Raw genomic sequence first — 57200 nt, forward strand, 5'->3', positions numbered from 1 at the left:
AATTCTGACGATATAATCGTCATAGTCATTGTCAAAATAAGCCGCCTTGAAGCGTAGCTTATCATTGGCGATCAGAGCGTCACTCTTCAGATAATTGAGGCCAACTTCATAGTTGGTGGATTTTTCAGGTCTGAGGTAAGGATTGGGTTCAATCTGTCCAGGCATCTCAAAAACAGTTTCGCGCACGCTTGGCGGACGCCAGCCTTTTGCATAAGTGGCAAACAGCTGGAGGCCATCCAGAGGCTCGACGGTGATACCAAGACGCGGATTGAAGATATTACTTTGAAGCCCATCCGTCGGGTCGACTTCCTTGCGATCATTGGTCCGATAATCTTCATAGCGCAATCCGGTGGATAGTTTTAACCAATCAACAGGTTTATAATCTGCATTAGTAAAGACCGAAGCAACTGAGCGATCACCTTCAATACTCAACTGCGCGCCGGGGTTCTGGTTTATCTTCTCATAAGCATATGTTGCGCCATACTTCACATCAAAGATGCCAAACTGTGTGTCGAAATGCGATGTGTTCCAGATCTCGCCGCCAGTTGTATCAACTTTTGAAATGCTCGGTGAGCCTGTCAGGATTTCAATCGCGGCCCATTCGTCGGCAACTCTCGTATGCCAGAGATTGGCGTGAAAATCGATAAGATCATTGTCATTCGGGTTCCACGTATATTTGGCAGTGTACATGTCTGAAGTGACATGACTGAGATTAGCCTGATATGGATCCCAGCTATATTGCGAGAATGGGTTATTCATATCCCCGTATTCTTCGCCATAAGTGCTGTCGTATCGAATATATCCAAGCTCAAGCGTCTGATCATAATCGAAGTTGAACTTGCCCTTGAGCAACACGGATCGGGTGTCCTGAGATGTATTATAAACCTCGCCGCCGGGCTTTAAATCAGACATCGGGTCCCAGAATTCAGTATTCCGGAATCCAAACCGCTTGACCAGCCTTTCACCATTTTTGCCGGCAAAATAATTGCCATTGCGCCGATAGGCATATGCTCCTGTCAGCTCGAAATCCTCGTTTCGCGCCGCGAGTGCAATACTCCCCACCCGATTGCCGCTATCCAGCCAGTCATTGCCATCAAATCGCTGTTTAATCTCGTTGGGTGGTGCAACATAAGGGCCCGGATCAATGCTGTTGCCTCCAAAACCACCTTTGATCTTCATGCCATAGGATTTACCTTCCAGTAGAATATCATCCGCATTAAGTGTGCGCATATTCACCACGCCGCCCATCGCGCCGCTGCCAAAAGGACCACCCGAAGGCCCCTTTTCAACTTCGATACCGCCAATGAATTCCGGATCAACAAAGGTTCGGCTGCTCATCCCTTTATACCCACGATAGGTCGAGGAACTTTGCTGGGCGCCATCAACCAGTGTGGCAACGCGATTCATACCCTGTAAACCGCGTATATTCACATTCAGCGACTGGCCCGTGCGATTGCCTGCGGAAAATACGCCTGGCGTATTGCGGAACATATCGCCGGGACTGGAAGGTGGGACGCGGCCTATTTGCTCTGCACTTATATAAGCTCCTGAACCTGCCGTTTCATAGGGGGCATCGGCAAATGACGCGCCACGTCCACCCGTGACGGTGATTGTATCAAGCAACAATGATCCATTGGCATCAGCAGGTGCTCCCTGAGCGGACGAGCTGCCGGAACGTCCTGTGACAGTGACAGTGTTACCATTGGTAAAATGGTAAGACAGCCCGGTATCTCTAAGCAGCGCTGCAAGGGCTGCTTCGCGTGTCATAGTGCCTGTCACGGGCGAGCCGCTGATCCCACCTGCTGATGCATCCTGAAAGACGACCGAAATCCCGGTAATATTTGAAATATCATTGAGAGCTTGACGCACCGGCTTTGCAGATATTCTGAAATTATATGTCTGCTGCCTTGCCGCTTGTCCGAGTGCTGGCAAAACGGGGCTTACAACTGTCCCACCCATCGCAAGAATTGTCGTTGCCATTAGCGCAAAGATCCGACTGCGCGCCCGCTCACCGTTTCTCATGAAAACAAACCCTCTCATTACCTGAACAGGAGAGGAAGCCGTGCTTTCAATATTGCGTCCCTCTCAATCAGTTACACGTTTGGGAGCAATCAGATACACACTAAAACTTGACTCTTTTTTACAAATAAACACAAGCCATTGTATTTGTTGTAAATAATTATCACTTATGGACTAATGATCACAAGTTTCCCGGCAAGTCGGCTGATCCTGAAGCCTACAGTTGCTTGAAGAGATGCAAGAGCATTGTCTGAATCCTCAAGCGGCAAGTTACCGCTCACCAATTGATCGGCAAGCCCATTGCCTACAACAACAATCCGGCCAGAGCGGTAACGGCCGATCTGATTCAGAATATCGCCGAGCCGCGCCTGGTCAAATATGAGGCGTCCTTTCTGCCAGGCCATTGCTTCATCAATGGCAACCGGATGAACGGAACCAAGGCCACCATTATCATAGCCAATGCCTTGTCCAGCTTCCAGTTTTGCGCTTTGTCCATCCGCTTCTGACGACACGATAACGTGCCCTCTGGCAAGATTGACTGCCACGACCTGTCCTAGAATCTCTACCGAGAACGCAGTGCCAGTAACACGCGTTTCGCCCTGACCGGCATCGACCACAAACGGTGTTTCTGACGATTTGACATCAAAATAGGCGGCCCCGCGCAGAAGTTTTACGCCACGCTTGGTGCTCGTCATATCGATGGAAATGGCACTGTCTGCATCCAGCAACGCGGAAGATCCATCCGGCAGAACGATTGTCTGACGTTCGGCGCGCGCTGTTACGAAATCGGCTGAAAGATTTTGCAAAAAATGTGGATTTTCTATCCAGATATCAAACCCGACCAGCGCTGCGACAAGTGTACCTGCAATACCAGCGAGGGCATTGCGTGCGCGACGGCGCTTACGCACCAGTCCAATAGCATCAAGATAGCCGCTTAGCTGAGCTGCATCTTCAGAGGCAATCATCGCGCTGGGCAGATCAGCATCAACCCATCGCGAACCAATCCGCCGATAAGCTTCATTATGAAGCGGGCTTTTATTCAACCAAACTTCAAAGTTTTTCTGGTCCGCAGATGACGGCTCGCCATTTATACGGGTAAACCATGCGATCGCTTCCTGATCGATGTGTTCCATGGCCCGCTCCGGCGATGAATGTCTGTCAATCGTCATGAAGAGTGCTTCCAGCCGCCAGCAGCGCACCTCTAAAAAATAAGGAAACGAATTGCATCAATTCACTCATAAGTCTCACAGAGACTGCTCCTGAAAACCAATACAGGCGATCATGGCGCGGGCCATATGCTTTTCGACCGCACTGCGCGATATCCCGAGTACTTCTGCAATTTCCGAGTATTTACAACCATGAACCTTGTTCAACAGAAAGATATGTCGCGTCCGCTCCGGCATTTCACGGATGATATCATCCAGCTGTCGTACCGTATCGCGTATTTCGACAAGATCATAAGGCGTTGGTATGGGGACTGAACACTGCTCCGGCAGAATATTGGCAGCATAAGTTGAACGGACGCGCTCCGCGCGCACGTGATCAACAATCGCATTGCTGACTGAACGGTTAAGATAAGCAACATCGCTGTCAAGACTTCCAGTACCCCGCTCCCACAGTCGTAAAAATACGTCCTGCACAACATCAGCTGCTGCGGATTGTGATCCAAGGCGTCGGGCTACACGTTTTAGAAGACCAGGGCGCTCTTCGCTATACAAAACCTCAATTTCATTGCGAGCAACCATCGCACCCCACTCAATTTTCGCAACGTCGATTCGAATGACTATTACTTCGAACCGGCGCCGCCAATGTCGTTCAATATACGTCTCCCGTTAAATTACTTACGAAAGACAGGTTATCGACAACCAACCATAAAACTTGCCTATTAATCTCATATTTAGGGAGATATCAAATCAAATTGCAAGACTTTTACTGGAGCAACACCGCAGGTTGATATAATTTTTTTATGCCTATCAACGTCAATAACTCCAATAAACGGAGTGGCTACGTGTAAGAAGTTAGATCGCTGCATGCGCGGCTCGGACAAAGTGCAATGCCTACAGCAGCTTCTCCACGTCATTGTGGTGATTATCATCAGTCTCTGGGGCTCGAGGATATGATTGACGGCAGAAGTATATTCTTCAAGGGCAGTGACTACGGGCCTCTCGTCTGGCTCTACAATGTTGCTGATGGTCTGATCAATTGAGTGCATGTCAAATTTCGCGCTCGGCATCCTGGAGCGCTATGAGGCACATGGCTCGCTTCTCGACCTACCGCAACGTTGCCGCTTTTTCTCGTTCGCTGTGACGAACAAGTTCTTTGATGAGAATCCGAAATCTATGGCACCGAGCTTCAGCCTGTTAATTACCGCTGCGAACTGCCCCCACGGGGGTGCGGACGAAAACTTGGACTATCAGGGAGGTAGTTCATGTATTCCTACGAAGACCGGATGCGAGCCGTTACGCTTTATATCAAGCTGGGCAAGCGTGCGAAGGCCACTATTCGCCAGTTGGGCTATCCAAGCAAGAATGCTTTGAAGGGCTGGTGCCGGGAATATGAGCACCATCTTGAACTGCGTTTAGGATTTGCACCTCGAGCCCCAAAGTTTACACAGGCGCAGAAGAAAGCGGCTGTTGAGCACTACCGCACGCATGGTCGTTGTGTTTCTGCAACGATGCGCGCCTTAGGCTATCCTGGCCGTGCAACGTTGACAGCATGGGTTCGGGAGGCGTTCCCTGAAGCTCAAAAATCAAAAGTCACTTTTACAGCCGTTTTGACCTTGCGCCGCGCTCCCACTCCCGCCCACTATGGACCAGCACAACTTTTTGGAATCAATCAGATGCGCCGCAATTAGTCGCTCGAAGAAGAGTGATCGCGTTAAAATAAGGGATGGAGTTTGATGAAAAAACTTGGGAAGCTAATTTCTGCAGCACTCGTTGTTGCTGCATTCAATAGCACAGCGCTGACACAGACCTTTGCAAAGACATTGGTTTATTGCTCGGAAGCATCGCCAGAGAATTTTGATGCGGCTCAGACCACCTCTGGTGCTGTGTATGATGCATCAGCACGCAACATTTCAAACACCCTTATAAAGATCAAACGGGGTTCGACCGAACTTGTGCCAGGACTTGCAGAAAGCTGGGATGTCTCTGAGGATGGAAAAGAGTATACTTTTCAATTGCGAAAAGGCGTTAAGTTTCACACGACTGATTTTTTCACGCCCACGCGCGAATTCAACACGGATGATGTAATCTTCACCTTCGAGCGTCAGGGGGATGAGGAAAATCCTTATTACAATCAGGGAACCTGGCCACAGTTCGGCGCTTATTCTTTTCCCACGTTGATCGAGAAAATTGAAAAAATCGACGATCACACCGTTAAGTTCGTACTTTCGCAACCTGAAGCGACTTTCATCTCGACGCTTTCTCTGACGTTTTCAGCAATTCAGTCGAAAGAATACGCCGATAAACTGGTCGCAGATGGCAGACTGGAAGACCTCAGTCAAAAACCAGTCGGCACTGGACCTTATCAGTTTGTAGCTTATCAAAAAGACAGCGCTATTCGTTATAAGGCCAACCCTGATTATTGGGGTGGAAAGCAGAAGATCGACAATCTTATCTTCGCGATAACACCAGATGCAGCGGTTCGACATCAAAAACTAAAAGCCGGAGAATGCCACGTTATCGCAGCGCCAAATCCGGCAGATATTGCGGAGATGAAACAAGATCCTTCGATAGCTATGCTGAGCAGAGATGGAATGAACCTTTCATTTCTTGCATACAATACGCAGCAGAAGCCATTCGACGACGTTCGCGTGCGCAAAGCACTCAATATGGCAGTTAACAAGCCGGCAATCATTGATGCGGTGTATAACGGCTCAGCTATTGTTTCAGTAAATCCGCTTCCACCAGCTGTTTGGGGCTATAACAAGGACGTTAAGGACGATCCTTATGATCCTGATCAATCGCGCAAGATTCTGGAAGAAGCAGGTGTAAAAGATCTGAAGATGAAAATCTGGGCAATGCCCGTGCAACGTCCTTATATGCCAAATGCTCGCCGCGCGGCTGAATTGATACAATCTGACTTTGCCAAAGTGGGCGTTAATGCAGAAATTATCACTTACGATTGGGGTGAATATCTCAAGCGTTCACTGGAAAAAGACCGCGATGGTGCTGTCATGCTCGGCTGGACAGGTGGTATAGCAGATCCTGACAATTTCCTGGCTGCTCTTCTCGGCTGTCAGGCAATTGGCAGCGCAAACCGCGCCAATTGGTGCAATGAGGATTTTGAAAAGCTGATCCGGGCAGCCAAACTGACAACAGATCAGGCCGAGCGGACAAGACTTTATCAGCAGGCACAGGTCATATTTAAAGAACAAGCGCCGTGGCTGACCATCGCTCATCAAGTTGTAGAGCAACCTGTGAGCACTAAAGTTAAAGACTTCAAAATTGATCCATTTGGTGGATATCTTTTTGAAGACGTCGATATTGAAGAATAAAGGCCTATTACCTTTACTCAAATAAACGGGCAAGAAAGGCCAACTTGCGAGCGATATGAATGCCCGCAAGTTGCGCTGTGAAGGCACCTTTGCTTACGTCTTTCTTGTGCAAGTTCTGAGAAGATTTATCATGAATATCGTAGACCGCTTTCTGAACTACACACGCATTAACACTACAGCTGTGCCAAATGCGGGTACGCTGCCCTCCAGCGAGGGACAAACACAACTAGCGACATTACTTGCTGGTGAAATGCGCTCGCTTGGCTTAGAAGTCGAAGAGCGAGACCACTCAATTGTGGTGGGTACACTCGCCGCCAATGTTTCGAGCGAAAAACACGCGTTCCCCACGATTGCCTGGGTTGCGCATCTCGATACTTCCGCAGAATACTCAACAGATACGCGTGCGCATATCGTTGATTACGAAGGTGGCGACATCGTCCTTAACGACGAAACCAACGCTGTCATGCGTTTGGATGAGTTTCCAGAATTAGCCCATTATGCGGGTGATCGTATCATTGTGACCGACGGGACAAGTCTTCTCGGTGCTGACAATAAATCAGCTATAGCCGAAATCATGGATGCAATTCAGTATCTAACACAACATCCCGAAATTGAACACGGGCCGGTGAAAGTCGTTTTCGTTCCTGATGAAGAAATAGGACTGCTCGGCGCGAAGGCGCTTGACGCAGCTTCATTGAACGCCGATTTCGCCTACACTCTCGATTGCTGTGCCATTGGAGAAATCGTGTATGAAAACTGGAACGCCGGGGAGTTCCGTATCACTTTTACGGGGCAGCCGGCACATCCAATGTCTGCCAAAGGCAAGATGCAGAATTCAATTCTCTACGCACAACAGTTTATTGCGATGTTACCAGGTGGCGAGCGGCCGGAATATACGGAAGGGCGAGAGGGTTATTACTGGGTGAAAGGAATAGAAGGCACAGTCGCAAAGACAACTCTGACGATCGATATCCGTGACTTTACCAAAGAAGGATTTGAGAACCGGCGCCAATTCATTGCTAAGCTAGCATCCGGCTTCAATCAGCTACACGGTAGACACATCGTTGATGTGCATTACAAGCCGGTCTATCGTAACGTTGCGGAAAGCCTTGAAGGCAAAAACCGATACCCGGTTGAATTGGCGTTGAACGCTATGAGAACTATTGGCGTAGAACCAAAACCAGTGCCCATGCGCGGCGGTTATGATGGTGCAGTTTTGTCAGAAAAGGGCGTACCATGCCCTAATCTTTTTTGTGGCGCGCATAACTTCCACTCAATATACGAGTTCTTACCTGTGAACTCGCTTCAGAAAGCATCCAAAATGGTGGTGGAGATTATCAAGACAGCCAGAAGATTTGGCTGACATACCCCCAAAATCAAATCGGTAATTTGACGGCTGCTTCCTCGTGGGGCAGCTGTTTATGTTGGCTCCTTCGACAGCTGCGCTATTGTTACAAATTTTAGAGACGCCCTTGCCCCCTGAAGTCAAATAATTAGCTAAGTTAAGCAAAAAAGTTACGTTCTTGACGATCCGTCAGAACTCAACGATTGACGCTCTTTAGAAAGACAGACACGTTGTTGCGGATCAATATGAGAAAGCCAAACCTATATCATTGGTTATCGGAGGTCAGCCATCATATGCATAAATCTTGCCATCTGAGCCACTAATTGCTGTATAATCTGCTAAAGCAATAAGGGAATGGCAATGTCCGAACCGCGACTGTCTGTGCGCAGCTCCAAAGCGCGCGATCTGGCGCATGCATTGGCCAAGCGCACCGGCCAGCCAATCAACAAGCTCGTTGAGCGGGCGCTGGAGCGTTACGATCAGGAACTACAACTCAAAAGCAATCACCACCCCCTTGATGCCGTTTGGGAGCTTGCCGCCGAAGGCCGCAAAAACGTTCCAGCTGGCACAACGTCCGCACATGATGACCTATACGATGAGAACGGGTTGCCAAAGTGATTGTTGTCGATACGTCCGTGATTGTCGCAATCGTCCTTGGTGAACTGGAAGCCTAAGCATTCAAAACGGTTTTGCGTCAGGAAGCTGTCATTATTGGATGGCCCACCGTGTTCGAATTAAGAACAGTCTTGTCCGCCAAAAGATTTGCCAATGCGGGCGACATCGTCAATCGCTTCCTTGATGCACCCAACATTACAACCATAGCATTCGATGGAAGGCATTATCGCGCCGCCGAACATGCCCTGGAACACTATGGAAAAGGTCGCCATCCCGCCAGCCTGAACATGGGTGACTGTTTTTCCTACGCTGTTAGCGCCGTCAATAAAGCGCCGTTGCTGTTTAAAGGGCAGGATTTCGGGAAAACCGACCTTAAATTGCACCCTGAATCTTCAGTGGACTAATTATGGCAGGAGACAAGCCGATCAAATGGCGCATCCAGCAACTGGATACGTTTGCAGCGGTCCTGCAATGACTTAATACGCGTTTCATGTTCCTCTAACAGACGCAATCCTGCGCGCATCACATCACTGGCAGAGCCGTAGCGCCCTCCCCTCACCTGTGAATCGATGAAGCCGGCAAAATGCTCACCAAGGCTAACTGAAGTGTTTCGTGACATGTCATCACTCCTTTGCATCATTGGACCAACAATTGGTACTTAAACAGAACAAAAGATTTGCTCTGGCAGCGATTTGGGTGCTGTCACATTGTTTGCAGTAAGAGCCTGCTGGTGCGGCCAATGTATATTACGCAAGCTTATGAGCTGTGACGTTCCATTTAACCATCGCGTTTATGCGATGCGCTCGGATTAAGCGGTACAGCAGACCAAAAAACTTCTTATCCGGTCCACCCGCCGCATACCGGCCAATCGGTTGATGAAACTGGTCGCTGCGATCACGATCGCTGATCCAAAATTATCGCTACGCGATATTGCGGCACAGCTCGATAGATTAGGAGAGAAGCCAGTGCGTGGATGACGCAAATGACAACCTTCATCTGTTCGCAATCTCCTTGATGATGCGCATCGCTGCGGCCTCATTCCCCGCTAATCATCTAGCCAACAATTATTCAAAAAGGATTTCTTGCCTTGGCTCCCAAACTTCATCGATCGACCACTTGCTAGGCGTGACGGTCGCTAGTTTCGCGAAATAAAAGGGCAATTGACCGGACAAGCCTGCTATTTTCGCATGTAGCGAACTACTGCTTGAAGACTAACCTTACTGTTAACAAGTCCAGGCAAGCTATAGAGCTTAAAGAATTATTGATTTGTGTAGCTGTCAGCCCTGAATCGTTCCATTCTGTAAATTGATTATTTGACATCATCATTTCTGAGGATGCCTTCATAAACATCACACGTTAGATCTCGTGAAATAAACGATCCCGAACCATGTGCGCTGAACACAAATGAGTCACCATTCTCTTTACCTCTACCGCTGAAGGACCGGTACGTCATGATAGCCAATAGCATCAGTTTCATTTTGTCCAATCTTCCGTCAATACTGACACTAATTGCTCTGATTATCGCTTTAGCACTCCGCGGTAGTGATCACACCGGCGAACGTCGCTTCGGCTGGCTGCTTCTCCTCGCCGTTGGTATCGATGGCCTCTGGGCTGGCTTCTTTCATATCTTCTTTCCACAGCTCGCCTCCGCACAGATAGGATGGTCACCCAGCCCATTTGAAACAGAAATAGGGATAGCTGATTTCGCCATGGGTGTTGTAGCGATCATAGCATTTTGGAACAGTCTTAGCTTCAAATGTGCAATCGCACTCTATGCCATAATTTTCTATGTGGGCGTCGCTATCGGTCATGTACACGACGCAATTGTATCAGCTAATTTCGCACCAGATAACTTTGGGCCACTGCTCATTGCAACGCTGCTAAGAACCGGCATGCTTGTGTATTTCCTAATCAAAACTGGCATTAAGAAACAATAATTATGCTCAAGCAAAATCATAATAACTGTCATCCTCAGTTCTGGTGATGCCCGGAACAAGCAATCATCTTAATTCTAAGGAGCAGGGTTATCTTTGCTTGTAAATGAACAAAGATCCCAAACTCAGGTGGACGGAGATCAGGATGAGCACCTTTAAATTTCTCTCAATTATCAGTCTGGGAGTTGCAATTGCATCTCCTGCTGCCGCTTTTTCACCCACCAACCCTTTGTCGTCCTCTTCAGCCTCCCAACTTAAACTTGTTGCACAGGGCTGTCCCGCTGGTATGTGGCGCGGTCCTTGGGGGCATTGCCGCGATACGCCCTACACCGGTCCGCTGCCCAATGGCAACTGGGCCGGCAATCCCGCTCCGGCTTTTGGCTACTTTGGGAATGGCTGCCCTCCCGGCATGTGGCACGGTCCATGGGGACATTGTCGCGATACGCCCTATCATGGCCGTCTGCCTAATGGTCAATGGAAATAATTCATCCAGTTACCAATCTCATTGATGGTGAGCAAAATTATGCGTCTTTATAAAAGTTGTGGCTTAGCCATTATCACGACACTCATAGTGTGTTCTTTCCCAGCATTTTCACAGGACAAATCATCCTCAGAAAGCACTGCAACAGATACACCGCCACTGGTAGAAATTTACTCCTCTGACGATGCAGCCGCCGTTCTGGATGCCCGGATAATAGCTCTCAAAACTGTTTTGAAGCTTGATACGGAACAGCAAAAGCTCTGGCCGCCTGTTGAAGATGCAATACGGGAGCTTGCTTTGCGGGCGGCCGAGCGCAATGTCGAACGTTCGAAAGCTCAACCACCAGCAAATATCGTGGATATCCTGGAGCGCACAGCAGATGCAGAAATCGTCCGCGGGAATGAATTGAAGAAATTCTCCACCGCTATGAAACCACTCATCGGCGCTCTGACATTTGAGCAGCAAATGCGCATTCCTGCCTTCCTCGGCATGCAAGAAAAGGCAAATGGCCGCCCTCAACCAACATATGAGCTTTGGCTATTTGAAGCTGAGCAGTAAAAATGCGTGTCATTCTCGTATGAGTTGCCAGATAATTGACTGGAGTCCAGTTTGAAAGAGTTCGACAGTTCAAATGTTCTTGTCATCGGTGCTGGCCCGGTTGGGCTTACAATTGCACTCGAGTTGACACGGTTTGGTGTACCTGTTCGTATCATAGATAAAGCGCTCACCAGAACAGACAAATCCAAGGCACTTGTCCTTTGGAGCAGAACGCTCGAATTGCTGGGACACGCTGCACAAGATTTTATCGACAATGGGCTGCCGGTCACACACATCTCTATTTTGACTGAAGAAAATTTAATAGGGCGGCTCGATATCAGTGGTGTCCGGTCGCCCTACCCTTTTGCATTAATGATCCCGCAATCTGAAACGGAGCGATTGCTGGAAGACATGCTCAATCGGCGCGGCGTTATGGTTGAGCGTGGCGTTGAGGCCACGTCAGTTTCACAAACCGGCGATTTTGCGGAAAGCATCTTACTTGGCCTGGACGGAAAGGAAGAACGCGTGCGGACCGACTGGCTGATTGGCTGTGACGGGGCGCATAGTCTCGTTCGCCACTCCGTCGGTGCAACATTTGATGGCGAAACACTCCCCAGCGCCTGGGTATTGGCTGACGTTCACATCGACGACTACCCTTTTTGTACGGATGTGTCCGTTCACTGGCATCGTAGTGGCATACTTGTTGTTTTTCCGATTACGCGAGAGCGCTTTCGCATTGTCGGGAACATCGATAACAGTGATATTTCGGACATTGAAAACCCGTCAATGACAGAAATACAGCAGTTGGTTGATCAGCGAAGCGGTTTTAAATGCCGACTTTCACACGCCGAGTGGCTGACTGGATTTCGCATTAATGATCGGAAGGTAAAAGAGTATCGATATCAGCGTATGTTCTTAGTTGGTGATGCCGCACATATCCACAGCCCGGCGGGTGGGCAGGGAATGAACACCGGAATGCAAGATGCTCTTAATCTCGCCTGGAAGCTTGCTCTGGTTATTAAAGGCGCATGCAGTGAGGAATTGCTCAATAGTTATTCGATTGAACGCAGCCACGTTGGCGACAATGTTCTAAAAGCCACCAGTCGCTTGACGAAGATCGCAACCTTAACCAGCCCTATCACTCAGGAACTCCGTAATTTCGTTGCTCATCACCTTCTGGGAATATCAAAAATCCAGCATGCTATCGGATCAGCGATAACGGAAGTCGCTATTCACTATCCCATTAGTCCGCTAAATGGTCCTAAAGCTCGCTCTGGTCCGTATCCGGGCGAGCGCTTTTTTACTGCACACACTCAGAGCGGTTTGCACGAGCCAAGCGACGAACGGTTCACACTGTATATGAGTAACATTCCACTCAATAAAGCCGATTTTCACGCATTCCAGAGTGTGCTCCATCCCAATTTTCGTCAAAACCTCGATTCAGACACTCTTTATCTCGTTCGAGCCGATGGGTATGTTGCCTGCTCATCGCAGGATCAAAATGTAATCATCAATTACCTGAGAAATATATCGTCATAGAACGCAGAAGTTATGAATTTTATACGCGTTTCAACGTCTTGCCATGGTGCTCAGAAGGGCACCAATGCGCTCAAAATCCCGAAGATTAGATGCATCGGTTTTATGCAACACAGTCCTGATCTGAGCACGAACAGTTTCAAGTGAAACATGCCTGTTACCTGCCACGACTTCCGCCGTTTGGCCTCCCAAAAGAGCAACAGCTACAGCACATTCCGCGTTTGTTAGTCCAAACAATTCACCCAACAAAGATACTGGCGCTGAGCGTAGTTCGGACAGGTCCTGAATAACTATTAAAGCCGCCGCTGGAACACCGGCCTGCATCTGCAAAGGTGATGCGTAAACCGCTATTTGGTGAGCTTGCTCTGTCGCTCTGCCAGTGTACTCGATCAATATAGCGCCATCTCTTCCACTACAGGACGCATTATAAACAATTTGCCGAAAACGTTGCCCATCGCCTTCCTTTAGAACAACGCGCCCTCCCTTTCCGCAGAGTACCGGCGATACCGAGAATGGTATATCCTGACGCGCAAACATCTGTCGGGCTGCCGCATTTGCAAATATGACTTTGCAAGAACTGTCTAATGCCAAAAGAATTCCCGGCAACGCTTCAAATACCGAATAATTAAGAAACGCGTTGTGTTCGGTGTCTTTCATCTTCTTCCGCAATTTAAGTCCGCGTCTTATGTGTGGCAGGATCGCGGCAAGGGCCGATCGTTCGTGCGTGCTGAAGGCGCGCCGTTGGCGAAAAAAGCTCATTATTGTATGGTCATCGTCACCGACGACACCAATAAGCATGTGGTCTCGACCGTTTGGCCGAACGAAGTCCTGATAAAACTCGGTTCGATGATAAAGCTCAGGATCTAAAACGTCATCGTGAAACAGAACCGTTTCAGACCCGCCATCTGAAACGGTCATTCGGGAAACTGCAGACCTGATAGGGTCGATCTCAAGATAATACTTGGCGTATAGATCCTCTCCCGCTTCACCAGTTCGAAACACATTGGTAAACTGACCGTTCGCTTCCCTGAAGCGAAGCGTGCCTGCTTCAGCACCCAGTAAGTCGAACAGCTTGGCGCGCAAAGATGACCAGCCAACTTCGCCCGTAGATGCTTCGTAAATGTCATTAACGATCGAGTTGTATTGATTTTGCATCATGCCCTACACTGCTCAAATGCAAAAAGGCCTCTTTTTAAATTAGCAAATTTTGAGCTAAAATCTAGCTCCCAGCCTTTTTAATCATTACGATATTTTATAGGGCATGGAGGGGCGGCTGCACCGATCCGATATGTTAACCGATGCATTCGGTCTGACGAGCTATCTCAATCAAAGAACTTCAAGTTAAACAGATGCGCTCGATCTCTTTCAGAAGCCGATGTGGAGCCGTGGTTTGATCATGATTGTAGGGAATTGCATTCAGGCCTGCTGAATTACTGTTTTGCAATGGGGGTGGAGCAGAAGCCTTGAAGAACGCCATTCTGGTTTCAAGGCAGTGGCCGCTGGGAGCAACAGTTCAAACAAAACATGCGTATGAGCGAAACACGGCTTATCATTAGCTCGAAACAAAAAAGAATTCAGAGAGCTCACTGGCCCTTGCAGATGGTAGAATTGCCGTGACGTGCCAGGGTCGCATTGTTGCCTTTAATCCAGAACTCCGTGGTACCCTTCTGGTAGCGTCCGCCATCGGCGGAGCGCAGTTGTGGCAAACGTATGATATCAGGCGACCCATTAAAAGATAACTGAACGTCGCCGGGCGATTGATCGGGCGAGGAAAAAACTGCAATGATTTCGGTTCCATCCGCGCACGAATAACGCGTTTCTATCGCCCTCGCGGAGCACATTGTAGCAATGACGATCACTGCAGCGATTGACCCTGCCCTCATGCCCGGCTTCATGTGGCTTTCCCCCGCGACTATCTCAGCCGTTGCCGTGTTCAGCGGCCCATGCAATCCCGGCCTCGACTTGTTCGATAGCCTGTTTGACAAACTGGGTTGCAGTCTCCTTGTGACCACCCTTGTTAGGTGTCGCAGCGTTCAATGACGCGAGAGCACTGCGCAAATCCTCGAGCGCTGCATCCATATTGCCTTGTTCAGCATGGGCGGTGGAACTGGTAAGTGCCACTGTCGAACCAGCAGTGGCAGCTACAGCAGCAAGAGCCAAAAACGTGCGACGGGATGCGTTCTGATGCATTGTCGTTCCTCGTTAGATATAGGTGTGGCGCCGCTTTACTTCCAAGCAGGCATAAGCATTCAATAAGTCCTCTCGGCAGCAACCGCATCCTCAGAACTGGGGATGAGATATATGTTCATTCCATGCGATCAGGTTCGGGAGCGGAAAACAAACCCTCACGCCAGGGCGAGCATTTGACTGAGCTCCAAGCGTTGCTGACTGTGAGTCAGGCTCGTCAGCATTTTAACTATTCTTGATATTTATTCCCTGATTAAAACTCTTGTCAGCTGCAGTGAGCCCCGAAACTGCGAACAATACTTTTATATTGCGAGCAGTATATCTTTTCATCCCAGGCCAAATTTCCAATTTTCCGACCTCAATCGCAAGGCGCAAAGCTGGCCAGAATATTCCAGCGCTTTTCGAATACGCCCCCAGTTATGCCGGATGGGTGAAAGGGCAAAAGCTGATTACAAGACAACCAACTCTATCGCCCCTTTCAAGCTGTCACTTACCGGGCGATGCTATTACCGGTTCGTTTTAGCAATGTATAATTGATCGGTATCGGGCTTCGCGAGGTCCAGATTAAACTTGACAATTATAATCTAGTATTTATGCACTGAAGCTAGTACCAACGTTACGATGATTGGTTTTAGAGGCTGGTTCGGCTGCGGGCATTGAAATGGAAAAAGCGAAAGCTGAGCAGCTAGAGCTCTTGTATCGAAATGAGTATCGCCGGCTCGAGCGCATAGCAATGTGCAAAGTGAGTCCGTTTAACGCTCCTGATGTCGTTCAGGACGTCTTCGCGGTTCTGTGGGCTAAAGCCAAAGCGCATGTGACGCTTTCCCCTGCTTATCTTTCGCAAGCGACTAAGTTCGCAGCGATTAGTCGGTTTCGTTCAGAGCGTCGGCGCCAGAATTTTCTGGATGGCTTGACCGAAGAGCAGTATGCAGCCCCCGTTATTCTGCCGGATCAAATCGTTGCAGCGCGCGAAGATCTCAAGCGATTAGAAAATACAATTGCATCTTTGCCTCTGCGAACGCGGCAAATCTTTCTACTCAATCGAATGCGTGGCTGTACCTACGAGGAAATTGCTGTTGGATTGGAAATATCCTACAGCACGGTTGAGCGGGAAATGGCCAAGGCAATAATGGCATGTAAACATTCGAAGTAGAATGTTGCATGGTTAAAGGATTAGGTTACTTGCTAATGGTAACATTGCCTCGGAAGTGAAGCGACTTCATGGAACGCCAAAAAATAACCGATAATCGAGATATTTCTCTTATCGAGAAAGAGGCTGTGGCATGGTTTACGCGTATCAATGGCAAACCGACGCGCAGAGAGAAACAGGATTTTGCTCAGTGGCTAGAGCTTAGTCCTCAACATTACGCAGCTTATGAAGAAGTAAGCACACTTTGGTTGGATATTGGTGCAGTTGCCAAGAACGCAGCCACGAATACCAATACTGATCTCGATCTGCCTATGAAAAAAATCGAGAATTTTCGCAGGAATAAATGGAAATCCAAGACAGGAGCCGTGATTGTCAGCGGCTTGTCGGTTTTTATTCTGGGTACATGGATGTGGGTCAATGATCCAAACATAATCCAGAACCTGACTGCTGACTATAGCACGTCCAAAGGTGAGCGTCGCCTTGTGACGTTGCAAGATGGATCAACGATCCTCATGAATGCGGATTCGGCATTTGATGCTGATATTTCATCTAATGCGCGGAGCATTCATCTTCTGCGCGGGAGCGCATATTTTACAGTTCAGAAAAACGGTGCGCCTTTTGTGGTGCGGGCTGGCAATGGTGAGGCCCGTGTTCTGGGAACACAGTTTGACGTTATCATGAACGAAAATGACAATGTCACCGTCACACTTGCGGAAGGCAGTGTTGAAGTATCAGCCATTGATGAAGCTCAAAAAGTTGTTCTCCAGCCCGGAGAAAGCGTTGAATATGACAAGGTTGGCCTTGGGAGCGTCGAGAGAGTAGACATTGCTGAGCGTATGGCATGGCATGAGGGGCGGTTGATTTTTGATAATGCGCGTCTCGGCGATGTTCTCTCTCAGATCGAACGGTATCGGGATGGCCGCATTGTTGTTCTTTCTTCTGAGCTGAAAAACAAACGCGTCAGCGGCAATATTTCTCTCGATAAGACGGCGGCCACGCTTGAAGCAATGCAAACATCTGTTGGATTTCGGATGACCAGCCTCGTCGGTAAGGTCATTCTCATAGGGCCATAAAAATAATTCAAAAAAGTTTGCTTTTTTATGAGGTCCTTCCTGCTCCACTGGCGATAGCAATGTTGAGAGTGCTACAAAAATCATTGCACGTGATCGCGCAACTGATCGCCTCTCGCACATTGTTTTGTTGAGAGGGTATGATTATGGGCAAGGCTTCAAGCCGCAGAAGATTAGTTGTTCTTCTGACATCGACGGTTTTGACTGCGACTATTACGGCTGGTGCCTTGAATGGTGCAGCATTTGCGCAGACAGCAGAACAGGCTTATCAGTTTAACGTCCCTGCCAAGCCCATTCGCCAGGCAATGAATGATATTGTTCGTGTCACAGGCATTGATGTCGTGTTTCCTGAAACTGGAGCAGCATCTGCTATGGGCCGTCCAGTTCGCGGAACAATGACGCCCCAGCAGGCTGTAGCAGCTTTGTTATCGGGAACTGGGTTATCGCATAAGTTCACGAGTGCCAAAACTGTTGCAATTTCGGACCCGACGATGGGATCTGCGCTGCAAAGCGCCCCTTCGGCCGATGGCACAACGGTTCTCAACACAATTACGGTGAGCGGTGGTCAAGGTGCATTGGGTAGCTATGATGATACCTATAAATCCGCCGGCTCTGTTGCTTACATATCGAGCGAAGAAATAGAGCAGAAGAGGGGTAGTTCCGTTGGGGATTTTATCGGCGGAATACCCGGTGTCCTCAATGGGGATAGCCGGAATTCAGGTGCGCTTGATGTCAATATTCGCGGCATGCAGGGCCAAGGCCGTGTACCAGTTATCATTGATGGCGCTTCTCAAGAACAAACAGTCTATCGCGGCTATAATGGTGCGCGGTCAGGCAGCTATGTTGATCCGGACCTGATTGGCGAAGTGGCAATCGAAAAGGGCGCAAGTTCAGGTGCTGACGCCACGGGCGCAATTGGTGGCATCGTTCGTATGCAGACGATTTCAGCGGATGACATTTTGCTTCCCGGAAAACAGTTCGGTGTACGTTTGCGCGGAGGCTTCAATAGCAATAGCGCTTCGGTGCCGGCAGTTTTCACTCAAGGCGGTATGTTGGGCGGTCGTTTTCCTGAGGGTACAACACCGGTAGTACGCGATGGCGGCAATATGGACCGGCCAGGTTTGCTTGACCCTACGGGTGGAAACGGCAGTATTGCAGGTGCTTTTACCTCCGAAAACGTCGATTTGGTTGCGGCTTATGCACGCCGTAAAAATGGCAATTATTTCTCCGGAGAACATGGCAAGGGACAACCACACTTTGTCGATCTTGGTACCGATTACGGCTACCAGACGATTGGTTACGAAGGCCTGTCTCCCTGGAAGGGTGGCGAGGAAATCCTCAATACCTCTACTGATAATAAATCACTGTTGTTTAAAGGGAATTTCCGGTTCGGTGATGATCATGCCCTTGAGCTGAGCTATATGGATTTTGATAGTACCTATGGCGAAATCATGCCGACGCGCCTTGGTACTCACACCAGTGCGGTCGGAGGGTATCAGTCGGAACTTGACAAGCTTGATCTTAAAACCTGGACAGCTCGCTATCGTTGGGACCCGGAAAGTGACTTGATTAATCTCAAGGTCGATCTATTCCGCACAGACATGGACCACCGTGCGACTAACTTACTGACTGTGAGTGGGATCACCACAGAAAGTTACAGCTGGTCTCAGACCGTTCGTGACGGTGTGACAGTTTCAAACGAAAGTAAAATCGACGTTATCCCTGGAGACTTTAAACTTGAATATGGTGGAGCCTGGCAGCATGAAAAAGTTGGCCTGCCTGATGGCTATGAAAATGATAAATGGACCATCAATCATATTGAGTTCGCGCCTCGAACGGGTTCAAGAACCCAAAAGAGTGCGTTCCTAAACTCAAATTGGGAAATCAATTCTCAATGGCAGTTGAAGACTGGTCTTCGTTATTCAGATTATAAGACTACCGACCACAACTACACTCTAAAGGCACTGACCTTTTGGCCAAATGCGACTTATGAGTTAGTGCCCGGACAGCACACGGAACGGTCGGGGCATGGCTGGTCGAAGAACATTTCGCTTAGCTGGACGCCAACCGATAGCATTCAGCTCTATGGGCGTTACTCCGATGCAATCAGATTGCCGACTATATTTGAATCAATCAAAGGCTTTTCGACGGGTCTGATGCCCGATGAACTGTTGCCAGAGCGCGCAAAGACGTTTGAAATAGGTGCAAATAAGTCTTTCGAAAATGTCATATCCGAAAATGATCTGCTTCGGACACATATTGCATATTATGATAACGATATTGATAATTATCTCACGCGTTCAAATGTGCCTTATAATATCCCCGGCGGCACAAGCGTGATCGGTTCGCTGGGCATGGTCAACCTGGAGAATGCGCGCATGTCGGGCATTGAGGTCAGTGCTGACTACGAACGTGGACCACTGTCGGCGAGACTGTCTTGGAACCATGCAATTAAGTCTCGGTTCTGTGCAAAGCCCGGCACTCTTCACAGGATTGACGATCTGTGTACTGAGGGTGGTTTTGCCAACAGTTACGCATTGCAACATGTTCCACCAAAGGACACTGTTTCGATGCAGATGACTTACAAAATGTTCGAGGAACGTCTCACCTTAGGGACACGCGTAAGCTATTACTCAAACCGTTTTGTGAAGACAAAGGTAGCATCAACGAGTGAAATTCAGCCCGGCAACTGGAATCCGTACACGCTCGTTGATGTCTTCGGCAGTTACAAGTTCAATGAATCGAAGCAAATTGATTTTGCAATCGATAACCTGACGGACCGTTACTACATGGATGCGATTAACGCCGCACTCATGCCTGGCCCCGGGCGTACGTTCAGGCTGAATATGACTGCAAAGTTCTAACGTTATATAGTGAAATATGCGGGGCATATCTGCGTTTGAAAGCAAGATTGTCCCGTATTATTATAACAACTCTCAAGAGTAGCTTACAACTGACAAGGAAAGTTTCCTGCAATCTGATTAAGATGGAATAGACGCTCATATGCGACTTGTCTCTTGTCAAGCACCTTTGAACGGCTCGATCTATTCTATAGTGTTTTCGGTATTTGTCTGGGTACCACAGCGATCATAGGTTCAACCGTTATAGCTGACTTTTTACCGCATCCTAAACACAGTCAGCGTCTATAGTGATGCATCGCCTTGTCTGGCTCTATCCCCTACTCCCAATAGCGTTGTATCCCCGGACAACTTTAAGTCGTCCGGGGATTGATTGTTTTAGCTATTGGGACTTACCACTTTACACGCAGGTCAGCCGTTTCTTTGTAGGCGTAAAACTGTCGCCAAAATGACCGAAGCTCGTATTTACTGAACCCTTACCAGAGATCGAGTATTTGTCATCGTTCCAATTATCGGAACCGTTCAACCCAGGACCACGCCAAAGGCGCTCGCTTCTGTCGGTGAAGCTCACTTCATTCACATTCATCTTCGTGCCGTTGAGGAATTCATTTTAAGTATTGGCAATGCCATAAACCGCAGAAGGGTTCGTCAAGCCTTTGGTGTTCTACTATCAATTCTGATACACGCGGCGCTCACACCAACCCGACTACGAAAGCTCCCCTCACACTCACGACTGGCATCCTTCATCAGCCCCCTCTTAGAAGGCCTCCGACGCGTATCCGCTCATAACTGGTGAGAAGACCATAACATATCATTAATATTGCCCTTGATGGCCAGTTATTCTTACTTATAAACACGCTTGCAACTCGTTAATTTCTAATGCACTTTAATTGTACAAGTCCGCAAACGATGTAAGATCATATCCATGTCAAAGTTGCAGCCACCAAGATCTCCCTCCCTCCCCCATCGCCTTATTGGCTATGCACGCGTATCGCCAACGGACAATCAGGTTCATGACACACAAATGGATGAGCTGCGCTCTGCCGGGTGCAACCGGATTTTCGAAGAGCAAGGATCTGGCACAGTGAAGGACCGCCCGGTTCTGAACAGACTACTCTCAGAACTTGCCACAGGTGACGTACTCGTCGTTGTTAGCCTTGACCGGATCGCTCTGTCGCTCGGCCATCTTCTTGAGATGCTCGAAAAGCTTGCGCAACGAGGCATCCACTTTCGATCCATCCACGATCCAATCGATACATCAACACCGCAAGGCATGTTTGCGCTGGAAATCCTGCGCTCTGTTATAGAACTTGAACGCAGACTTACGGCCGAACGATCAAAAGCCGGGATAAAGGCTGCGAAGCTACGCGGCAAGCTTCCGGGAAATCCTGGATTGCGGGAACGCAAACCAGAGGCGATCAGCGCCGTTTCACAAGCACGCGACAAGCGCTATCTTGATGAACTGCTCGCTTCAGCGCCCACATGGCTGCCTGTCGTACAGCAACTGCGCCCCACCCATGGCTGGGACAATGTGGTTGAGGTGCTTAATCGCCAAGGTCAGGACTGGACGATTGAGCGTTTACGCCGCGCCGTGCATCGTCTGGTTCGGGAGAACATGGCAGACCAAAAACTTCTTATCCGGTCCACCCGCCGCATACCGGCCAATCGGTTGATGAAACTGGTCGCTGCGATCAGGATCGCTGATCCAAAGCTATCGCTGCGCGATATCGCAGCACAGCTCGATAAACTAGGAGAGAAGCCAGTGCGTGGAGGACGCAAATGGCAACCTTCTTCTGTTCGCAATCTCCTTGATGATGCGCATCGCTTCGGCCTCATTCCCCGCTAAGCATCTCGCTGGCCGGTCAATCAGACAGACCGCACGGCCCAACCGGGCGATTTTATTGCTTAATCTTCTGCCCGGCACATCCTCTCCTGCCAGCTGGCTGTCAGGAGAGATTATATGCAAACTTTTCTTTTCGCCTGCGCGCCATACTTTACTTAAACAGAAGAAAATCAGCGCAGTGGGAAGAGAGACATGTCTTATCAAAAATCCTTGAAGGGGGCTGCCCTCGCATTCTCCATTTTCGCCAGTGCGACAGCGATGTTCGCGGGTATGGCTCAAGCACAGGTCGTGGTTTCGTCCAAAATCGACACCGAAGGTGGTGTTCTGGGCAACATCATTCTCTTGATGCTCAACGCCAACGGCATTGAAACCACAGATCGAATCCAACTTGGTGCAACGCCCGTTGTGCGTCAGGCTATCACGGCGGGCGAAATCGACATTTATCCGGAATATACCGGCAATGCTGCTTTCTTCTTCAACAAGGCGGATGATCCCCTCTGGAAAGACCCTGCCAAAGCTTTTGAGACGGCAAAAAAGCTGGATTACGATGCCAATAAAATTGTCTGGCTTGCCCAATCGCCTGCCAACAACACGTGGGGCATAGCCATTCGCAAAGATGTGGCGGACGCAGGCAAACTCGCAAGCCTCAGCGATTTTGGGAAATATGCCGTTGATGGCGGCAAGGTGGTGCTTGCGGCATCGTCCGAATTTGTAAACTCACCGGCAGCTTTGCCCGCCTTTCAGACGGCCTATGCGTTTACTCTCAAGCCCGACCAGTTGATTACGCTTTCGGGAGGTGACACGGCAGCAACGATTGCAGCCGCAGCCAACCAGACCAGTGGTGCCAATGCTGCCATGGTTTATGGAACAGATGGCGGTATCGCGCCTTCCGGCCTTGTTGTTCTTGAAGACGACAAGCATGTGCAGCCAGTCTATCAGCCAGCGCCGATTATTCGCGAAGAGGTTTTGAAAAAGAACCCGAAAATTGAAGAGCTTTTAAAGCCGGTCTTTGAAAAGCTCGATCTCACCACGCTTCAGGATTTGAATGGTCGCGTGCAGCTTGGTGGCGAACCTGCAAAAGCTGTCGCGGAGGATTTCCTCAAAAAAAATGGCTTCATTCAATGAGGCTTCACGCCGACAGGACCGCGTAATTTTGTCAGACATCATCACGGAAGATCGGTCTGCCTATCACGGCAGATCGCATGTCTTTGACAAGCTTGGGCTGGCGTTCGCTCTTTTGAGCGGAGCAAGTTTTGCTTTGCCTTTTGCTCTTTTTCGAGCCAATCGCATTGTGCAGGGCGAGGGGCAATATCTGCTCGATGCTTTACCGACTATGGCTTCCGCATTGCTTGTTGTAGCCATCGTGCTTGGTATGATTGTTGCGACTTTTGTCCGTCGGCCAGCGCTCAGGCTTGTGGCGAGTAGTGTTTCGCTTGCAGTTCTGCTCGTGATGATTGGCGTGTCCGCATCTTATCTCTCACCTGATGGCAACACTTATGCACGCGTGTCGCCAGCGTCGGGTTTCTGGCTGCTGCTTTTCGCGAGCGCTCTTTATGTTGCCGACAGTCTCGTGCGTCTTAACGTGCGCCCGTCGTTGCGCATAGGATTGCTGCTTATAGCAACGCTTCTTTTTGCAATGTTATTGGGTTCCGGGCTCTGGGACGATATTTCTTTCATAAAGGAATATCAAAGCCGCGCAGACAGCTTCTGGAACGAAGCTCAACGTCATGTCGCTCTGGCGCTGGGATCGCTGATTGCGGCAACCATCATTGGCATTCCCATCGGTCTGATCTGCTATCGACTGCCACGCGTTCGGGCCTCGGTTCTCAACAGCCTTAACATCGTCCAGACAATTCCCTCCATGGCGCTTTTTGGCCTGTTGATCGCACCAATGGGTTGGCTTGCCGTTCAATTTCCCTGGGCCGCGCAGCTCGGCATTCGCGGCATTGGAGCAGCACCGGCCTTCGTGGCACTGTTTCTCTATTCGCTTCTGCCTATCGTCGCCAATACGGTTTCCGGCCTCACCAATGTGCCTGACGCCCTAACAGACGCTGCGCGCGGCATGGGCATGACACGGCTGCAACGTCTGTTCAAAACGGAGTTTCCCTTGGCCTTTCCGGTTATCCTCACCGGCATCCGCATCGTGATGGTGCAGAATATCGGGCTGACGACCATTGCCGCCCTGATTGGCGGCGGTGGATTTGGTGTGTTTGTTTTTCAGGGCATCGGACAGACCGCCATGGATCTGGTGCTGCTGGGCGCGCTCCCGACAGTTCTGCTGGCCTTTGCCGCGGGCGTCATTCTTGACGCCGTTATTCAGATCGCCAGAGGGCAGACCGCATGATCGAATTCGACCAGATAACCAAACGCTACAATGGCCGTGCGGCGGTTGATAATGTGAACTTCACGGTCGAGCCGCGCAGCATTGCAGTCATTGTAGGAACATCAGGTTCTGGTAAAACGACATTGCTGCGCATGGTCAATCGGCTCGTAGAGCCCGATGCAGGTGAAATCCGCATTGATGGCAGAAGCAATCACGATAAACCCGGCCATGAACTACGCCGGCGTATCGGTTATGTCATCCAGCAACATGGACTTTTTCCGCATCGGTCTGTTGCGAGCAATATCGGCACGGTTCCCGCGCTGCTTGGCTGGACAAAAAGCCGTACTAACGCCCGTATCGATGAATTGCTCGATCTGTTTCAGCTCGAACCCAGCGACTATCGCGATCGTTATCCGCACGAGCTTTCCGGCGGTCAGGCGCAGCGTGTCGGCGTTGCACGCGCCCTTGCAGCAGGACCGAATATTTTGCTGATGGATGAACCTTTCGGTGCACTGGACCCAGTCATCCGGACCAAAGCGCAGGAAGACCTCAAAGCCATTCAAAAACGGCTCGGGACGACTATTCTGCTGGTGACCCACGATATGGAAGAAGCCATTTCACTTGGCGATCATATTGCGGTGATGGATGAAGGCAAGCTGCTGCAATATGGCACTCCGGCAGAAATTCTCGCGCATCCTGCAACGGAATTCGTCGAAAAGCTCGTCGGCACTGGCGAGCGGCCTTTCCGGTTACTGTCCCTGGCGAACCTCAAAACTGTGCTTCAATCGGGTGAAGCTTCGGGCGCGCCCATTGTCGTCAGCGCATCGCAGCGCGACGCTCTCGCAGAGCTTTTGTGGTCAGGAAGAAGTGCACTGCCGGTTCAGGATTATGATGGCAGGCTATTGGGCCGCGTGACGCTGGAAAAGCTTCTCCATCAGGCCGAGCGCCCCGCATGAAACTGGCTTTGTCACTCACGCCTCGTTTATTGCTTTTGCTGGTGTTACTGCTGTTTCTCTCGCAGCCGCATCTGTTCGAACCGCTGTTGCGACCACTTGTGAGTGAAGGAACGCCAGTCATTTATGATCGTGCAAACCTGATGACGCTGACACTTCAGCATGTGGGGCTTGTTGCGGCTGCAACATTCGCATCCGCTTTGATTGCCATTGCAATGGCAATCGCCGTCACCCGCTCATGGGGAGCCGAGTTTTTGCCGCTATCGCGGAGCCTCGTGAATATCGGGCAAACATTTCCGCCCGTTGCGGTGCTGGCACTCTCAGTTCCGATTTTTGGCTTTGGGGACAAGCCAACGCTGATTGCACTGTTTCTTTATGGAATGCTTCCGATATTCGAAAACACACTAACCGGCCTGACGACGCTGCCCTCGCCCGTTGTGGAAGCTGCCCGCGGCATGGGTATGACGAACAGCCAGCGCCTTGTGAAGATCGAAATCCCGCTGGCAAGCCCGGTTATTCTTGCGGGCATCAGGCTGTCCGCGGTCATCGGGCTTGCAACGGCGACCATCGGCTCGACAGTCGCTGCAAAAACGCTTGGTGAAGTGATTATCGCAGGACTGATCTCCAACAACATCGCTTTTGTGCTGCAAGGCGGTATGGTCGTTGCGGCACTTGCAATTCTGATTTTCGACGCCTTTCAGGCCATCGAACACTATCTTTTAAAGCGAATGAGGCAATGACGCTTCGATATATGTTTTTCCTTAGGCAAAGAAATAAATTAGAAGATAGGTAATTTAAGACTTTTCCTTCGCAGGAAAAGCTATAATTCTCCAAACTCAATGACGACGTCAGGTAAAGAATGCGCATTGGTTGCCCGGGCGCGCCCGTGACGACACGGTATTGCGACCACCGGCATTAACCAACAATCGCCATCGACAAGAAGCCGCCATGGCGCGAGCCATGCGCAGACAACGGAGCATTGTCACCCATAACTCTCTTTGCTGATTAAGAGATCAGGGATGACTGGACACATCGCCTCGCGAACCTGGCTCCACTTTACAGTCGCAAAAATCCTGCCGCTTCAAATTTTGAGTTCAGGAAAGAGAAAGAATTCTATTGTTTCGGCAAAGACAGCACGATTTCAACGTTTGTATTGATCAACAATCTTCGTGAAATCAATGAATGGACATCAGAAGTCCTCAAAGACAGACAGAGCGACCTGCCTGGTAGATTCTACAAGCATTGGGAACTGAAATGATCAATGTCGAGTTTCGGCTCCCCTACTCCCCTCACCTGCCCTCAAAATTTCCATCAACTGAAATCATTGACTTAAATCTTGGGGCACTATCTCCCTAATCAGAGAAGCCGTCGAAATAGGAATGTCTGATGCCTGACTTAAAATCCAAGAAAACCTATATTGCTACTGCCGCAACCGTATTCCTTGCACTATCTATGCAGCCATCATTTGCTTCAAGTGATGATGCCTGGAAAGAATTCCAGCAGGATGTGAAGAAAGCATGCACGAAAGCCGCCAGCGCAAATATGAAGGTTAAAGCGACCAAGGTCGATCCGTTTGGCTCCGAGACATATGGCTATGCCATTATCAATGGCTTTGAAAAGGGCAACAAAACTGAGCAACAGGTTATCTGTGTCTATGACAAGAAGTCTAAAAAAGTTGAGATCAGCGGCTTCTTCAAAAAGTAGTCCGAGACCAATTCATCTCAGACATCAAAGCTTCTGAGAGATCAGGAGCTTTTTTATTACCCCTTTCCTGCTCTTCATTTTATATTATTGAAAACACTGCCAATTCGCGATTTCTGCCGGCTAATCCCATCAGTTTGTGTCATTCATAGAACGAGCTCACACTCTATCTCTAAGCATTTTCACAAGGAGATAAATTGATGCAATTTATAGTCGGAAACCAGGGTACTTTAGAAAATTTTCATTACTCAAAAGCTGGATTTCAACACGAGATCAGCTTTAACCGTGCGCATGTTTTCTCAAAAAACTTATATGATGGCGGCAAAAAATCACGCAGAAGATCATGATTTCAGTTTATACAGCGGACGTGGTCTGGAGTGTTACTAAATCATTCAAAGACATTGAAGAGATCGAGCGTGGAACTGCTAAGACGTTGGCTAAAGCTGTTAATGCCGGCGAACAAAACGCCACTGTTATGTTGTGCAACATTAAACCAGAAGATTTTATGGATTATATCAATCACGAATTCGAGCATAATCAGCCGATATCGGTCTACAGTCATTTTGCGATCTCAATGATGGCTTTCACGATTGCAGTAATTCTATCTGAGGTCTTTGGCTTTATTATTGGGCAGACACTCGGTTGACTTGGGAAATCACGCTTATCAGAAAAATGGAGAGCGTTCCTTCTCCCAATCTTCTCCTACTCGTTCGTAATTGCGATTGGATTAGGCGATCATCGATAATCTGTGACAGAAACTAAGTCGTACAAACCGTTGTCAGCCGTACAAATTGAATTTACTTATATAGAACAATTAGTTGATGATAACCCGTTAAATTTCAATGATCCAACCGTTTCAATTTCACACAACTAACGAAATTGCGTTAACCTTCTGTTAACCTTAAAGTTGTTGCGAGGATTTCGGAATCGGTTCATACAGTATCGATAATTTACTTATGTGAACAAAATAATCGCTACTCAAGGGTTTCGACAATGGATATCGCTTCATCACTGAAACAGCATTTCGCTAAGACGATCTTAGCGCAAGGTGAAGAAATCTCAAGTCGTCTGGATAACCTGCGTCAGCGTAAGTTTCCTCCTCACGCTCAGAAAAATTTACGCCAATTTTCGATCGCTGAAGTTTCAAACTTCATCGGCGTATCTCAAAGCTATATCAAGAAATTACATCTTGAAGGTAAAGGCGGCGTTGAGCCTGAAACCTCGGCAACTGGTCGGCGTTCTTACACAGCTCAACAGATGCACGATCTTCAAAATTATCTTGAGCGCTCACCTCGCCGCAGACCTGGTGATCCTTTGAAGGTTATATCTGTAGTCAATTTTAAAGGTGGTAGCGGCAAGACGACTACTGCTGCTCACTTAGCCCAACACCTGGCGCTGACTGGTCACAGAACTCTTGCTATAGATCTCGATCCACAGGCTTCTCTGACTGCTCTGCACGGCATCCAGCCAGAACTTGACCGCAATCTTTCTTATTATGACAGCCTGCGATATGATGACGAACGAAAACATCTTTCAGAAGTCATACAGAAAACCAACTTCCCACTACTCGACATCGTTCCTGCAAATTTGGAACTGCAAGAATACGAGTATGATACCCCGCTTGCTATGCAACAGAATCCTGCTGCAGGCAGAACCTTCTATACCCGTATCGGGGAAACGCTTGCCGAAGTTGACGACCAATATGATGTCGTCGTTATCGATTGCCCTCCGCAGCTTGGTTATCTGACGCTGACTGCTTTGACAGCATCAACATCAGTTTTGATCACGGTTCATCCGCAGATGCTCGACCTCATGTCCATGAGCCAGTTTCTGCTTATGCTCGGCGGCATTCTGACAACGATTGAATCAGCTGGTGTCAAAGTTGAACTGGATTGGTTCTCATATCTCGTCACTCGTTTTGAGCCTACTGATATTCCGCAGGCGCAGATGGTTGGCTTCATGCAGTCTATGTTTGTTGAGCAGATGCTGAAGAATTCAATGGTAAAATCGACAGCTGTATCGGATGCAGGTCTCACTAAGCAGACAATGTATGAAGTCGAAAGAAGCTCAATGACGCGCTCTACCTATGATCGCGCAATGGAATCTCTTGAAGCTGTCAATTCAGAAATCACACATCAAATCCACAAATCCTGGGGTCGTAGTTGATTGTCAGCCGTACACTTTCCAAAACGGCAATGAAAACAACTAACTGAAGCGAAATGGATATAAAAATGGCACGCAAAGACATCTTCTTAGACCTCACCTCTCCTGCTCCGGAGCGCGATAAGGAAAGTGGATCTTCTAACTATGCGATGCGGGGTGCCACCAAATCCATGCTTTCGTCTATTGGTGAATTATCAGCGCAGGCAGCTCGTGCAGACAGGCTTCTGGAAGGTGCATCTGTTGTCGAACTTGATCCAAACCTCGTTGACACTTCGTTTGTGTCTGACCGCATGTCTGGAAGTGATGAAGCCTACACCGAACTCCTCGAAGCTATTCGTGAACGCGGACAAGACACCCCAATTTTAGTTCGTCCTCATCCTGAAGACGAGAACCGCTATATGGTTGTCTTTGGGCATCGCCGTTTACGTGTTGCTAAAGAACTCGGAAAGCCTGTTAAAGCTGTCATCAAGAAGCTGGATGATGCCGTTCATGTAATCGCACAGGGACAAGAAAACTCTGCACGAGACAACCTGTCTTTCATTGAAAAGGCCGTCTTTGCTCAAAAGCTTATCGATCTCGGATATGAACGTGAAGTTGTCCAAGCCGCTCTTTCGACCGACAACCCAATGCTTACCCGCATGCTGTCAGTAACTAAACGGGTTCCAGCTTCCATCATCGAAGCTATCGGATCAGCAAAGAATGTAGGCCGTGATCGTTGGATTGATTTCGGAGCGCAGTATGAGAAGGCAGGGGAGGGGTGCCTTGGCGACTTAATCACTTTACCTGAATTCACTGCAATTGAGCAATCAGATGACAAATTCTCAAAGGCTTATGCGCTTCTAAAAGCCGCGAACAAGCCCGCTCCGAAAAAGAAGAGACTGGAGACTGCGGCAAAGTCCTGGAGATCCAAAGATTCATCAGTTGCGTTCTCGATGAATCGGAAGCCTAAGAAGACATCAATCGAGCTAACTGACGCAAATGCAGGAGAGTTCGGTGACTTTATATCTACCCGTTTGGACTCTCTGTTTGATGAGTTTGAGCAAATGAAAAAGACACGAACCGGAGACTAAACCGCAAAAGAAAAAAGCCCCCAAGACGTTTCCGTCGTGAGAGCCTTTCAAAAGTCTAAGCACCTTCTGAATCGCATTTCTCAGAAACTTTGTCAATGATTTTAACGACATTTTTGGCGTGCTGGACTCTTTTGCCTAAATTTAGAGGGCAAGGAAATGCAAATTCTGGAGGCTGTCACGGCTGCATTACGCAGTCGAATGACTCAACGCGTCTCGACATCTGAGCCATCAGGTGAGGGCATAAAGAAATGGGAACTGTATCGGCATCTCTGCATCGCAAAGGCTGACTACAGCCTGAACGACCGTTGTCTGACTGTTCTCAATTCTCTGCTGTCATTCCTTTCCGATGACACAATCACATCGAAATCAAAGCTCGTTGTTTTTCCATCCAACAAGCTGATTTCGCAGCGCGCGCATATGATGCCTGAATCCACATTACGTAGACATCTGACATCATTGATCGCCGTAGGTATTATCACACGCAAAGACAGTCCAAACTTTAAGAGATACGCGTACAAGAGCAGGGAAGGGGAGGTCGAGCTGGCATTCGGTTTCGATTTCTCACCGTTCTTTGCAATGGCATCTGAAATTAAATCTGCAGCAGACCGCATTCTTGATGAACAGAGAGTTGTGAAGCGCTTGCGTGATGAAATCTCGATCACAGCAAGAGAGATGGCAAAAAGCTTCACAGATGCCGCGGTAGACGGCTCTGACAGCCGTTATATGCAATTCCGCGATGTCGTGAATTCAATCCCTAGAAAGGCTTCTCTGAATCAATTGAAGGCGATTAAGGCTAATCTCGAAGCCGTTTTTTCAGAATTGGCTATCGCACTGAAAAATATCAATAATGCTAAAGAAATGAGCGGCAATGGTGCTCAAATTGAGCGGCATATAGAGTCCCTTACTGAACCCCTTTTAGAAGAAAAAGATGATTTTTTAAACGTGAAAGAGATGACATCTGAAGCTGCTGATCAGAAATCGGATGTCTCAAAAGCTGGAACCATTCCTCTCGATCTCGTTCTCAGAGCTTGTCCCGATATCAGTGCTTATTCGCCAAATGGCATGAGAAATTGGCGTGATCTCATTGATGTCTCAAAGCTGGTCTCCAGATTTCTTGGGATTTCGCAAGCTGCTTATAACGATGCTGTCCGTATTTGGGGCATTGAGAGCGCTTCAGCTGTGATCGCTAGCATTCTGCAGAAAAACAGTGAGATCGCTTGTGCTGGTGGGTATTTGCGGTCGTTAGTAGGGAAGGCCAGGGCAGGAGGCTTTTCGGTGAGTAATATGATAATGGGAAGCTTGAGAAGTCGATCATATCAATGATTGTGGATTTCCACCCAGAAGTTAGCCGGAGGGGGTGCGGACGAAAACTTGGAGTATCAGGGAGGTAGTTCATGTATTCCTACGAAGACCGGATGCGAGCCGTTACGCTTTATATCAAGCTGGGCAAGCGTGCGAAGGCCACTATTCGCCAGTTGGGCTATCCAAGCAAGAATGCTTTGAAGGGCTGGTACCTGGAATATGAGCACCATCTTGATCTGCGTTTAGGATTTGCACATCGAACCCCCAGATTCCCACAGGCGCAGAAGGAAGCGGCTGTTGAGCACTACCGCACGCATGGTCGTTGTGTTTCTGCAACGATGCGCCCTTTGCTCAATTACCAATTGTCTTCAAACAGTTACAGGACATTATGCTTCGTCGCCCCGGCGGAGATCGCGAGATGGCTTATATACTGGCATTGGTGTTGCAACACGATGAGCAGGCCGTACTTACGGCTGTGGAACTAGCTCTTTGCGAAGGTGTCGCAACCAAAACCCATGTGCTCAATCTGTTGCATCGACTGATTGATGGCAAGACAAGCAACGGACTAGACCTCGACACTTCGCAGGCATTGAACTTAAAGCACGAGAAGCCAATGTTGAACGGTATGCTAAGACGTATATCCGAGCCCCTTTAATGTTCAGAGGCCTTAATGACGTCGCCAATTTGATCCGAAGAAATTTATCTTTGGGCGAGAAAGGCCTATTCAGTTACAGAACATAACTGTCAAGCTGCCCGCTTGAAGACGCTTCCCTACTCCATTTTTGCCGGAACAGTCTACGTATTACTTATCGAGTTTATCAACTTCGACGCCGAGAGAGTTGGATAATGCTTTTTTTCCATTAATAGGCATCATCTTTAAGCCCGTATTGATTGCTTCTTGCCACGCCTCACCACGTTCCCAAGCTTCATGGAAGGCGTTGGAAAGAAGATCACTCTGCCGTGTTTCTACGAGAGCCTCTGAGAGCAGAGCGGCCTGCGTCAGGTCTTTATCCCGTTTTGCACGTCCGAGGCCATCCAGTCGGCGCCTGGATGCCACGATAAGTTTATGGACAGCATATCGCTCAGGGGCTGGAACGTTGACACTTACGCCCTCCCGATGCAGCAGAACGGTCCTGACAGGTTCGTAGATCAGATAATCAAGAAACCGAAGGTTTTCAGCCGAGGCACCGCCAAGCGCGGGCATGGGGGAGGGTTTGCCAGTGTAGTTACTGGATCCACGGTTGCTCGTCAGGAACTCGACGCGGTAGTTTACCGAGTTTTTGAATGCGACCACCTTAGCTTTGTCGGCTTGGTGCGGGATCGAACGAAATGTCTCATCAATTGATTGCAGAACTTCCAGGATCGGCGGCAGGCTGTCCTGAACCTCCGCCGAGATCGCGAAGTCTTGTGCGAAATCTGCATCACCGGTCTGCATCACAGAATTTGGAAGACGGACGCCAAGCATTCCAGAATAGCAGCTGAATGCCACCGAGCCAATTAACACCGCGCGGAGACGGAAGAGACCAGCATCGGCCAAAGCCTTCGTGACATCACCGGCGAACCGATCGGGAGAGGCCATGCCACCGCTGCGTAGCAGCATCCCGACGAGCCGCCGCCGTTCCCGGATGTTATCCTTTATTTCCTTGTGTTGGCCTACACGTCGGGTAATCTCGTTATCGGTTTCCGGTCCGACGTAGCGCCGCTTATCGCCCTCGTCAGTTGGATATTCAAAATACCAGTAATTCCGGCCTTTGACGGGGACAGAGACAAACCGCCCATCCAGCGAAAAGTCTGCCTCAAATTGAGCATCAAATGTCCGCTGCGCGAGTTCTGCGAATGCAGTGCGATACACCAAGTCGATTTGCTTCATTTGCCAGCCACCTCCGTTATAAGGAAATCACCAATCTCTTATAACGAAAATTATAAGGAAAATGCAAATTCCTTATAACGCTCATGCGGTACTGGTGTAAGTGCATGACTGCGAGTGCCTATTTGCGTTTGCTTCAATTGAAAAGAATATCATGGCAGCTGGCGGCAAGCCAAAACGGTAATGAAACAATTAACTGAAGCGAAATAGATATAAAAATGGCACGCAAAGACATCTTCTTAGACCTCACCGCTCCTGCTCCAGAGCGCGATAAAGAAAGTGGATCCTCTAACTATGCGATCCGGGGTGCCACCAAATCCATGCTTTCGTCTATTGGTGAATTATCAGCGCAGGCAGCTCGTGCAGACAGGCCTCTGGAAGGTGCATCTGTTGTCGAACTTGATACAAACCTCGTGGACACTTCGTTTGTGTCTGACCGCATGTCTGGAAGTGATGAAGCCTACACCGAACTCCTCGAAGCTGTTCGTGAACGCGGACAAGACACCCCAATTTTAGTTCGTCCTCATCCTGAAGACGGGAACCGCTATATGGCTGTCTTTGGGCATTGCCGTTTACGTGTTGCTAAAGAACTCGGAAATGCATTCTTCCAAAGAGAGGCGAGGCTACCCCGCACGTCAAAACTTCATGATTTTGGAAAAGCGGTTGTGTTGCAAAAATTTGATTTGTTTTGAGTTCCTGAGTTACAAGTTGGCCACACACCGAATTTATGGGATGCAGGTACAGATATATTATATTCCGCGTCAGTACCAAAGAGGTGAATATATGGCTCGTTCGAAAGACGTCGTCTTCACGATGAAACTCGAAAATGAACTTCATGATGCGTTTATGGCAGCTGCCGATGCTGAAGACCGCCCTGCTTCGCAAATTGTTCGCGAATTTATGCGCCGATTTGTAGCGGAGCGTAAGCTTGCAGCGGAACTTACTTCAGTCACGCCTGAGTATAGGGAATTTCTAGAAGCTAAGGTTATGAAAGCTCGCTCTCAGATGAAAGAGGGTTTAGGCGTGCCAAACGCTGAAGTTTCGGCTCATTTTGCTAAGATGCGGGAACAGCTTGCGTGACAGTTTATTGGCTTCCGGAAGCCATAATTGACCGCCAAGAGATATTTGACTACGTTTCAACTCGTAATCCTGCATCGGCTATTGGGTTAGATAATCGTTTTGAGAAGGCCGCTAAAGATCTTGAGTTCTTTCCTGACATGGGTGCACCCGGCATAATGCGGTACTCAGGAGCTCTATCCCCACGCGAACTATCGGCTCGTTTATGAAGTTCAGGGATCTGACGTCTTCATTCAGGCAGTCGTACACCGGGCACGTCAGTGGCCGCCGATTAGTCGGGGTTAGCTGACTTAGCCAAAGTCTTTGGAAATCGCTTGGTGGCTAATTCACCTAGCGCTTTCCAATCGACATCGGATGGTGGCTCCTTCGTCCTGTCGTCAGATGTTTTTTGGGCATAGTACGTGAGTGATAAGTCACGCATGGCAAGCATAGGACACGGAGAAGATGACAAATCATAGCATTGGCGTCGACATTTCCAATTCCCATCTGGACGTTTAAAAGAGAACCGCCCAATATGGGCATGGGCGGTATAGCACCCGCACAGAAACTGAGAATGGCTACGTGAATTCCATCCAAAAGCCCCATTAAATGAGTGGGCGCTGCAGTTAACCGGGGCTTGATTACCGCCATGAAACGTCGAGATTTTTTGTTCGGAGCCGCCGCCATTGGCGTGACGGCTCCCTTACTGTCGAAGGCCGCCATTTCACCGCTGCACGCCGCACCGGCCGCGCCGCAGAATGCCAGGATTGCCCGGTTAGCGATTTTTCCGGCCATCGGCTTTTCGCGGGTCGGTAATTCGCCGCAATGGTTTGCCGCGCCGGAAGTGCCCGGTTTGCTTGATGAACCGGAAGGCGGGTTTAAAGATGACGCGGGTCGGCTGAAAAAACAGGTCCAGCGCTTCCGCATCTTTGCTTATGACGATCAAGGTCGCGTTATTCGCGCGCTTGGAGCCGCTGATGGCATTGAGTGGAGTGTGCATGTCGCCAACAGCAAGGCTGCTTGGTATGGATTTTCCAATGCGCTGGACCGGGACAGTGATGCGCCCGGCATTGCCGAACCGTTGCGCAATGCACCGGTCCCGATGGATCAGCGTGCCGGCATGCTGATTATTGATCCTGGTGTGGTGACAATTGCGGGTCCGTCCCGCAATACCGCCGGTGATGATGCCACCTGTCGTATGGCGGGTAGATTCTGGCAGCGCATGGATGTTACGCTCGGCCATTTGCGCACCGATGATAATGCCAATTTGCTGGTCTTTCCGGGTGATGGTGTGTCGCGCACTGCTATCGAACAAAACCCGGTCCGCGATTTTACTAATAATGATGGCTGGCATGATGACTGGTGTGATGGCTGGGTTAAGGCCAGCGTAGTAATTGACGGTGTGCGGCATGATTGCGACCCGGCCTGGGTGGTGAGTTGCGGACCGAAATTTGCGCCGCAGCTGGAGCCTATTGTAACGCTCTATGATGCGGCGCGCAGCGCCATGGAAAAGCTCGGCCAGATGGAGCCGCCTGCCGACCGTGTGTCGTTCCGGCGCGATGTATATCCGATCCTGCGCCGCACAGGCAGCCTGCAATGGGTGGCAGCAGCCTCCTTCCTGGGGGCTGCCTGGACCGACATCGAGGACCTATCCGACCTTGGCGTGCTGGGCCGGCTTAATCAGGCGACCCCGGCGGCTCAACAAGAGCGCGAAAAAGTGGTTGCTGCGTTTCGCAAGCCGGGCGGTGAGGACCGCCGCCCTGATGCTCTGCCCAAAATGCTTGGCGATGGCGTCAATTACCCTGACAGCGCCCATGCCTGGCTGACGCTGACCAATAGCCAGTACCACACGCTCGAACTTTGGGCGGCTGGCAATTTCGACGATGATCTCGATGATGCGAAGGCCAATGCTGTACTCCGCATTGACGATTTGCCGATCGAGTTGCAGCCGGAGGCACTGACCCGCGCCGCGTTGGATGCCTGCTCGGGCGGCGCCTTTCATCCGGGGGTCGAGATCACCTGGCCGATCCGTCATCCGGAACTCTATCTTGGTCGCAATGAAACACCATTGCCATTCCGGATCGCCATTTCGTCGCGCCCCGGCCTGGTGCAAAATCTTGGCCTGCAGCTCAATCCCGTCAATGTGTTCGCCGGCAATGCTGCGGCGCCGCACGATGGGGCACCTATTGGTGCGCAGGCTCCCGGCGATCTCACCCGCTGGATGGGCGTGCCCTGGCAGGGCGATGCGTTCAGCTGTCAGGCAGTGCAGACCGCCGATGGTTTCCCCACCCCGGTGTGGTGGCCAGCCCTGTTGCCGGTCGATGTGCTACCCGAAGCTTTCTATCGCCAGTTGATGCGCAGCGATCTCAGTGATGAGGCGCGGCTGCGTTTTTATCATAGCCGGGTGGCCTGGGCGCGCGGGGCGTCCGGCATCGGCCTGCACGTTGAGGCCGGTTATACCGATGGCCTGCGCCGCATGATCGAATTGTGGACGCGCATGGGTGTATTGGTGCGCCGCCCTGGTCCGGCCGGACTGCCGGGCGTGCCGGAAAATCTCTATGTAGAAGTGCAGCGCGGATCCATGGATGTTTATGCCGGCAAATAGCACCAGGCAGGCACGAGGTTGATGGCATCGGTCATTGTCGCGGGTGACGGGGTCGCTGGTATGACCGCTGCGCGCTGGTTGCAGCTGCAAGGCGTTGCGGTCACGCTTATCGCACAATCGGGCAAAATTATCAGTCGTGGCGAGACCCTGTCGCCGCGCGCCCTGCCGCTTCTGCGGCGGTTGGGCTGGGATACGCTGCTTACGCCGTCACGGGCACTCGCGAACGAGGGACGGTTTTCGGTATGGGGCGATGATAAACTGCGCAAAGCCGATCTATCCGGCGAAGGGACGAGTTACCATATTGACCGGGCAGGGCTGGAAATGCAGATGGCGAAGGGACTTGCCAGTGTTGAGCGCTGCCACAGCAGCATCCAGTCGATCCGGCACGAGCCGGAGGGCGTGACTTTGCGGCTTGCCAATGGTGAAATCCACCGGGCTACCGTGCTGATCGATTGTAGCGGTCGTGCCGCGCTCAGTAGTGGAGACCGGGCTAACCGCCGCCGTCTCGACCGGCTGGTGGCACTGTGGCGGGTTTTGCCCGTGGCCGATGACGTGGACATGGCACCGGTCACTCTGGTGGAAGCAACGCCATCCGGCTGGTGCTATTCCGCTCCCATGCCCGGCCAGCGTCTCATCCTTGCGGCTTTTACTGATACGGATCTGGTTCCTTCCGGCGCAGGCCGCACGGCGCGCCCATGGAAGGCACTGCTGGCAGATGCACCTTCGACGCTGCAGAGGCTGGCCAGCCTTGCCACCGATCTGGATGATCTGCCGCCGTCGCTGGCAGCGGCCTCGACGGTTATTTGTGAAAGGCTGCTGGAAGGCCGTATCATCCGGGCTGGCGATGCGGCAGCGGCTTTTGATCCACTGGCTGCCAATGGACTGGTAACGGCATTTTGGAGCGGCATGCAGGCGGCCGATGCAGCAATTGCCCTGCTCAACGGCGACGAGACCGCTGCACAGCGTTATGAGGCGGCTTTTCTCAATGGACTGGCCACCACGCTGATGACGGGTCAATCGCTCTATGCAAACGAGCGGCGTTTCAACGATCAGCCATTCTGGGCCAGGCGGCACTGACTGTTGAATGCCACCACCATTCGAGAGTGGAGAGTACTCGTCATAGGGCGCTGTTACAAAATGGCTCTGCTGGGATGGACGCTCCACGGACGGCCTTGATGTGGCAAAATAGGTTTCTTAAGCACGGTGTTGTCACGTTAAGTTTCTTTGGCCGGAAATCTCAGCGGCTCGTAGATCTTCAGGCGACACAGGCCGCAAGTTTCGTGCGATCTGAGGTCCGAACCTGGCGATCCAACGACGAACTGTTTCGTTTGACACGTCAATGCCGCGCTCCGCCATCATTTCCTTCAGACTGCGAAGGCACCTATTATAAACCAGATATCATCGAACACACAGCAGGATGACAGATTTATCAAAATGGAGACCCTTGAACATCCAAAATACTCAGCTGATCAAGAGCCAGAATACTATCACCTCATCCATTGACGGAAAGTCTGAAACACAACCGTTGGAAGTTGAGTATAGATATCTATTGAAAATGTATCTTCAAAACATAACATCACTCTGACTCAGCGCGAGGCTTCATGGCACCGGTCATCAGAGCAACTGCATCCGACATCGAATATTCTTTTGGATCCACCACCGTCAATCTACGACCAAGACGATGAATATGGATGCGATCAGCGACTTCAAACACATGCGGCATGTTGTGTGAAATCAGAACAATCGGCATGCCACGCGCTTTCACATCCTGAATAAGCTCCAGAACGCGACGAGATTCCTTCACACCAAGCGCTGCGGTTGGCTCATCCATAATAACAACCTTGGAGCCAAAGGCTGCAGCGCGTGCGACAGCAACACCCTGACGCTGACCACCTGACAGTGTCTCAACCGCCTGACCAATATTTTGAATGGTCGTCAGACCAAGTTCGGAAAGCTTCTCACGCGCGATCTTTTCCATTGCGCCACGATCCAGCATACGCAGCAATGAGCCAAGTGGACCTTTACGGCGAATTTCACGCCCGAGAAACAAATTATCCGCGATGGAAAGTGCCGGAGAAAGAGCAAGGTTCTGATAGACAGTCTCGATACCCGCTTTGCGCGCTTCCATTGGCGAATGAAAATTAATTGGTTTTCCGTCAAGCATGATCTCGCCCTCGTCAGGGCGTACAGCACCTGACAAAGCTTTGATAAGCGACGATTTACCTGCGCCATTGTCACCGATGACGGCGAGCACTTCGCCCGGATAAAGGTCAAAATCGGCATGATCAAGAGCGGTGACGCGTCCATAGCGTTTGACAAGACCACGTGCAGAAAGAACAGGCGTAACGGAGGTTTTCATGCGGCAGCCTTTCTAATCCACTGGTCGATAGCAACGGCAGCGATAATAAGAACGCCAATCAGCAAATAGGTCCATTGCGGATCAGTTCCCCACAGGCGTAAGCCGAGTGAGAAGACGCCAACAATCAGCGCGCCAAACATCGTGCCGAGGATGGACCCGCGTCCACCGAAAAGCGAAATCCCGCCGATCACCACGGCTGTGATAGATTCGATATTCGCAAACTGCCCGGCGGTCGGCGAGACAGAGCCGAGCCGTCCGATCATAGCCCAGCCAGCCAGTGCGCAGATGAGACCCGCCAATATATAGACCGACATCAGGATTGGTTTTACGGAAACGCCCGATAGTTTCGCCGCTTCCGGATCGTCGCCTATGGCATAGACGTGGCGTCCCCAAGCCGTATGGTTGAGAACAAACCACAGCAACAAAACCAGCAAAACCATGGCAATAACACCATAGGTGAAGACCGCACCACCAACGCGAATACTCTCACCGAAGAATTGCAGTATCGGAGCTTGCGCAGTGATTTCCTGTGCGCGAATGGTTTCATTCGACGAATAAAGGAAATTGGTCGCCAGAATGACTTGCCACATACCGAGAGTCACAATGAAGGGCGGCAGTCGGACATAAGCAATCAAAAATCCATTGATAAAGCCGCAAAGCGCGCCTGTTGCGAAACCAAAGAGAATGGAAAGTTCAGCTGGCAAACCATAGCGGAACGTAAATTGCCCCATCACGACAGAAGACAACACCATGATCGCACCAACAGACAAATCGATGCCCGCAGTCAGGATCACCAAAGTCTGTGCCGTTGCGATGATACCTGTAATCGCAACCTGCTGAAGAATGAGCGTTAATGCAAAAGCTGAAAAGAATTTTCCGCCAAGCGTAATGCCAAAAATAAGCAAGGAAATAACAAGCACAATCAATGGCACAGCTGCTGGATTGTGATGCAGGAAATGCCGCAGGCGATAGAGAACAGAGTGATCGCCAGCATCGAAAGATGCGACATCGCGCACGCTTTCAGACAGCGACTTCTCATATTCTTGCATTGATGGTTTTACGGAGGTGTTTGTCGCCTGAGGCTCACTCATGTCTATCTCCTGCTTAATTGCGCAAGAGCATCCGGCAAAAACTGCCGGATGCATTCAATCGAGAAGCCTTTAGCCCCAGCATTTACCGAGAGCCGTTTTGGTGTCGATTGACTCCACACCTTCGACCGGCTTGTCAGTGACCAGTGCTACACCCGTATCAACGAAGGTTTTTCCTTCAGTTGGTTTAGGCTTTTCTCCGCTATCCGCGAACTTTTTGATCGCTTCAATGCCAAGTGCAGCCATCTGCAACGGATATTGCTGTGACGTCGCACCAATTACACCTGCTTCAACATTCTTGACGCCAGGGCAGCCACCATCGATCGAAACGATCAGGACGTCTTTTTCTCGACCTACCGCTTTAAGCGCCTCATAGGCGCCGGCAGCGGCAGGTTCGTTGATCGTATGTACGACATTGATGGTCGGATCTTTCTGAAGAAGATTTTCCATGGCGCGACGGCCGCCTTCCTCATTACCATCCGTCAAATCACGACCGGCAATACGCGGATCATCTTCATCACCAAGCTTGGTCTTGTCCTTCGGATCAATACCAAAGCCTACAGCAAAGCCCTGATCGCGCAAAACATCAACGCTTGGCTGCGACGCGGTCAAATTGAGAAAGGCTACCTTTGCATCCTTGGCTTTATCGCCAAGCGTTGCTGCAGCCCATTTGCCAACCAGTTCACCGGCAAGGAAATTGTCTGTTGCAAAGGTGGCATCTGCAGCATCTGCTGGTTCAAGCGGCGTATCAAGCGCGATGATCAGAGCACCAGCTTCGCGGGCTTTTTGCAGTGCCGGCACAATACCCTTAGTATCGGAAGCTGTGATCAAAATACCTTTCGCACCATCTGCGATACAGGTTTCCACCGCAGCAACCTGGCTCTCGGAATCGCCATCGATCTTGCCCGCATATGTCTTAAGATTAACGCCAAGCTCCTTGGCTTTCGCTATCGCGCCCTCCTTCATCTTGACGAAGAAAGGATTGGTGTCAGTTTTAGTAATCAGGCAAGCGCCAACATCGGCGGCATTGGCTGGGCCAGCAACAGAAGCGGCCACACCAAGCGTAAAGGCAGCCACGGCTGCCGAGAGAACTGTCTTCTTCATAAACTCCTCCCAGAGTGAAACCGGTTCCTCTTCCCCCGGCGTGATCAAAGGAAAACACGGCTTTGCAAGAGAGTCAATTAATAAATCCACTTGATTTATTAATCTGGTGTGTCACTCTGTCGAGGGGGAATTCCACTTAGTGTTTTTTGTTCGCGCACATGGAAATCAGCTAAGTTGATGTTTTTATTTAACATGTTCTAAAAAGAACGCTTTTTCCATTGCCTCGAATGAGATAGGCAAACTCAGGTTAAATATCCGGGACACTGGGAGAGGATATGGTCAGGCACACTTCAGAACGTGGATCTGAGCAACGCGGCGATCTCGCCGCCGCAGGACCACCTTTGCCGCAATTTGCGCAAACAGGCGCAAATATTGATCGTGGATCCAATCAGATCGGTGTCCGCGCTTATAACGAGCGTCTTGTGCTTGCCTTAGTGCGCCGACACGGTGCAATGGCGCGTGTCGACATCGCTCGGAAAACCGGCCTCTCCGCGCAAACAATTTCAGTGATTATTCGCGAACTGGAAAAGGACGGACTTATCACGCAAGGTGAACGCGTACGTGGACGCGTCGGACAACCGTCCATGCCTATGCGACTTGCCGCAGATGGCGTTTTCTCATTCGGCCTTAAGATTGGACGCCGCAGCGCTGAAATAATCCTGATGGATTTTCTGGGCCAAATACGCCAACGACGCCACATCACCTATGCTTGGCCTGTTCCCGATAAAATCCGCACATTTGCTTTCGATAGTATCGATGAATTTACTGCCGCGCTTGATGCAGACAAACGCGACCGTATTGCAGGTCTGGGGATCGCACTGCCTTTTGAGCTTTGGAACTGGGTTGAGGAAGTGGGCGCACCCGCCGCCGATATGAACGCCTGGCTAGATGCCGATCTGATCAACGATTTCGGTTCATCTCTGCCTTTTCCAGTCTTTTTGCAAAACGACGGCACAGCCGCCTGTGGAGCAGAACTAACTTTCGGACGCGGACCTGAATTTACGGATTTCGTTTACTTCTCAATTGGATCCTTTATAGGTGGCGGCGTTGTGCTGAATAACACGCTCTATCCTGGTAGAACCGGCAATGCTGGCGCTCTGGGTTCTATGCCGATGCGAATGCGTGAAGCAGACGATAAGCGTGAAGCGAGCCAGCTCATTGATACAGCATCGCTGTTCGTTCTTGAACGGATGCTGCGTGAACGAAATATCTCGTCCGAAGATTTATGGTTGTCGCCAGAACAGTGGCCAGACTTTGGACCATCGCTTGATGAATGGATTGCGTTGGCGGCACGTGGACTGGCACATGCCGCAGTTGCCGCCACAACGGTGATTGATTTTCCCGCAGCGATTATTGATGGTTGGTTGCCCACAGATATCCGTCAAAAAATTGTAGAGGCAACGAAAATTGAGCTTAGGCGTATGGATCTGCAGGGTATTTCAGCACCTGAAATTCTTGAAGGGAAAGTCGGCGTTCACGGAAAGGCAATGGGGGCTGCCAGCTTGCCGCTCTCTCATCGCTATCTGTTCGATCAAAGGGCAGTGTTACTTTAACGAGAGTGCCGAGGTCACTCATTCTTTGACGCATTTTTTGTGCGAATTCTCCGCTCAATTGAGAAGTCTGTAAGGCACTGTAACCTTAACGAGAGCACGGGCGTGTTTGAATGGCGAATGGCATTTTGAGCTGAACTACAGGCAGGCGATTTCACGCCACATGCTGGTTGCGGCTTTGCGTAATTCCCGGTGAACGGCAGAACTGTATTTGTTTCTTGGGAAGTCATGCAGGTTGTAAATGGGGTCGTGAATGGAAGCGAACTTTTGTAAATGTCGAGCGGACTTGAAGCGCTTCATGATGCGCTCTCGTCGCCGGACAGGCTGATGCGAATTCTCGCCCCGATTGTTTAAACCCTTGTGCTGACGATGGTCGCAAACGCTTACGCCAATCGCACGATTTGCTGCACCATAAGACCCAAGCTTGTCGGTGATCATGACGCGAGGCGAACAGCCCTGTCCAGATAAGAGCTTACGGATAAAGCGTTTGGCAGCCTTGGTATCTCGGCGTTTTTGCACCAAGGCTTCCAGTATAAACCCATCCTGATCAACCGCACGCCAGAGAATGTGCTTCTCACCTTTGATTAATATCACGCATTCGTCTAGGTGCCATTTGTCGCCAAGACGTGATGTACGGCGACGGATGCTATTGGCATATTGTCGCCCAAACTTCTCAGCCCATTCGCGCACTGTCTTGTGGGTAACGATGACACCACGATAAGCCAGTATGTCCTCGACCATGCGAAAGCTCAACGGGAAACGGAAATACAACCACACAGCTTCCGCGATAATTTCAGCGGGAAAACGATGACGGTTGTAAAGTGAAGAACCAAGCTGTTGCATTGCGAATAATCGCTCGCTCACATTACAATGAATTTAACGTAACGGTGCCCCAAAATCTACGCCCAACCCGTCAGACAGGTAACTGCCGCCCTGTTAACATGACAACACCATATTTTGATAATTGCAAATTATTTACGTATCGAATATTGTACTAAAAATGGTGTCATTTATTTCACTGGAGTTAATTATGCAGCGTGTGGAAGCGAACGTCGCTGTAAGCGTATCGGACCTCAAAAAAAGCCCCTCGGCTGTGATGGAGCAGGCACAAGGCGAGACTGTAGCTGTCTTAAACCATAACCGGATCATGGCTTATATGGTCCCGGCAGAAATTTACGAGGAAATGCTCGAGAGATTAGACGACTTGCACCTTTCAGAAATTGTTATGCGGCGCGTAACGGAAAAAGGCGAACCGGTAAATCTCGATGACCTTTGAGCTTGAGATCATACCATCGGCACGCAAGGAGTGGGACAAGCTTGGATCCAGCATCAAGGAACAGTTCAAGAAAAAGCTTCGTGAACGCCTTATCTCTCCGCGCATGCCAAGTGCAGTCCTTCATGGCATGAAAGATCACTACAAAATTAAGCTTCGCCAGCTTGGATATCGCTTGGTTTATAGAGTGGATGACGAGAGAGTTACGGTTTTGGTTATCGCGGTTGGTAAGCGAGATAAAGGTGATGTGTACAAAGTTGCGAAAGAAAGAGCGCAATAATAGACTGCATCTCATCAAGCATCGCGATGACAGCTTTGCGGAAGAGGGGCACGCCTAACATAACAGAAATGAATCGGTTGTGGCCAATTGATTCATAAAACGCGTTGGACGTAATCAGCAAATCGCTGGATCGTGTGCGGGCACCGTTACGTTGACTTCTCCAAGGTCACGTTCAAAGATAATTAAATCACCCTCCCAATTTCCAAATTGCAGACGATTGCCAATAAAATCAGGACGTTGATGAATGTGAAACGCTTCTGGAATGCGGGAACTGCGTGAGGTTATGTCGCAAAATTTTTACTGTTTCTGCGTCCTGTCATGATCACAGCGTGTCATTGCGGGAGGTAAAGAGTAATGACGATCACTTTCAAAGGGTCTCATTTTCCCAAAAGTGTCATCCTTTATGCGGTCTTCTTCTATGTTCGCTTTCCGGTTTCCTATCGCGACCTTCAGGAGATTATGGCTGAACGTGGGGTAGATATTGATCATGCAACATTGAACCGGTGGGTTGTTCGATACGCCCCGCAGATTGCGGGTCAGGCACAGAAGCGTAAGCAGCCAACGTCAGGCTCCTGGCGGGTCGACGAGACATATATAAAGGTCAAAGGGAAATGGACCTATCTGTACAGAGCCGTTGATCATGACGGTCAAACTTTGGAATTTATGCTCTCAGAGCACCGAAATATCGGTGCAGCAAGGCGCTTCTTTAAGAAAGCCATCGCAAGCAATGGTGTTCCGCACAAGGTGGTCATTGATAAAAGTGTAGCGAACCTGGCTGGTGCACAGGCTGTAAACACGATCCTGAAAATCACGAGCACGGGCACGATGATGGAAATCCTGCAGGTTAAATATCTCAACAACATCCTTGAACAGGATCATCGCTTCATCAAGCGGATCACCAAACACATGTTAGGCTTCAAAGCCTTTCATTCAGCGTCTGCTACAATCGCTGGCATCGAAGTTGCTCATATGATCCGTAAGAAGCAATTCGCCAACGACAATCGGTCGCCATTCGAGGTGTTTGCGGAGCTCGCTGCATAACTGTGTCCAGAGTAAGGCCGCTTATACCCCACTCAAAAATTTGCGACACAACCCTTTCGCAAGCTCGTTTTCATTACAGATGGAAAGGTTGTCCAACGGATTTGAGTTAGAGCCAGAACTTTTGACTGGCACTCATATTGTTTATTCTTGTGTAAGAGATTTCATTATGCTGGGGCGACGAAAGGCCGGTTGTGTAGAAAATTTTTTACATAATAATTTAATTTTGCATATGAGCGGCAGTCAGCGTTAATCCAAACTCCAATGACCATTCACGCTTATATCGCTCACTAATTGCGTAAGTTGATTTTGAACAGCAACAACTGCATTACTCGTCTGACTCCGCTGTGCGGTGAGTATGACGAACTTTCTATAAAGAACAGGGCTTGAAATGAGAGCGCTAGAAAAGCTTCGGGGGCCATTCTCTGATGCGGTAAGGCTCCACCCCATGACTGTCATTCCTAAACCTTCGCGAACAGCCGATTTAATACTGCCAGCCCCTTCAATTTCAAAGGCGACATTGAGATTTAAGCCCGCTTTTTCAGCTTCGCGTTCCATGAGAACGCGGATTGCATGTTTTCTTGATGGCATGATCAACGGTAGGTTCGCAAGTTCCTGAAGTGTAATGCTTGGCTTTCTTCCTTTGAAGTATCCCCTTGGTCCCAAAGCGTACAAGCCTTCTTTAAAAGCAAATGGGGCGTTAACGCCCGCTACATCAGAGAGATTGACAACAATGTCATAATTACTGGTTTCCAGTCCATTTTTGAGTGTCTGGCTATCGCCTTCACGTAAAATAAGGCGCAGACGTGGAAATTTTTCTCGGCACATCTTGATCAGAGGGGCCGATAGAATAGGCGCTATCGAACTGACAAGCCCAAGAATAACATCTCCAGAAGGCACAAAAGCTTTTTCGCGTGTTGCGTGTTCTGCGCGCTGTATTGCGTGCAGTATGCTTTGACAGTGAACGAGCAGCGTCTCACCTGCTTCAGTCAGCACCATTCCACGAGCGGTACGCGTCATCAACTTTACATTCAGTTCGTCTTCGAGAAGGCGAATGTGATGGCTGAGAGCCGGTTGCGCAATTCCAAGCTCTGCAGAGGCCTTTGTCAGCGAACCGTGCTCCACAATGCTTACGAAATAGCGCATACGAATAACACTAAGGATCATGCTAACTCCGCGATGAGAGGGAATTAAATGTGCGTTCGAGCACCTGAATATCCAGCATTATCGTGTTTGATTTAGAAGTATAAAAATATTCTATGAATCATATTAGCATTATATATTTGATTGATCTGAAGGCGCAATATACTCATTTGTTCAATGAACACGAAAAGCAGAAAACTGCTTCTATGGAGGAATAATGATCCATTTGAACAAACTGACAGATCGCCCAAATAAGGATTTGATTTCAGCACTTAGTGTCTACTCTCCGGCAACTATTCATGAAGCGCAGGGAAGGCGAGGGGCCTTGTCATCGCGAATAAAGCCAGTTGATGCGGGTATGAAACTGTGCGGACCGGCATTTACGGTCGTCTGCGCTCCGCGTGACAATATCATGCTTCAGGTAGCTATCTCCTACGCTTCCCCAGGCGATGTCATTGTTGTGTCTGCTGGCGAATATGAAGAAGCAGGTTCGTTTGGCGACGTTCTGGCTAACGCTTGTATGGCCGCAAAATTAGGTGGTCTTATTACCGATACGGGTGTGCGTGATACGGCGCAGCTTCGGCAGCTTGGGTTTCCTGTTTTTTCTCTCAGTGTGTCAATCAAAGGCACAGTGAAGGAGACACTGGGCGCAATAAATCAACCGATCATCATCGGGGGAGAGACTATTAATCCGGGTGACGTCGTTGTCGGCGATGCCGATGGCGTCGTCGTTGTCCGCCGCTCTGAGGTTAAAGACGTCATCGAACTTTCTCGGATCCGCGAAGACAACGAGGCTGGTTACATCGAAGCTTATAAGGCTGGAAAATCTGTTATCGAGGTGAGCAATCTTGAAGGAAAGCTGCGTGAAAAGGGCTTCGTGATAGGTTCTTAATGATCTGTATTCCGCTGAGTTGCGGAAGTTCTGACCTAACAATTCAATAAAAAGGGGAACGGTATGACATATCTGAAATCTATGCTTTTGGCGGGCAGTGTGATTTTTGCGGGGATCTCTTCTGTAACATCGGCTGGCGCTGATATTCTGAAAGACGTCAAGGATCGCGGCAATTTTATCTGCGGTACGCTTGGTACGTCCGAGCCATTTAGTTTTCAGGACGCCACGACCCGTGAGGTCGTTGGATATGAAGTCGATATTTGTAAGGAGATAGCTGACAGCCTTGGCGTTCCGCTTGAACTCAAGCTGATCTCTGTTGAAGCCCGTATCCCTGAACTGGTCGCCGGACGCGTAGATGTCGTTGCTGCCAATCTTGGCTGGAACCCAGAACGCGCGCAACAGATTGATTATTCTGACCAGCATTTTGTCAGCATGCAGAAGATCCTTGTCCGCACGGATTCCGATTTGAAATCCTCTGACGAATTAGCGGGCAAGCGCGTCAGTGCTGTGCGTGGCTCAAGTTCGGAACGCGGCGCACGCGAGCACATCAAAGATGTGAATGTCCTAACCTTTAAGGATGGTGCGAGCGCATTTCTTGCAGTTCAGCAGGGCAAGGTAAGCGGCATGGTTTCATCTGAAATGGCCCATATCAAACTTCGCGACGCAGCTAAAAAGGATGGTGGGGTAGAGGTTACTATCCTTGAACCCGCATTGTTTGCTGAACCATGGGGCCTTGGTATTCGTAAAGGTGAGGATGCTTTTAAGGAGCATGTAAATAAGGTTCTGACAGACCTCGAAACCTCCGGTAAATTCGATCAGATCTTTGATAAGTGGTTTGGTATTGAAACCTCGTTTGGTGGTTTGAAGCGGGAATTTAAGATTGAGGAAATTAAGGAGTAACAGCTGCTCCTTAACAGCCCGCATTGCGGGCTGTTTCTTCAATTCGCTTTCGCCGATTTCTGCAAGGCGCATTTAACGAAAAGCTCATCACAAAGTGAGATGAGAGCATGCAATATAATTTCGATCTTAATGTTATCTTCCAAGAACAATACTTCAATCTGCTCGTTTTAGGTTTCTGTACGACGATCCTACTGACACTGACTTCGCTCTTGCTTGCATTCTTTGTCGGGAGCGTGCTTACAGGATTGAGGCTGACAGGATGGTGGATAGCTGACAAGTTCGTTGCCGTTTATGTCGCTTTTCATCGCAATGTGCCGATGGTGGTGCATATCCTGTTCTGGTATTTTGGTGTCGCGGCCGTATTGCCTCAACCTGTCACCAATTGGCTCTACAACCATAATGCCGAATTCGTTATGGCTATGATCGCGATTGGTCTTGTTGGTTCAGCCTATATTTCAGAGGACCTGCGAAGCGCGGTTCGTTCGATACCTGCAGGCCAGACCGAAGCAGCTCGCGCACTTGGATTAAACTATATATCCACCTTACGGCGTATCATTTTACCACAAGCCTTTCGGATCGCCATACCACCTTTGGTAAGCCAGACTGTGTTGATGTTCAAAAATACCAGTCTTGCAATGGCGATAGGCGTTCTTGAGCTGACTGCTGCCGGTCGTGAGGTTGAGAACTACACTTTTAAGACATTCGAGATCTATGTCGTTATTACAGTTTTCTATCTAGTATTTTCACTGTTGATCATGTGGTGTGGCGGTCTTCTCGCTGATCGTTATTCGACAGTTGGGCGGTCTGGTGCAGCAGCGGCGAAAGCAGGTTGAGCATGCTTGAGATTCTTCAAAATAACTGGCTTCTTCTTCTCGTTGGCTCATATCCACATGGCCCTGTTGGTGGATTGGTGGCAACGCTGGGAATGGCCATAAGCAGTATCTTGTTGGCGCTACCGCTCAGTATTCTGCTTGCTCTTGCTCGCATTAGCCCTTTCGCGGCTATACGAATGCCAGCAATTGCTGTGATCTATTTTGTTCGCGGTGTGCCGCTGCTAATGTTCATTTTTTGGGCTTATTTTCTCATTCCGCTTCTCACAGGTATGCCGGTTCCCGGCTATGTGGTGATGGTCGTCACGCTCGCCTTTTATGAGAGCGCTTATCTTGCAGAAATTATTCGTGCCGGTATTCAGGCACTGCCTGCCGGTCAATACGAAGCGGGCAGAACTCTGGGGTTGCCGTATCTGAAGGTCATGCGAGTTATTATTCTTCCTCAGGCTCTCTTCAACATGTTGCCGAGTATGCTCAATCAGTTGGTTTCGACGGTGAAGGAAACTTCACTGGCCTATATCATCGGCACGCAGGAGCTAACTTTTGCCGCGGACCAGATCAACAACGTGTTGTTGACCAAGCCCTTCGAAGTTTTTGGCCTTCTGGCGCTGACCTATTTTGTCTTGAATTTCACGCTGACATCCATCGCGAAGTTCGCCGAGAATAAAATCTACGACAAGCGTTCCGGCGCTGCGTCTACAGTCGAGAGTACAGCGGCATGATAAAGTTTTCGAATGTTTGTAAATGGTATGGTGAATACAAAGCCCTGGACGACATTAATGCTCATGTTAATCGTGGGGAAGTTGTCGTTATCTGTGGACCGTCTGGTTCTGGTAAATCGACCTTAATCAGAACGATCAACCGACTTGAAGCGATTCAATCCGGAGACATTCAGGTTGACGGCGTAAACGTAAATGCGCGTTCTACGAATATAGACGAACTGCGCACCCATATTGGTTTCGTGTTCCAGCAATTTAACCTGTTTCCCCACCTCAGCGTGCTGGAAAATTTGACACTTGCACCATTGGAACTGAAAAAGGCCAAGAAAGCCGAAGCTCAGGCGCGAGCAATGGAGCTGCTGACCCGCGTGGGGCTAGCACACAAAGCAAACGCCTATCCATTACAGCTTTCCGGTGGTCAGCAGCAGCGTGTCGCTATTGCTCGCGCACTGGTCATGCGGCCTCCGGTTATGCTTTTTGATGAGCCGACAAGTTCGCTGGATCCTGAAATGGTTGGTGAAGTCTTGCAGGTCATGAAGGGGCTCGCCAGCGATGGAATGACGATGGTTTGCGTTACACATGAAATGGGGTTTGCCCGAGAAGTTGCCGATCGAGTCTGGTTCATGGACGAGGGGCGTCTGATCGAAACAGCTACGCCTGACGAATTCTTCGCAAATCCAAAAAGCGACCGTGCCAAAAAATTTCTTTCTGAAATTTTGTAGAGCATCTGATCCTACACATCACGAGGCAATGGCACGTGGACCAGTGTTTGTGTCCAGCGCCAGCTTTCTAAGCATGAGGACATTATCATGACTGAGTTTCAAGCTGCATCCAGAGTAAATCGTATCAAACCATCGCCAAGTTCGATTGCGGCGGCACGCGCTCGTGATCTGAAGGCAGGAGGCCGTGACATTGTCGATCTTACGGTAGGCGAGCCGGATTTCGATACGCCTGACAATATCAAGACAGCAGGCATTGCGGCGATCAATGCTGGAGACACAAAATATACACCGGTCAACGGTACACTTGCTTTTCGCAAGGCAATACAAGGAAAATTTGAGCGCTCGCTCGGGCTTGCCTATGGCAATGACCAGATTTGTGTCGGTGGCGGCGCCAAGCAGGTCATCTTTCTGGCGCTTATGGCAAGCGTTGAAAGTGGTTGTGAAGTTATTATTCCAACGCCTTATTGGGTTTCCTATCCTGATATGGTTCTTGCCAACAATGGCACGCCGGTCATCGTTGATTGCTACGAAGAAAATGGTTTCAAGCTGACAGCTGAAGCACTTGAAAAAGCGATCACCCCAAACACTCGTTGGCTGATCATAAACTCGCCGTCCAACCCGTCAGGTGCAGTTTACACGCGCGAAGAGTTGAAGGATCTTGCGGCAGTGCTCGTTCGGCATCCGCATGTTTGGGTACTTGCAGACGAAATCTACAATGAAGTTCTGTTTGATGTGGAACTGCAAGATAATCTCGCAACTGTAGAGCCGAGCCTCAAGGATCGGCTTTTCATTGTGAATGGTGTTTCGAAGTCATATGCTATGACCGGATGGCGCATAGGATACGGCGTCGGAAATATCCAACTTGTCGCCGCGATCAACAAACTACAATCGCAGATTTCTTCGTGCCCATCATCGATTAGTCAGGCTGCAGCTGTTGAAGCGCTCAATGGCGATCAGACTTTTATTGCTAAGGCTGCGAATGTCTATCGTGCGCGTCGTGATCTTGCTGTCGGCCTGTTGAATGCCATTCCGGGTCTGCGTTGCACGTCCCCCAATGGTGCCTTCTATGTATTCCCAAATTGCACAGGGGTTATTGGTAAGACGACACCGGAAGGCGTACAGATTGAAACTGATCTCGATTTCATTCTCTACCTGCTTGAAAGCGTTGGGGTCGCTGCTTTGCACGGTAGCGCATATGGAATGCCCGGATATTTCCGGCTTTCAATTGCAACTTCAGAGGATGTCATCCGCGACGGCTGTGCTCGCATTGCAGCCGCGGTGCAGACATTGAAATAAATCTATTCAACAGATCATATCTTGAAAAGTAAGGGCCCACGTCAATGAGTGGTGACTTGTTACGCAGTAAGCTGGAAAATGGTGCGAGCGTTACGATGTTCAATCCTCACCATGTTTCCAGCGGCTTAGCGGCTCGTTTGGTCGAGCTTGGCGCAGATTCCGTGTTTCTTGATTGTGAACATGGAACGTGGAGCTTTGATGATGTTCGCACGACTGTTCAAATTACAAGATCAGTTGGTGGTGCAGCGATTGTTCGCCCGCATTCACATGAGCGGCCAATTATCATTCGTTACCTGAATGCTGGCGCAGATGGCATCATGGTGCCGATGGTCGAAACGGCAGATCAGGCGTGGGCAATTGTTGAAGCCGTGCGGTATGCTTTGCCCAACGATCATGCAAAGCGGCTCGTCATTGCCATGGTCGAAACAACCTCTGCAATTGATTGTCTTGAAGATATTCTTGCTGTTGAAGGCATTGATGTCTTCTTTATTGGCCCCGGTGATCTGTCGCAGGATATGGGGTATCCTCCGGCGCCACCCTTTGGCACACCGCGTCCTGGACCGGTTATGGTGAAGATTGCTGAAGCGGTCGATAAAATCCGGGCTGCGGGCAAAATTGCAGGCACGCTTGCCACACTTGATGAGATCCCGCACTTGCGGGCAAAAGGTGTGCAGTTTTTTTATATCCACTCTGATCCTTTTCTGCGCGCCGGAATTTCGGAAATTAAGAAGACCTTGGCTTGCGAAAGGGAGAATAGATGATAACTCAATTATTTGATCTCAGCGGTAAACGTGCCCTTATTACTGGTTCTTCGCAGGGTATCGGACTTGCACTTGCTGGCGGAGTGGCTGCACATGGCGCTGAGGTTGTCCTTAATGGTCGCGATTCTACAAAGCTTGAAGCTGCGGCTGCATCTTTGCGCGCACAAGGATATGCTGTCGAGGCGGCGGCGTTTGACGTAACCAATGCACACGCTGTTCAGGAAGGCGTGTCCGCGATAGAGAAAAATCAGGGGCCAATCGATATCCTGATCAATAATGCCGGAATGCAGTTTCGTTCACCGCTCGAGGATTTTCCTGCTGATCGATGGGAGCAGTTGCTGACAACGAATATCTCCAGCGCCTTTTATGCCGGGCAGGCAGCAGCACGTTTCATGATTGAACGCGGTAAAGGCAAGATTATCAATATTGCATCTGTTCAGAGTGAACTCGCACGCCCGGGCATAGCACCTTATACCGCAACCAAAGGTGCTATAAAAAACCTTACCCGTGGCATGTGCGCAGACTGGGCGCGTTATGGTTTGCAGATTAACGCCATTGCGCCGGGCTATTTCAAGACACCACTCAATCAGGCTCTCGTGGACAGCGAAGAGTTTTCTTCATGGTTGGAAAAGCGCACCCCCGCAGGACGCTGGGGTGATGTGGAAGAGTTGATCGGGGCAGCAGTGTTTTTGTCTGCACCGGCATCGTCATTTGTAAATGGACACACTCTCTATGTTGATGGCGGAATCACCACTTGCCTCTGATTTGACATGGCCAGCCCCTGTCGTTGTGATGGGGGTTTCCGGCTGCGGAAAATCATCAGTCGGACGTCTTCTCGCGGACTATCTTCAGGCCGAGTTTATTGAAGGTGATGAGCTGCATTCACCGGCCAATGTTTCAAAAATGCAGGCTGGTATTGCGCTCAATGATGATGATCGCTGGCCCTGGCTTGATGCAATCGGCAGCAAGCTTGCAAAAACGCCAAAAGTCGTGGTCTCCTGCTCAGCATTGCGAAAAACGTACAGAGATCGTTTGAGAGTTTCGACGGGGCGCCCGCTGAAATTTGTTTGCCTGCATGGGCCAAGACAATTGCTGTTTGATCGCATGTCAGCGCGCCAGAACCATTATATGCCGGCAGCATTACTCGATAGTCAGCTTACAACGCTGGAAATCCCGACATTAGAAGACGATGCGATCGTCGTCGATATTGAACGCTCGGTTCAGAGTGTTGTTGATCTGGTGCTGCCACTGGTCACCAGCAAACGATAAACAACTTTTCCGCAATGATTAGGGTGCACAAATGTCTAAACCTCAAATTCTCCTAATGGGCGCTTATCCTGAATGGGACCTCGCTGATCTTGAAGCACAATATCAGGTTCATAAGGTCTATGAAGCGCTGGATCGCGATGCTTTTATCGCTAAGCATGCGCGCGAAATCCGCGCAATCGCGACCCGTGGAGAGCTTGGTGCATCAGCAAGCTTGATGAAATCATTGCCGAAGCTAGAAATCGTTTCCTGCTATGGTGTGGGGACCGACGCGATTGATCTTGAACATGCCCGGGGCGCTGGCATTCGGGTTACCAATACGCCTGATGTTCTGACCGCTGATGTTGCTGATCTGGGCGTTGCACTGCTGCTCGCAACTGCGCGTAAGTTGCCACAAGCTGACCGGTTTGTACGTGACGGCAAATGGACCAAAGGCAATATGGAACTGGTAACGCGCGTCAGCGGTAAACGCGTTGGCGTGGTTGGCTTTGGACGCATTGGCGCGGCCGTTGCAAAGCGACTGGCCGCATTTGATTGTGATGTTGCTTATTTCAGCAGAAGCCAGCGCGAAGGGGTTGCATATCCTTTTTTCCGGAATCTGCTTGAAATGGCAAAGTGGTCGGAATTCCTCATCGTCACCCTTTCGGGCGGTGATGCCACCTGCAATATCATCGATGCCACTGTATTAGAGGCGCTTGGTGATCAGGGCATTCTGGTCAATATTTCTCGTGGTTCGACCATTGATGAAGCTGCACTGCTCGCGGCGCTTGAAGGCAAAACAATCAAGGGTGCAGGGCTCGATGTCTTCCTCAATGAGCCAAATATCGATCAGTGCTTTTTCGCTCTTGATAACGTGGTTCTGCAACCACATCATGGTTCGGGCACACTCGAAACGCGTCAAGCGATGGGCAAACTCGTGCGCGACAATCTGGCTGCGCATTTTGCCGGTTCAGCCCTGCTTACCCCGGTTGTTTGAGGAAAGTCCATGAAAGCTATTGTCATTCACGCCGCAAAAGATTTGCGTATTGAAGAGCGGGAGCCTGAAGCCGCAGGTGCCGGACAAGTGGAAGTGAAGATTGAAGCGGGCGGCATTTGCGGCTCCGATCTTCACTATTATAACCATGGTGGGTTCGGTACGGTTCGCGTGCGCGAACCGATGATCCTCGGGCACGAAGTCGCCGGAACGATCGTTGCGCTTGGAAGTGGTGTGTCCGGTCTTGCCATCGGTGATCGGGTTGCCGTCTCACCAAGCCGGCCATGTGGTGATTGCGAATATTGTCAGAAAGGCATGCAGAACCACTGCTTCAATATGCGCTTTTATGGCAGTGCAATGGCTATGCCGCATATTCAGGGTGCATTCCGCCAGCGATTAGTGGCTGAACAGGCGCAATGCTTTAAGGTTGCTGAAGACATTGCTATCAATGAAGCGGCTATGGCTGAGCCATTTGCTGTGACCCTGCATGCGGTTGCGCGCGCTGGCAGCCTGCTGGGCAAGCGCGTTCTGGTGAGCGGTTGCGGACCGATCGGTGCGCTGGCTATCATTGCGGCGCGTGCGCATGGTGCCTGTGAGATCGTGGCGACCGACGTTATGGATGCGGTGCTGGAAAAGGCTCTTGCGGTTGGTGCAGATAAGGTCATTAACATCGCGAAAGACCCGCAGGCGCTTGCTGCAAATGCAGCGAACAAAGGCTATTTCGACGTTCAGTTTGAGGCATCCGGGAATGAACAGGCCATCAGCAGCGGGTTGGATGTGTTGAGGCCACGCTCGGTTCTGGTGCAGCTTGGACTGGGTGGTGATATTTCGCTTCCGCAGAATACCATCGTTGCAAAAGAGATCGAATTGAAAGGCACATTTCGTTTCCATGAAGAATTTGGCCTGGCCGTTGATCTGATCAATACGAAGCGAGTCAATCTCAAGCCTCTTCTGTCGGCTGTTTATCCGATTGAGGACGCAGTTAAGGCATTTGAAATAGCCGGAGATCGTAGTCAGTCTATGAAAGTTCAGCTAAGTTTCTGATGTGGGGTGGGGAAAGAGGCTTGCGCAACCATGCGCAAGCCTCTTCTAGACAAGAATTAAAAATGGAGAATTTCGATGTCGCAAGCTGAAATAGGTCTGATCGGCCTCGGCGTTATGGGGTCTAATCTGGCGTTGAACATTGCCGAGAAGGGCAATCGTATCGCTGTGTTTAATCGTACTGTTGAAGCGACACGCAAGTTTTATGCGGCTGCTGGCGAGCTCAAGAGCCAGATTATCCCATGCGAAACAATCGAAGAATTCATAGCTGCCATTCGTCCGCCGCGCCCTATCATTATCATGATCAAGGCGGGTGAAGCCGTTGATCAGCAGATGGATGCGCTTGCTGGTCATCTGGCCAATGGCGATATTATGATCGATGCAGGGAATGCAAACTTCCGCGATACGATGCGTCGTTTTGAAAGCCTCAAAGACAGCGGTCTGACCTTTATTGGCATGGGTGTTTCCGGCGGTGAAGAAGGCGCGCGGCATGGTCCTTCGATCATGGTCGGCGGCACAGAGGAATCTTACAATCGCGTTCAGTCGGTTTTGAAGTCGATTGCTGCGAAATTTAATGATGAACCATGCGTCGCGTGGCTTGGTGAAAATGGCGCGGGTCATTTTGTGAAGACCATCCATAATGGCATTGAATATGCCGATATGCAGATGATCGCTGAAATTTACGGTGTCTTGCGCGATGGTCTGGGCATGTCGGCTGCTGAAATCGGAGAAGTTTTCGGCAAATGGAACAAGGGACGCCTGAATTCCTATTTGATCGAAATTACCGAGAAGGTGCTGGCTGCAAGAGATCCGGCCACTGGGAATCCGGTTGTCGATATTATCCTTGATAAA

Annotated in this window: 57 protein-coding genes and 6 pseudogenes (2 of these 63 cut by a window edge); 48 read left to right on the forward strand and 15 right to left on the reverse strand. The window is 49.8% G+C overall.

What is annotated here, in order from left to right:
* The 3 genes from J2782_RS20095 to J2782_RS20105 form a co-directional block, all read right to left on the reverse strand.
* Nucleotides 1-1980 carry the 5' portion of a TonB-dependent receptor gene (locus tag J2782_RS20095; RefSeq protein WP_310015745.1) on the reverse strand. The gene continues 531 nt to the left of window position 1, outside the view, so only the first 1980 of its 2511 coding nucleotides appear in the window; its start codon is at nt 1978-1980; its stop codon lies beyond the left edge, outside the window.
* Between the two features lie 206 nt (nt 1981-2186).
* Complete coding sequence (locus J2782_RS20100; RefSeq protein ID WP_310015747.1) at nt 2187-3188, reverse strand: FecR family protein; 1002 nt, start codon at nt 3186-3188, stop codon at nt 2187-2189.
* A 75-nt stretch (nt 3189-3263) separates the two neighbouring features.
* Nucleotides 3264-3764, reverse strand: coding sequence for an RNA polymerase sigma factor (locus J2782_RS20105; RefSeq protein WP_310015749.1), 501 nt, complete (start codon nt 3762-3764; stop codon nt 3264-3266).
* Nucleotides 3765-4072: 308 nt separating this feature from the next.
* On the opposite strand from J2782_RS20105, the gene J2782_RS20110 reads away from it, so the two are divergent.
* The 6 genes and pseudogenes from J2782_RS20110 (at nt 4073) to J2782_RS20135 (ending at nt 8881) form a co-directional block, all read left to right on the forward strand.
* A complete protein-coding gene (locus tag J2782_RS20110) occupies nt 4073-4225 on the forward strand; it encodes a hypothetical protein (protein WP_310015751.1) in 153 nt (50 codons plus the stop codon).
* A 222-nt stretch (nt 4226-4447) separates the two neighbouring features.
* Nucleotides 4448-4777, forward strand: a pseudogene (locus J2782_RS20115) (IS3 family transposase); the annotation flags it as partial.
* 141 nt (nt 4778-4918) lie between these two features.
* Complete coding sequence (locus J2782_RS20120) at nt 4919-6517, forward strand: ABC transporter substrate-binding protein (protein ID WP_310015753.1); 1599 nt, start codon at nt 4919-4921, stop codon at nt 6515-6517.
* Between the two features lie 130 nt (nt 6518-6647).
* Nucleotides 6648-7880 carry a peptidase T gene (gene pepT / locus J2782_RS20125; RefSeq protein WP_310015755.1) on the forward strand — a complete coding sequence of 411 codons (1233 nt, stop codon included), beginning with the start codon at nt 6648-6650 and terminating at the stop codon, nt 7878-7880.
* Nucleotides 7881-8222: 342 nt separating this feature from the next.
* Nucleotides 8223-8480: a type II toxin-antitoxin system VapB family antitoxin gene (locus J2782_RS20130; protein ID WP_310015757.1), complete on the forward strand. Its 258-nt coding sequence runs from the start codon at nt 8223-8225 to the stop codon at nt 8478-8480.
* A 71-nt stretch (nt 8481-8551) separates the two neighbouring features.
* Nucleotides 8552-8881 (forward strand): type II toxin-antitoxin system VapC family toxin, encoded by a 330-nt coding sequence (locus tag J2782_RS20135; RefSeq protein ID WP_310015759.1) that lies wholly within the window; start codon nt 8552-8554, stop codon nt 8879-8881.
* On the opposite strand, the gene J2782_RS20140 is transcribed toward J2782_RS20135, so the two are convergent.
* Complete coding sequence (locus tag J2782_RS20140; RefSeq protein WP_310015761.1) at nt 8878-9096, reverse strand: type II toxin-antitoxin system ParD family antitoxin; 219 nt, start codon at nt 9094-9096, stop codon at nt 8878-8880. The genes J2782_RS20135 and J2782_RS20140 overlap by 4 nt on opposite strands.
* 211 nt (nt 9097-9307) lie before the next feature.
* Between J2782_RS20140 and J2782_RS20145 the strand changes: the two are divergent.
* The 5 genes and pseudogenes from J2782_RS20145 to J2782_RS20165 form a co-directional block, all read left to right on the forward strand.
* Nucleotides 9308-9526, forward strand: a pseudogene (locus J2782_RS20145) (recombinase family protein); the annotation flags it as partial.
* Nucleotides 9527-9928: 402 nt separating this feature from the next.
* The gene (locus J2782_RS20150; RefSeq protein WP_310015763.1) at nt 9929-10414 is read left to right on the forward strand and encodes a DUF6790 family protein; all 486 of its coding nucleotides are present in this window, start codon (nt 9929-9931) and stop codon (nt 10412-10414) included.
* A 142-nt stretch (nt 10415-10556) separates the two neighbouring features.
* On the forward strand, nt 10557-10895 hold the full coding sequence (locus tag J2782_RS20155; RefSeq protein ID WP_310015765.1) for a hypothetical protein: 339 nt from the start codon (nt 10557-10559) through the stop codon (nt 10893-10895).
* Between the two features lie 24 nt (nt 10896-10919).
* Nucleotides 10920-11450, forward strand: coding sequence for a hypothetical protein (locus J2782_RS20160; protein WP_310015869.1), 531 nt, complete (start codon nt 10920-10922; stop codon nt 11448-11450).
* Between the two features lie 51 nt (nt 11451-11501).
* Nucleotides 11502-12968, forward strand: a complete 1467-nt coding sequence (locus tag J2782_RS20165) for an FAD-dependent monooxygenase (RefSeq protein WP_310015768.1) — start codon at nt 11502-11504, stop codon at nt 12966-12968.
* Nucleotides 12969-12998: 30 nt separating this feature from the next.
* Here J2782_RS20165 and J2782_RS20170 read toward each other — a convergent pair whose 3' ends face one another.
* The 3 genes from J2782_RS20170 to J2782_RS20180 form a co-directional block, all read right to left on the reverse strand.
* The gene (locus tag J2782_RS20170; RefSeq protein ID WP_310015770.1) at nt 12999-14123 is read right to left on the reverse strand and encodes a hypothetical protein; all 1125 of its coding nucleotides are present in this window, start codon (nt 14121-14123) and stop codon (nt 12999-13001) included.
* A 425-nt stretch (nt 14124-14548) separates the two neighbouring features.
* Nucleotides 14549-14860 (reverse strand): MliC family protein, encoded by a 312-nt coding sequence (locus tag J2782_RS20175; RefSeq protein WP_310015772.1) that lies wholly within the window; start codon nt 14858-14860, stop codon nt 14549-14551.
* A gap of 22 nt (nt 14861-14882) precedes the next feature.
* Nucleotides 14883-15155: a hypothetical protein gene (locus J2782_RS20180; protein WP_310015773.1), complete on the reverse strand. Its 273-nt coding sequence runs from the start codon at nt 15153-15155 to the stop codon at nt 14883-14885.
* A 658-nt stretch (nt 15156-15813) separates the two neighbouring features.
* Here J2782_RS20180 and J2782_RS20185 point away from each other — a divergent pair.
* The 15 genes and pseudogenes from J2782_RS20185 to J2782_RS20255 all read left to right on the forward strand — a co-directional run.
* The gene (locus tag J2782_RS20185) at nt 15814-16305 is read left to right on the forward strand and encodes an RNA polymerase sigma factor (RefSeq protein WP_310015775.1); all 492 of its coding nucleotides are present in this window, start codon (nt 15814-15816) and stop codon (nt 16303-16305) included.
* A 68-nt stretch (nt 16306-16373) separates the two neighbouring features.
* On the forward strand, nt 16374-17375 hold the full coding sequence (locus J2782_RS20190; RefSeq protein WP_310015777.1) for a FecR family protein: 1002 nt from the start codon (nt 16374-16376) through the stop codon (nt 17373-17375).
* Nucleotides 17376-17518: 143 nt separating this feature from the next.
* Nucleotides 17519-20236, forward strand: coding sequence for a TonB-dependent receptor (locus J2782_RS20195; protein ID WP_310015779.1), 2718 nt, complete (start codon nt 17519-17521; stop codon nt 20234-20236).
* A gap of 919 nt (nt 20237-21155) precedes the next feature.
* Nucleotides 21156-22076, forward strand: a complete 921-nt coding sequence (locus J2782_RS20200; RefSeq protein ID WP_310015781.1) for a recombinase family protein — start codon at nt 21156-21158, stop codon at nt 22074-22076.
* Nucleotides 22077-22265: 189 nt separating this feature from the next.
* On the forward strand, nt 22266-23198 hold the full coding sequence (gene osmF / locus J2782_RS20205) for a glycine betaine ABC transporter substrate-binding protein OsmF (RefSeq protein WP_310015783.1): 933 nt from the start codon (nt 22266-22268) through the stop codon (nt 23196-23198).
* Complete coding sequence (locus J2782_RS20210; RefSeq protein ID WP_310015785.1) at nt 23182-24417, forward strand: ABC transporter permease; 1236 nt, start codon at nt 23182-23184, stop codon at nt 24415-24417. The genes osmF and J2782_RS20210 overlap by 17 nt, the downstream gene beginning before the upstream one ends.
* The gene (locus J2782_RS20215) at nt 24414-25352 is read left to right on the forward strand and encodes an ABC transporter ATP-binding protein (RefSeq protein ID WP_310015787.1); all 939 of its coding nucleotides are present in this window, start codon (nt 24414-24416) and stop codon (nt 25350-25352) included. The genes J2782_RS20210 and J2782_RS20215 overlap by 4 nt, the downstream gene beginning before the upstream one ends.
* Entirely contained in the window at nt 25349-26089 is a 741-nt protein-coding gene (locus J2782_RS20220; RefSeq protein WP_310015789.1) for an ABC transporter permease, read from the forward strand. The genes J2782_RS20215 and J2782_RS20220 overlap by 4 nt, the downstream gene beginning before the upstream one ends.
* Before the next feature lie 272 nt (nt 26090-26361).
* Nucleotides 26362-26607: a GmrSD restriction endonuclease domain-containing protein gene (locus tag J2782_RS22920; RefSeq protein WP_404989691.1), complete on the forward strand. Its 246-nt coding sequence runs from the start codon at nt 26362-26364 to the stop codon at nt 26605-26607.
* A gap of 128 nt (nt 26608-26735) precedes the next feature.
* Nucleotides 26736-27053 carry a hypothetical protein gene (locus J2782_RS20225; protein ID WP_310015791.1) on the forward strand — a complete coding sequence of 106 codons (318 nt, stop codon included), beginning with the start codon at nt 26736-26738 and terminating at the stop codon, nt 27051-27053.
* 340 nt (nt 27054-27393) lie between these two features.
* Nucleotides 27394-27696, forward strand: a complete 303-nt coding sequence (locus J2782_RS20230) for a hypothetical protein (protein ID WP_310015793.1) — start codon at nt 27394-27396, stop codon at nt 27694-27696.
* 347 nt (nt 27697-28043) lie between these two features.
* Nucleotides 28044-29216: a plasmid partitioning protein RepA gene (gene repA / locus J2782_RS20235; protein WP_310015794.1), complete on the forward strand. Its 1173-nt coding sequence runs from the start codon at nt 28044-28046 to the stop codon at nt 29214-29216.
* A gap of 65 nt (nt 29217-29281) precedes the next feature.
* Nucleotides 29282-30283, forward strand: coding sequence for a plasmid partitioning protein RepB (repB, locus tag J2782_RS20240; RefSeq protein ID WP_310015796.1), 1002 nt, complete (start codon nt 29282-29284; stop codon nt 30281-30283).
* Nucleotides 30284-30439: 156 nt separating this feature from the next.
* Nucleotides 30440-31606: a plasmid replication protein RepC gene (gene repC, locus J2782_RS20245; RefSeq protein WP_310015798.1), complete on the forward strand. Its 1167-nt coding sequence runs from the start codon at nt 30440-30442 to the stop codon at nt 31604-31606.
* A 313-nt stretch (nt 31607-31919) separates the two neighbouring features.
* Nucleotides 31920-32326 (forward strand): annotated as a pseudogene (locus tag J2782_RS20255) (hypothetical protein); the annotation flags it as partial.
* A 61-nt stretch (nt 32327-32387) separates the two neighbouring features.
* Here the strand turns inward: J2782_RS20255 and J2782_RS20260 are convergent.
* Nucleotides 32388-33455 carry a nucleotidyltransferase family protein gene (locus J2782_RS20260; RefSeq protein ID WP_310015800.1) on the reverse strand — a complete coding sequence of 356 codons (1068 nt, stop codon included), beginning with the start codon at nt 33453-33455 and terminating at the stop codon, nt 32388-32390.
* Between the two features lie 215 nt (nt 33456-33670).
* Here J2782_RS20260 and J2782_RS20265 point away from each other — a divergent pair, with 215 nt between their 5' ends.
* The 6 genes and pseudogenes from J2782_RS20265 to J2782_RS20280 all read left to right on the forward strand — a co-directional run bounded on the left by J2782_RS20265 (nt 33671) and on the right by J2782_RS20280 (nt 38190).
* The gene (locus tag J2782_RS20265) at nt 33671-34144 is read left to right on the forward strand and encodes a ParB N-terminal domain-containing protein (RefSeq protein ID WP_310015802.1); all 474 of its coding nucleotides are present in this window, start codon (nt 33671-33673) and stop codon (nt 34142-34144) included.
* Nucleotides 34145-34235: 91 nt separating this feature from the next.
* Nucleotides 34236-34532 (forward strand): antitoxin of toxin-antitoxin stability system, encoded by a 297-nt coding sequence (locus J2782_RS20270; protein ID WP_310015803.1) that lies wholly within the window; start codon nt 34236-34238, stop codon nt 34530-34532.
* Nucleotides 34529-34738: a type II toxin-antitoxin system RelE/ParE family toxin gene (locus J2782_RS22930; protein WP_404989688.1), complete on the forward strand. Its 210-nt coding sequence runs from the start codon at nt 34529-34531 to the stop codon at nt 34736-34738. The genes J2782_RS20270 and J2782_RS22930 overlap by 4 nt, the downstream gene beginning before the upstream one ends.
* Nucleotides 34719-34814: pseudogene (locus tag J2782_RS22935) on the forward strand (hypothetical protein); the annotation flags it as partial. The gene J2782_RS22930 and the pseudogene J2782_RS22935, both read left to right, overlap by 20 nt.
* Before the next feature lie 343 nt (nt 34815-35157).
* Complete coding sequence (gene goxA, locus J2782_RS20275; RefSeq protein ID WP_310015806.1) at nt 35158-37113, forward strand: CTQ-dependent glycine oxidase GoxA; 1956 nt, start codon at nt 35158-35160, stop codon at nt 37111-37113.
* A gap of 21 nt (nt 37114-37134) precedes the next feature.
* Nucleotides 37135-38190: an NAD(P)/FAD-dependent oxidoreductase gene (locus J2782_RS20280; RefSeq protein ID WP_310015808.1), complete on the forward strand. Its 1056-nt coding sequence runs from the start codon at nt 37135-37137 to the stop codon at nt 38188-38190.
* Nucleotides 38191-38397: 207 nt separating this feature from the next.
* Here J2782_RS20280 and J2782_RS20285 read toward each other — a convergent pair.
* From J2782_RS20285 to J2782_RS20300, 4 genes and pseudogenes are all read right to left on the reverse strand, one after another.
* Nucleotides 38398-38508: pseudogene (locus tag J2782_RS20285) on the reverse strand (IS6 family transposase); the annotation flags it as partial.
* Nucleotides 38509-38689: 181 nt separating this feature from the next.
* The gene (locus J2782_RS20290) at nt 38690-39472 is read right to left on the reverse strand and encodes an ATP-binding cassette domain-containing protein (protein WP_310015810.1); all 783 of its coding nucleotides are present in this window, start codon (nt 39470-39472) and stop codon (nt 38690-38692) included.
* Nucleotides 39469-40563 carry an ABC transporter permease gene (locus tag J2782_RS20295; protein WP_310015812.1) on the reverse strand — a complete coding sequence of 365 codons (1095 nt, stop codon included), beginning with the start codon at nt 40561-40563 and terminating at the stop codon, nt 39469-39471. The genes J2782_RS20290 and J2782_RS20295 overlap by 4 nt, the downstream gene beginning before the upstream one ends.
* A gap of 69 nt (nt 40564-40632) precedes the next feature.
* On the reverse strand, nt 40633-41664 hold the full coding sequence (locus tag J2782_RS20300) for a substrate-binding domain-containing protein (RefSeq protein WP_310015814.1): 1032 nt from the start codon (nt 41662-41664) through the stop codon (nt 40633-40635).
* 275 nt (nt 41665-41939) lie between these two features.
* Between J2782_RS20300 and J2782_RS20305 the strand changes: the two genes are divergently transcribed.
* A complete protein-coding gene (locus tag J2782_RS20305; protein WP_310015816.1) occupies nt 41940-43217 on the forward strand; it encodes an ROK family transcriptional regulator in 1278 nt (425 codons plus the stop codon).
* 135 nt (nt 43218-43352) lie between these two features.
* Here the strand turns inward: J2782_RS20305 and J2782_RS20310 are convergent, their stop codons facing one another.
* Nucleotides 43353-44057: an IS6 family transposase gene (locus J2782_RS20310; protein WP_310015818.1), complete on the reverse strand. Its 705-nt coding sequence runs from the start codon at nt 44055-44057 to the stop codon at nt 43353-43355.
* Between the two features lie 187 nt (nt 44058-44244).
* On the opposite strand from J2782_RS20310, the gene J2782_RS20315 reads away from it, so the two are divergent.
* Nucleotides 44245-44490 (forward strand): type II toxin-antitoxin system Phd/YefM family antitoxin, encoded by a 246-nt coding sequence (locus J2782_RS20315; protein ID WP_310015820.1) that lies wholly within the window; start codon nt 44245-44247, stop codon nt 44488-44490.
* Nucleotides 44480-44767 (forward strand): type II toxin-antitoxin system RelE family toxin, encoded by a 288-nt coding sequence (locus J2782_RS20320; protein ID WP_310015821.1) that lies wholly within the window; start codon nt 44480-44482, stop codon nt 44765-44767. Before J2782_RS20315 ends, J2782_RS20320 begins: the two co-directional genes overlap by 11 nt.
* A 147-nt stretch (nt 44768-44914) precedes the next feature.
* Here J2782_RS20320 and J2782_RS22980 read toward each other — a convergent pair.
* A pseudogene (locus tag J2782_RS22980) lies at nt 44915-45046 on the reverse strand (IS30 family transposase); the annotation flags it as partial.
* Nucleotides 45047-45121: 75 nt separating this feature from the next.
* On the opposite strand from J2782_RS22980, the gene J2782_RS20330 reads away from it, so the two are divergent.
* A complete protein-coding gene (locus J2782_RS20330; RefSeq protein WP_310015823.1) occupies nt 45122-45808 on the forward strand; it encodes an IS6 family transposase in 687 nt (228 codons plus the stop codon).
* A gap of 246 nt (nt 45809-46054) precedes the next feature.
* On the opposite strand, the gene J2782_RS20335 is transcribed toward J2782_RS20330, so the two are convergent.
* Complete coding sequence (locus J2782_RS20335; RefSeq protein ID WP_310015825.1) at nt 46055-46972, reverse strand: LysR family transcriptional regulator; 918 nt, start codon at nt 46970-46972, stop codon at nt 46055-46057.
* A 193-nt stretch (nt 46973-47165) separates the two neighbouring features.
* On the opposite strand from J2782_RS20335, the gene J2782_RS20340 reads away from it, so the two are divergent.
* The 12 genes from J2782_RS20340 to gndA all read left to right on the forward strand — a co-directional run.
* Nucleotides 47166-47840 (forward strand): 4-carboxy-4-hydroxy-2-oxoadipate aldolase/oxaloacetate decarboxylase, encoded by a 675-nt coding sequence (locus J2782_RS20340; RefSeq protein ID WP_310015826.1) that lies wholly within the window; start codon nt 47166-47168, stop codon nt 47838-47840.
* Between the two features lie 63 nt (nt 47841-47903).
* The gene (locus J2782_RS20345; protein WP_310015828.1) at nt 47904-48740 is read left to right on the forward strand and encodes an ABC transporter substrate-binding protein; all 837 of its coding nucleotides are present in this window, start codon (nt 47904-47906) and stop codon (nt 48738-48740) included.
* A gap of 107 nt (nt 48741-48847) precedes the next feature.
* Nucleotides 48848-49573, forward strand: a complete 726-nt coding sequence (locus tag J2782_RS20350; protein ID WP_310015830.1) for an amino acid ABC transporter permease — start codon at nt 48848-48850, stop codon at nt 49571-49573.
* A gap of 2 nt (nt 49574-49575) precedes the next feature.
* A complete protein-coding gene (locus J2782_RS20355) occupies nt 49576-50292 on the forward strand; it encodes an amino acid ABC transporter permease (RefSeq protein WP_310015832.1) in 717 nt (238 codons plus the stop codon).
* Nucleotides 50289-51011, forward strand: coding sequence for an amino acid ABC transporter ATP-binding protein (locus J2782_RS20360; RefSeq protein ID WP_310015834.1), 723 nt, complete (start codon nt 50289-50291; stop codon nt 51009-51011). Before J2782_RS20355 ends, J2782_RS20360 begins: the two co-directional genes overlap by 4 nt.
* Nucleotides 51012-51098: 87 nt before the next feature.
* Nucleotides 51099-52307 carry an aspartate transaminase gene (locus J2782_RS20365; protein WP_310015836.1) on the forward strand — a complete coding sequence of 403 codons (1209 nt, stop codon included), beginning with the start codon at nt 51099-51101 and terminating at the stop codon, nt 52305-52307.
* A gap of 44 nt (nt 52308-52351) precedes the next feature.
* Nucleotides 52352-53068 (forward strand): HpcH/HpaI aldolase family protein, encoded by a 717-nt coding sequence (locus J2782_RS20370; protein WP_310015838.1) that lies wholly within the window; start codon nt 52352-52354, stop codon nt 53066-53068.
* Nucleotides 53068-53832 carry an SDR family oxidoreductase gene (locus J2782_RS20375; RefSeq protein ID WP_310015870.1) on the forward strand — a complete coding sequence of 255 codons (765 nt, stop codon included), beginning with the start codon at nt 53068-53070 and terminating at the stop codon, nt 53830-53832. The genes J2782_RS20370 and J2782_RS20375 overlap by 1 nt, the downstream gene beginning before the upstream one ends.
* Nucleotides 53801-54337: a gluconokinase gene (locus tag J2782_RS20380; protein ID WP_310015840.1), complete on the forward strand. Its 537-nt coding sequence runs from the start codon at nt 53801-53803 to the stop codon at nt 54335-54337. The genes J2782_RS20375 and J2782_RS20380 overlap by 32 nt, the downstream gene beginning before the upstream one ends.
* A gap of 31 nt (nt 54338-54368) precedes the next feature.
* Nucleotides 54369-55310, forward strand: a complete 942-nt coding sequence (locus J2782_RS20385; protein WP_310015842.1) for a 2-hydroxyacid dehydrogenase — start codon at nt 54369-54371, stop codon at nt 55308-55310.
* Between the two features lie 9 nt (nt 55311-55319).
* A complete protein-coding gene (locus tag J2782_RS20390; protein ID WP_310015845.1) occupies nt 55320-56351 on the forward strand; it encodes an L-idonate 5-dehydrogenase in 1032 nt (343 codons plus the stop codon).
* Between the two features lie 75 nt (nt 56352-56426).
* On the forward strand, nt 56427-57200 hold the 5' portion of the coding sequence (gene gndA / locus J2782_RS20395) for an NADP-dependent phosphogluconate dehydrogenase (protein ID WP_310015847.1). It continues 651 nt past the right edge of the window; only the first 774 of its 1425 coding nucleotides appear in the window; it begins with the start codon at nt 56427-56429; its stop codon lies beyond the right edge, outside the window.

Origin of the sequence: Brucella pseudogrignonensis, from assembly GCF_031454375.1 — a bacterium.
Taxonomy (GTDB): domain Bacteria; phylum Pseudomonadota; class Alphaproteobacteria; order Rhizobiales; family Rhizobiaceae; genus Brucella; species Brucella pseudogrignonensis_A.

Excerpts from the sequence above, each read along its gene's own strand:
- J2782_RS20190 (WP_310015777.1), top strand. The coding sequence starts at position 16,374 with ATGGAACGCCAAAAAATAACCGATAATCGAGATATTTCTCTTATCGAG.
- J2782_RS20200 (WP_310015781.1), top strand. The coding sequence starts at position 21,156 with ATGTCAAAGTTGCAGCCACCAAGATCTCCCTCCCTCCCCCATCGCCTT.
- J2782_RS20385 (WP_310015842.1), top strand. The coding sequence starts at position 54,369 with ATGTCTAAACCTCAAATTCTCCTAATGGGCGCTTATCCTGAATGGGAC.
- J2782_RS20140 (WP_310015761.1), bottom strand. The coding sequence starts at position 9,096 with ATGTCACGAAACACTTCAGTTAGCCTTGGTGAGCATTTTGCCGGCTTC.
- J2782_RS20120 (WP_310015753.1), top strand. The coding sequence starts at position 4,919 with ATGAAAAAACTTGGGAAGCTAATTTCTGCAGCACTCGTTGTTGCTGCA.
- osmF (WP_310015783.1), top strand. The coding sequence starts at position 22,266 with ATGTCTTATCAAAAATCCTTGAAGGGGGCTGCCCTCGCATTCTCCATT.
- J2782_RS20110 (WP_310015751.1), top strand. The coding sequence starts at position 4,073 with ATGCCTACAGCAGCTTCTCCACGTCATTGTGGTGATTATCATCAGTCT.
- J2782_RS20185 (WP_310015775.1), top strand. The coding sequence starts at position 15,814 with ATGGAAAAAGCGAAAGCTGAGCAGCTAGAGCTCTTGTATCGAAATGAG.
- J2782_RS20105 (WP_310015749.1), bottom strand. The coding sequence starts at position 3,764 with ATGGTTGCTCGCAATGAAATTGAGGTTTTGTATAGCGAAGAGCGCCCT.
- J2782_RS20350 (WP_310015830.1), top strand. The coding sequence starts at position 48,848 with ATGCAATATAATTTCGATCTTAATGTTATCTTCCAAGAACAATACTTC.
- goxA (WP_310015806.1), top strand. The coding sequence starts at position 35,158 with ATGAAACGTCGAGATTTTTTGTTCGGAGCCGCCGCCATTGGCGTGACG.
- J2782_RS20355 (WP_310015832.1), top strand. The coding sequence starts at position 49,576 with ATGCTTGAGATTCTTCAAAATAACTGGCTTCTTCTTCTCGTTGGCTCA.
- pepT (WP_310015755.1), top strand. The coding sequence starts at position 6,648 with ATGAATATCGTAGACCGCTTTCTGAACTACACACGCATTAACACTACA.
- J2782_RS20225 (WP_310015791.1), top strand. The coding sequence starts at position 26,736 with ATGCCTGACTTAAAATCCAAGAAAACCTATATTGCTACTGCCGCAACC.
- J2782_RS20230 (WP_310015793.1), top strand. The coding sequence starts at position 27,394 with ATGATTTCAGTTTATACAGCGGACGTGGTCTGGAGTGTTACTAAATCA.
- J2782_RS20310 (WP_310015818.1), bottom strand. The coding sequence starts at position 44,057 with ATGCAACAGCTTGGTTCTTCACTTTACAACCGTCATCGTTTTCCCGCT.
- repA (WP_310015794.1), top strand. The coding sequence starts at position 28,044 with ATGGATATCGCTTCATCACTGAAACAGCATTTCGCTAAGACGATCTTA.
- repB (WP_310015796.1), top strand. The coding sequence starts at position 29,282 with ATGGCACGCAAAGACATCTTCTTAGACCTCACCTCTCCTGCTCCGGAG.
- J2782_RS20305 (WP_310015816.1), top strand. The coding sequence starts at position 41,940 with ATGGTCAGGCACACTTCAGAACGTGGATCTGAGCAACGCGGCGATCTC.
- J2782_RS20150 (WP_310015763.1), top strand. The coding sequence starts at position 9,929 with ATGATAGCCAATAGCATCAGTTTCATTTTGTCCAATCTTCCGTCAATA.
- J2782_RS20215 (WP_310015787.1), top strand. The coding sequence starts at position 24,414 with ATGATCGAATTCGACCAGATAACCAAACGCTACAATGGCCGTGCGGCG.
- J2782_RS20360 (WP_310015834.1), top strand. The coding sequence starts at position 50,289 with ATGATAAAGTTTTCGAATGTTTGTAAATGGTATGGTGAATACAAAGCC.
- J2782_RS20195 (WP_310015779.1), top strand. The coding sequence starts at position 17,519 with ATGGGCAAGGCTTCAAGCCGCAGAAGATTAGTTGTTCTTCTGACATCG.
- J2782_RS20340 (WP_310015826.1), top strand. The coding sequence starts at position 47,166 with ATGATCCATTTGAACAAACTGACAGATCGCCCAAATAAGGATTTGATT.
- J2782_RS20160 (WP_310015869.1), top strand. The coding sequence starts at position 10,920 with ATGGTGAGCAAAATTATGCGTCTTTATAAAAGTTGTGGCTTAGCCATT.
- J2782_RS20370 (WP_310015838.1), top strand. The coding sequence starts at position 52,352 with ATGAGTGGTGACTTGTTACGCAGTAAGCTGGAAAATGGTGCGAGCGTT.
- J2782_RS20220 (WP_310015789.1), top strand. The coding sequence starts at position 25,349 with ATGAAACTGGCTTTGTCACTCACGCCTCGTTTATTGCTTTTGCTGGTG.
- J2782_RS20270 (WP_310015803.1), top strand. The coding sequence starts at position 34,236 with ATGGCTCGTTCGAAAGACGTCGTCTTCACGATGAAACTCGAAAATGAA.
- J2782_RS20365 (WP_310015836.1), top strand. The coding sequence starts at position 51,099 with ATGACTGAGTTTCAAGCTGCATCCAGAGTAAATCGTATCAAACCATCG.
- J2782_RS20100 (WP_310015747.1), bottom strand. The coding sequence starts at position 3,188 with ATGACGATTGACAGACATTCATCGCCGGAGCGGGCCATGGAACACATC.
- J2782_RS20315 (WP_310015820.1), top strand. The coding sequence starts at position 44,245 with ATGCAGCGTGTGGAAGCGAACGTCGCTGTAAGCGTATCGGACCTCAAA.
- J2782_RS20155 (WP_310015765.1), top strand. The coding sequence starts at position 10,557 with ATGAGCACCTTTAAATTTCTCTCAATTATCAGTCTGGGAGTTGCAATT.
- J2782_RS20180 (WP_310015773.1), bottom strand. The coding sequence starts at position 15,155 with ATGCATCAGAACGCATCCCGTCGCACGTTTTTGGCTCTTGCTGCTGTA.
- J2782_RS20335 (WP_310015825.1), bottom strand. The coding sequence starts at position 46,972 with ATGATCCTTAGTGTTATTCGTATGCGCTATTTCGTAAGCATTGTGGAG.
- J2782_RS20320 (WP_310015821.1), top strand. The coding sequence starts at position 44,480 with ATGACCTTTGAGCTTGAGATCATACCATCGGCACGCAAGGAGTGGGAC.
- J2782_RS20280 (WP_310015808.1), top strand. The coding sequence starts at position 37,135 with ATGGCATCGGTCATTGTCGCGGGTGACGGGGTCGCTGGTATGACCGCT.
- J2782_RS20295 (WP_310015812.1), bottom strand. The coding sequence starts at position 40,563 with ATGAGTGAGCCTCAGGCGACAAACACCTCCGTAAAACCATCAATGCAA.
- J2782_RS20265 (WP_310015802.1), top strand. The coding sequence starts at position 33,671 with ATGGCACGCAAAGACATCTTCTTAGACCTCACCGCTCCTGCTCCAGAG.
- J2782_RS20380 (WP_310015840.1), top strand. The coding sequence starts at position 53,801 with ATGTTGATGGCGGAATCACCACTTGCCTCTGATTTGACATGGCCAGCC.
- J2782_RS20170 (WP_310015770.1), bottom strand. The coding sequence starts at position 14,123 with ATGATGCAAAATCAATACAACTCGATCGTTAATGACATTTACGAAGCA.
- J2782_RS20290 (WP_310015810.1), bottom strand. The coding sequence starts at position 39,472 with ATGAAAACCTCCGTTACGCCTGTTCTTTCTGCACGTGGTCTTGTCAAA.
- J2782_RS20345 (WP_310015828.1), top strand. The coding sequence starts at position 47,904 with ATGACATATCTGAAATCTATGCTTTTGGCGGGCAGTGTGATTTTTGCG.
- J2782_RS20130 (WP_310015757.1), top strand. The coding sequence starts at position 8,223 with ATGTCCGAACCGCGACTGTCTGTGCGCAGCTCCAAAGCGCGCGATCTG.
- J2782_RS20330 (WP_310015823.1), top strand. The coding sequence starts at position 45,122 with ATGACGATCACTTTCAAAGGGTCTCATTTTCCCAAAAGTGTCATCCTT.
- J2782_RS20175 (WP_310015772.1), bottom strand. The coding sequence starts at position 14,860 with ATGAAGCCGGGCATGAGGGCAGGGTCAATCGCTGCAGTGATCGTCATT.
- J2782_RS20260 (WP_310015800.1), bottom strand. The coding sequence starts at position 33,455 with ATGAAGCAAATCGACTTGGTGTATCGCACTGCATTCGCAGAACTCGCG.
- repC (WP_310015798.1), top strand. The coding sequence starts at position 30,440 with ATGCAAATTCTGGAGGCTGTCACGGCTGCATTACGCAGTCGAATGACT.
- J2782_RS20300 (WP_310015814.1), bottom strand. The coding sequence starts at position 41,664 with ATGAAGAAGACAGTTCTCTCGGCAGCCGTGGCTGCCTTTACGCTTGGT.
- J2782_RS20210 (WP_310015785.1), top strand. The coding sequence starts at position 23,182 with ATGGCTTCATTCAATGAGGCTTCACGCCGACAGGACCGCGTAATTTTG.
- J2782_RS20390 (WP_310015845.1), top strand. The coding sequence starts at position 55,320 with ATGAAAGCTATTGTCATTCACGCCGCAAAAGATTTGCGTATTGAAGAG.